Below are 57,671 nucleotides of genomic sequence, written 5' to 3'. Positions count from 1 at the left end.
CCGCCGTCAGTGACGGCGGACGGCCGGTCCGGTTGCCGGAAAATTTGATCGGCCTCGCATACCACTTGGTAACCAAGCTGGGCGTCTCATGCCGTGATGAGCGCCTCCGGTTTCTCCGAAGGGCGAGTGATTCCTGCTCCAGCACAGAAAGGGGCCTGACGATGCGCGCACAAGTCGCCGGCACGGCCCGGCTGGTGCTGTTCGCCGGTGAGCTGGCCCTCCGCCGTGCCGTCACGGCGCTGGAACGCGGCCCCTTCTCGCGTTGGCGCTGGCCCGGATCGACCCCGGAACGGCTGGTCATCGCCCCGCAGGATATTCGCACCACCGACCCGACGATCGCCGCCGACATCTATGCCGGTCTCTACGCGTTTGCCGGCAAGATGGTGGAGACGGGCGGCCGCTCGCCCTTCGACATGCCGTCGCCATCGGCCGAGTGGACGCGGGCGCTGCACGGTTTCTCCTGGCTGAGGCATCTCAGGGCGGCCGAGAATGCGCTGGCCCGCCAGAATGCCCGGGCTCTCGTCGCCGACTGGATCGCCCAGGAGGCGCATGCGCCGCCGGAGGCCTACGAGACCGAGAACATGGCCCGGCGGGTAATCGCCTGGATCACCCAGTCGCCACTGATCCTGAAAGATGCCGATCGGGCCTTCTACCGCCGCTTCCTGCGGTCGCTGGTCAGGCAGGTGCGCCGGTTGCGCGGCCGCCAGAGCGACGCCGTGGATGGGTATCCGCGCCTTCTCGCCGCCGTGGCCGTTGGTGTCTTCGCGCTGTCCGCCGACAATCAGGGACGGCTCGCCCGCCAGGCTGGCCTGCGGCTGGAGCAGGAACTCCGCCGGCAGATCCTGCCGGATGGCGGTCATATCAGCCGCGATCCATCGGTGATCGCCGACCTTTTGACCGATCTCCTGCCGTTGCGACAGGCCTATTCCAATCGCGGCGTCAACCCGCCCCAGGCACTGATCGTCGCCATCGACCGCATGATGCCGATGCTGCGCTTCTTCCGTCATTCCGACGGCAGCCTGCCGCACTTCAACGGCATGAGCGCCAGCCATGCCGGCCAGCTCGCAACGCTGAACGCCTATGACGACACCCATGGCCGTCCGGTCGAGAACGCCAGCCACTCCGGCTACCAGAGGCTCGAAGCGGGCGGTACGGTGATTCTGATGGATGCCGGTCCGATCCCGCCGGTCGGCGTTAGCCAGAAGGCGCATGCCGGTTGCCTGTCCTTCGAAATGTCGAGCGGTCCCAACCGCTTCATCGTCAACTGCGGCGCGGCCGACGATCCGCGCTGGCATTCGGCCGCCCGCTCGACGCCCGCCCATTCGACGCTGTCGCTCGAGGACGTGTCCTCGGGCGCCTTCCTCGACACGCCTCGCCTCGTTCGCCGGCTCGGCTCGGTGATGATCGACGGTCCGCGCAACGTACCGGTGGTCCGCGAGGATCGCGACGACGTCATCGCGCTGGCGGCAAGCCATGACGGCTATTCCGGCCGGTTCGGCGCCATTCACGAGCGGCGGCTCGTCCTCCGCATCGATGGCGGCGAAATCGTCGGCTCGGATCGGTTGAGTTTCGCCGGCCGCAAGCCGCGCCACGATCGCTTCGCCATCCGTTTCCACCTGCATCCGCTGATCCGGGCAAGCCGCACCGCCGGTGGAGACGTGCTGCTCGTCGCCCCCGACGGCGAGGCCTGGACCTTCACCTGCGGGCTGATCGCGCCCGAACTGGAAGACAGCGTGTTCCTGTCCGACACGCTCGGCCGCCGCAAGAGCTTGCAGATCGTGCTGCCGGGGCGGGCGCGGGTGACGCCGGAAGTGGCCTGGGCGATGACCCGAACCGCCGAGGGCCAACGCGGCCGGCCGCGCGGGCGCGATCCGAGGCTGGGCCCCGATCTCTTCGCTGGCGGCTGACGGTCCGCTTTCGGCGGAGAAAGCGGCGATTGTCGACCCAAATCGATTGGGCGCGGGTTCCGCGCGACGGCCATTCGTGCTATCGCGCCGCCATCCCCACTCCCGGAGACATCCCCATGGCTGGCCATCCCGATCGCGTCGCTCCCAAGCGCGCGCTGCTTTCCGTTTCCGACAAGACGGGCCTCATCGAGTTCGCCCGCGCCCTCGCGGACCGCGGCGTCGAGTTGCTCACCACCGGCGGCTCGAAAAAGCTTCTGAGCGAGGCCGGCATTCCCGTCACGGAAGTCGCCGATTTCACCGGCTTCCCGGAAATCATGGATGGCCGTGTCAAGACGCTGCATCCCAAGGTGCACGGCGGCCTTCTCGCCGTCCGCGACGACGCCGGCCATGTCAAGGCGATGGCCGACCATGGAATTCAGCCGATCGACATCCTGGTGGTCAACCTCTACCCCTTCGAGGAGACGGTGGCGCGGGGCGCCGGTTACGAGGAGACCATCGAGAACATCGACATCGGTGGCCCCGCGATGATCCGCGCCGCCTCGAAGAACCATGCCTACGTGACCGTGCTGGTCGAGCCGGCCGACTATCAGGCGGTGATCGACGAGATGGACCAGGGCGGCGTCACCTTCGACACCCGCCGTCGCTTCGCCGCCAAGGCCTATGCGCGCACTGGCGCTTATGACGCGGCGATTTCCGGCTGGTTCGCTGGCGTGCTCGGCGGCAAGACGGGCGATTTCGTCGCCGTCGGCGGCAAGCTTGCCGAGGACATGCGCTATGGCGAGAACCCGCACCAGTGGGCTCGCTTCTATCGGTCGACAGACATTCGACCCGGTGTCTCCACGGCAACGCAGTTGCAGGGCAAGGTGCTCTCCTACAACAACATCAACGACACCGACGCCGCCTTCGAGCTGGTGGCCGAGTTCGATCCGGCCGTGCCGGCCGTCGCCATCATCAAGCACGCCAACCCCTGTGGCGTCGCCACTGGCGCGACGCTGCTCGAGGCCTACGTCAAGGCGCACCGCTGCGATCCGGTGTCGGCCTATGGCGGCATCGTGGCGCTGAATGGCACGCTCGACGCCGACACGGCGAAGAAGATCGTCGAGATCTTCACCGAGGTGATCATCGCCCCGTCGGCCACCGACGAGGCGATCGCCATCGTCGGCGCCAAGAAGAACCTGCGCCTCCTGGTCACCGGCGGCCTGCCCGATCCCAAGGCGCCCGGCATCACCGCCAAGACGGTGGCCGGCGGTCTGCTCGTCCAGTCGCGCGACAACGGCGTCGTCACCGCCGCCGACCTCAAGGTGGTGACCAAGCGGGCGCCGACCGATGGTGAGCTCGCCGACCTCCTGTTCGCCTTCAAGGTCTGCAAGCACGTCAAGTCCAACGCCATCGTCTACGTGAAGGATTGCGCCACCGCCGGCATCGGCGCGGGGCAGATGAACCGCGTCGATTCCGCGCGCATCGCCGCCATCCGGGCCGGCGAGGCGGCCGAGACGGCAGGTCTCAAGGACTCGCTCGCCAAGGGATCGGTCGTCGCTTCCGACGCCTTCTTCCCCTTCGCCGACGGTCTTGAGTCGGCGATCGCCGCCGGTGCCACCGCCGCCATCCAGCCGGGTGGTTCCATCCACGACGCCGAGGTGATCGCCGCCGCTGACAAGGCCGGCATCGCCATGGTGTTCACCGGCATGCGCCACTTCAGGCACTGAGGCGCCATTCCCTCCTGCCGACAGGTGCCCGACAGGTTTCCCGATCCAAGGTGAGCGGGCCGGCGCGATCGACGCGCCGGCCCGTTTTTCGAGGACCCCCGCATGAAGATCTCTCTGGTTGCCGCCGCCTTCGCTCTGATGCTCACCCCGGTTGCCGCCTTCGCCGACGACGAGAATGCCAGTTGCACCAGCGCCGCGAAGGATACCTGGCTCAGCATCGATGCCATCAAGGCCAAGGCCGAGGCGGCCGGCTACAGCAAAATCAAGAAAGTGAAGATCGAGGGGACCTGCTACGAGGTCTACGCCTTCGACAAGGACGGCAAGAAGGCCGAGGTCCTGTTCAATCCGTCGACTGGCGAGAAGGCCGGTGACGAAGCGGGTGAGTGATCCCATGTCCGAAACGTCCGCCGGCGGCAATCCGCCGCGGACGGTCCGGGTCTGGGATCCGGTCGTCCGTCTGTTTCACTGGACGGTGGTCATTGCCGTCGGTCTCAACCTTTTCATCCTCAAGCCCGGTCGCCTTTATCACCGCTACGCCGGCTATGTCGTGATCGGCGCCGTGCTGATCCGGCTCGTCTGGGGCTTCATCGGCACCCGTCATGCCCGCTTCGGCGACTTCTTCCCAACGCCGTCCCGCCTCATTCCCTATCTCAAGGCGCTTTTCCGTCGTGAGGAGCCACGCCACCTCGGGCACAATCCAGCAGCCGCCGTGATGATGCTGGCCTTGATGGCGCTGCTGCTTGCCACCGCCATGACGGGTTGGATGACGACACTCGACGCCTTCTGGGGAGAAGACTGGCTTGAGGAGTTGCATGGCGGGCTCGCCAACGCCATCATGGTGCTGGCGCTGGTTCATGCGGCCGCCGCCATCGTCGTAAGCCTGCGACACCGCGAGAATCTTGTCTGGTCGATGGTCACGGGCAGAAAGCGCGCCTGATGCGTCTTCTCCTCGTCGAGGACAGTACCCGGCTCGTCGCCCTGCTCGGAGAAGCGGTGCGCGAAGCGGGGTGGCGTCTCGACGCGGTCGGCACGCTGGCCGAGGCGGAAGCGGCCATTGCCGCGACCGATTTCGACCTGATCCTGCTCGATCTTGGCTTGCCGGATGGCGACGGACTGGACCTTCTGCGCGCCATCCGTCGCTCCGCCGATGCAACGCCCGTGCTGATCCTCACCGCGCGCGGCTCGGTCGAGGAGCGCATTGCCGGCCTCGACGCTGGCGCCGACGACTATCTGGTCAAGCCGTTCCATCATCGTGAGTTCCTGGCGCGTTGCCGGGCGATGCTGCGGCGCTCGCTGACGGCGTTGCAGCCGGTGCTGGTCGCCGGCCGTCTCGCCTACGATCCGGCGGCGGCTCTGCTGACCGCCGACGGCGAACCCGTGGCGCTGCCGCCGCGCGAACGGGCGCTCTGCGAGACCTTGATGCGCGACGTCGGCCGTCTGGTGCCGCGCCGCCGGCTGGAGACGACGCTGTCCGACTATGACAGCGAGCTGACCGCCAATGCGCTCGACCTGGCGGTCTCGCGCCTGCGCAAAAAGCTCGACGGGGTCGGGAGCGGCGTTGAGATCGCCACGGTGCGGGGCCTTGGCTACCTGATGCGGGAGTGTTCTTCGGACAGTGCCGACGAGGGCGCCTCATGAGCGGGCACCGCCGAAAGCGGCTGGCCGGGCTGGTCGGTCGCCGCATCCTCGCCTTCGCGCTTCTAGCCATGCTGCTGCAGGTGGCCATGGTCTTCGCCCGCTACTGGTTCGATGACGAGGAGCTCGGCCATATCCTGGTCGAGCGCGAAACCGAGGCGATCGCGGCGTCCATCCATCGCGTGAACGGCCTTCTGACGCTCGACCCGGATGCGCCGGTGGTCGACCGCTACATGGGCGATGTCGATGACATCGACGGCGGTGGCCGCGCGGACGACGACGGCGCCGCCCTCGATCATCTGCCGCCGGCCACGTTCGTGCGTATCCGGGGCGCGGATGGGCGGATCATCCATTCCAATTGCGGCGAGGAGTGCGAGGAGCACTTCCTGCCGCCGCCGGGCAATGCGCCCGATTTCTGGCAACGGGCGATCGAGCCAGGCAAGCCGCTCAGCGTCGCCGGTGGGCGCGCTTTCGTCATCGATGGAGAACGCGTCCTCGTCGACGTCGCGGTCCTGCACGACCCCGGCCATTTCCTCGGCTCCATCCTTACCTACGAGATGATCGACCACATGCTGGTGCCGATGGGGCTAATGCTGGTGCTGACCGTCGGCGCCACCATCCTGTCGATCGGGGCGGCGCTCCGGCCGGTTTCCGCGGCGGCCCGGGCGGCGGATGCCCTCGATCCTCGGTCGCCGACGTCCCTGTCGATCGATGCCGCGATGCCCAGTGAAGTCGCAGGGCTCGTGGAGGCGATCAACAGGCTGTTCTCGCGGGCCGCCGAGATCATGACGGCGCAGAAAGTGTTTTCGGCCGCCGTCGCTCACGAGATACGCACCCCGCTGGCGGTGCTGCGACTCGAACTCGACCGGATCGACGATCCTCGCGCCCGCCGCGCCGAAGCCGATATCGAGCGCCTTCTGCATATCCTCGAGCAGTTGACGGACCTTGCCCGTCTCGACGTCGTCGAGGAGGCTGCCTTCGTCGAGACCGACCTTGCCGCTCTTGCCGCCGATGTGGTGGCCGACATGGCGCCCCTCGTTCTCGATAGAGGGGCGACCATCGCCTACGAGGGCGCCGGTCCCGTAGTGGTGAGATTGGTACCTTCGCTGATACAGAACGTCGTAAGAAATCTGATAGAGAACAGCCTCAAGCATGCCGGTCGCGGCGTCGATATCGTTGTGACGGTCTGCGAGGATGGCAGTCTCACTGTCTCCGACAACGGCTCAGGTTTTGTTCCGCGCGAGGCGCGGGGCGAGTTCGGTCGCGTGAAGGCGTCGGGGTCGCTCGGCCTCGGCCTTACCATCGTCGAGCGGATCGCCGTCCTGCACGGCGCGGCGCTGTCGATCCGTTCCGCGCCGGGCGAAGGTTCCAGTGCCCGCGTCGCCTTTGTTCGTTCGTGAGGACATGATGTTCAATTCACTTGGCAACCGACGCCGCTTTTCCGATCTCAACGAGCAGGAGATCCTGGCCCTGGCCATCTCCAGCGAGGAGGACGATGCCCGCATCTACGCGAGCTATGCCGAGAAGCTGCGCAAGGATTATCCGGCGACGGCGGCGATGTTCGACGAGATGGTCAAGGACGAGGACGGCCACCGCCGCTTCCTGATCGCCGAGCACGAGCGTCTGTTCGGGGCGGTGATCCCGCTGATCCGCCGCGAGCACGTTGCCGGCTACTACGCCCGCCAGCCGGTGTGGCTCGTCGAGAACCTCGGCATCGAGCGCATCCGCGAAGAGGCGGCGCGCATGGAGGCGCAGGCTTACGCTTTCTACACGGAGGCGGCCAAGCGCGTTTCGGACGCCGGCGCCCGTCGCCTGCTCGGAGATCTCGCCGAGCAGGAGCGCCACCACATGGAAGGCGCCGAAATCGCCCGCGAGGAGAACGTCGGACCTTCGGCCGAGAAGGAAGAGGCGATGGTTGCCCGTCGCCAGTTCATTCTCACCTACGTGCAGCCGGGTCTTGCCGGGCTGATGGACGGCTCGGTGTCGACGCTGGCGCCGATCTTCGCCACCGCCTTCGCCACGCAGAACTCCTGGACCACCTTCCAGGTCGCGCTCGCCGCCTCGGTCGGCGCCGGCATCTCTATGGGCTTTACCGAGGCTGCCCACGATGACGGCGTCATCTCGGGGCGCGGTTCGCCGATCAAGCGGGGCCTCGCCTCCGGCATCATGACGGCGATCGGTGGCCTGGGCCACGCGCTTCCCTATCTGGTGCCGAACTTCCACCTCGCCACGGGAATCGCGCTGGTCATCGTCTTCATCGAGCTGTGGGCCATCGCCGGTATCCAGAACCGCTACATGGAGACGCCGTTCTTCCGGGCGGTGATCCAGGTGGTCATCGGCGGCGCTCTGGTGCTTGCGGCCGGCATCCTGATCGGTGGCGGCTGACCTACCAAGCGTTGGTTGTGATTTTTGGAAGCGATCGGGGCGGCCTCTGCCGCCCCTTTCCATTGTCAGGCGTGCCGGTTCTGGCGGTGGTCGATGAGATCGGTCACCACGGACGGATCGGCCAGCGTCGACGTATCGCCGAGCGAGCCGAAGTCGTCCTCGGCGATCTTCCTGAGGATGCGGCGCATGATCTTGCCCGAGCGCGTCTTCGGCAGCCCCACGGCGAACTGGATCTTGTCGGGCGAGGCGATCGGGCCGATTTCCTTTCTCACCCACTGGGTCAGCTCCGAAGCGAGCGTGTCGGTCGGCGTCTCGCCTTCCATCAGCGTGACGTAGGCGTAGATGCCTTGGCCCTTGATGTCGTGGGGATAGCCGACGACGGCAGCCTCGGCCACCTTCGGGTGGGCCACCAGGGCGCTCTCCACTTCGGCCGTGCCCATGCGATGACCGGCGACGTTGATGACGTCGTCGACGCGGCCGGTGATCCAGTAATAGCCGTCCTCGTCGCGGCGGGCGCCGTCGCCGGTGAAGTACATGCCCTTGTAGGCCGAGAAATAGGTCTGCACGAAGCGGTCGTGATCGCCGTAGACAGTGCGCATCTGGCCGGGCCAGCTCGTCAGAAGCACGAGATTGCCCTCGGCCGGCCCTTCCAGCACGTTGCCGAGCGCGTCGACGATGGCCGGTTCCACGCCAAAGAACGGGCGCGTCGCCGATCCCGGCTTGAGCCGGGTGGCGCCGGGCAGCGGCGTGATCAGAATACCGCCGGTCTCCGTCTGCCACCAGGTGTCGACGATCGGGCAGCGGCCGTCGCCGACCACCCGATGGTACCAGAGCCATGCTTCCGGGTTGATCGGCTCGCCGACGGTGCCGAGAATGCGCAGCGAGGTTCGCGACGTGCTTTTCACCGCGTCCTCGCCATGGGCCATCAGCGAGCGGATGGCCGTCGGCGCCGTGTAGAAGATCGTCACCTTGTGGCGATCGATGACTTCCCAGAAGCGAGACGGGTTGGGATGGCTCGGCACGCCCTCGAACATCAGCGTCGTGGCGCCGTTGGCGAGCGGGCCGTAGATCACATAGGAGTGGCCGGTGACCCAGCCGACGTCGGCGGTACACCAGTAGATGTCGTCATCGTGGCAGTCGAACACCCACTGATGGGTGAGAGAGGCATAGACGAGATAGCCGCCCGTGGTATGCAGCACGCCCTTGGGACTGCCGGTGGATCCGGACGTGTAGAGGACGAACAGCGGGTCTTCGGCGCCCATCGGCGACACGGGACAATCCGTGGCGACGTCTTTCGCCGCATCGTCATAGTAGACGTCGCGCCCATCCTGCATGTTGACCGGCTTGCCGGTGCGGCGCACCACCAGCACCTTGGACACGTCCGGGCATTTTTCGAGCGCCGCATCGACGTTGGCCTTGAGCGGAACCCGGCGGCCGCCACGTATGCCCTCGTCGGCGGTGATGACCAGCGAACTGCCGGCGTCGCGGATGCGACCGGCGATGCTGTCCGGAGAGAAGCCGGCAAACACCGCCGAGTGAACCGCGCCGATCCGGACGACGGCCAGCATGGCGAAAGCAGCCTCGGGAATCATCGGCAGGTAGATGGTGACGCGGTCGCCGCGCCGGACGCCGGCTTCCTTCAGCACGTTGGCAAAGCGACAGACCTCCTCCTGAAGCTCGCGATAGGTGATGGCGCGCTGCTCGGCGGGGTCGTCGCCTTCCCAGAGGATCGCCACCTTGTCCGGCGTGCGATCGGCATGGCGGTCGACGCAGTTGTAGGCAACGTTGAGAATGCCGTCCTCGTACCAGCGGATCGATACGTGATGCGGGTCGTAGGAGGTATTCTTCACCCGCGTGAACGGTTTGATCCAGTCGAGTCGTCCGGCCATCGATGCCCAGAAGCCATCGGGATCGTCGATGGAGCGCCTGTAAAGCTCCAAATACTTGTCGTTGTCGATGAAGGCCGAAGCGGCAAGCGCCGCCGGCACCTCAAACACCTCACCGGACATCTGAAACCCTCCTCGCGCCAAGGCCCTCCTCGGCCATGCGCCAACTGGTTTCAGTATGGTCCGTCAAAACACGTAAATCCATTAGCCGCCCGGCTAATCACCAACTTCGAGTGGCTTCGGTCAGGTGAAACGCCAGACACGGGTGGTTCTGACGTCGCGGTCCTCGATGGCGCGCGGCACGGGCACTTCGTAGGTCGCCAGCGGCGCGATGCCGGTGGCCGGAAGATAGGCGCGGCCGGGGTCGCCGAACAGCACGGCGGCGCCTCCCGCCTGCGCGGCGCGCAGGAATGGCTCGACGCGAGAGGCCATCGGCCGTTCGTAGAAGACGTCGCCGGCCAGCACCACGTCGAAGCCGGCGGCGCCTTGGTCGAGGTAGTCGACGTCCGGTGCCTCCACCTCCACGCCGTTGTCGGCGGCGTTGATCAGGATGGCGGCGCGGGCGTATGGATCGATATCGGTGGCCACGACCTGGCGAGCGCCGGCGCGCTTGGCCGCGATGGCGACGATGCCCGAGCCGGAGGCGAAATCCAGCACGCGAGCGCCGCGGACGACCTCGGGATGGTCGAGCACATGGCGGGCGAGCGCCTGCCCGCCGGCCCAGGCGAAGGCCCAGAAGGGCGGTGGCAGCCCGTCCCGTCCGAGATCCGCTTCGGTTGCCTGCCAGAGGTCCATCGCCTCATCGGCGAGCCGTAGCCGCAGTTCCGGCACAAGCGGCGGCGCATGCGGCCGCGTCTCGCGCAGGACGAAGGCGCTTTCGCGAGATGGGCCGCTCACCGTTCGGCCATGGCGATGACGGTTTCCCATTCCTCGTCGGTCACCGGCTGCACGGAAAGGCGCATCGAGGTGACGAGGCTCATCTTGGACAACGAAGGTTCCGCCTTGATTTCGGCGAGCGTGACGGGGCGCTTGAGATCGCGGACCGCCCGCACGTCGACGCAGTCCCATCGCGGATCGTCGGTGGTGCTGTCGGGATGGGACGGGGCGATGACCTCGCAGATGCCGACAACGGCGAGGCCTTCGTTGGAGTGATAGAAGAAGCCCTGATCGCCCACGTTCATCGCCCGCATGTTGTTGCGGGCGAGGTAGTTGCGCACGCCGTCCCACTCGGTGCCGGCCGCACCCTTAGTCTTGAGGGCGGCGAAGGAGAACTTGAAAGGTTCGGACTTGAACAGCCAGTGGGCCATGGGCGCTCCCTGTCGCGGTCTGTCGGCGGCCTCAGCCCGGCGCGCCGATCACCCACTTCCACGGCTTGATGTCGACGCTCTCGAACAGGCCGGCCCGGGCATAGGGATCTTCCGCCAGTACCGTCTGCAGCGTCTTGAGATCGACGGCCTCGGTGATCAGCAGCGAGCCGATCATGTTGCCGGCATCGTCGAGATAGGGGCCTCCGACCAGGATGGTATCGGCGTTGGCCTTGACATATTCGAGATGGGCGGCGCGGTTGGCCTGCCGGACGGGGAGAAGCCCGATCTTGTCGATGCAACTGACGACATAATGCATGGTTCGCCTCGAATGCGACGATGGAATGAGGCGGACCCTAGTGCATTTCCCCGCCGGATGGAACCGTTGGATCGAAAGACCCGGCACTGAAACTCCCGGTCGTTGCTAGACAGGCTCGCCGCGCCGGCTTTGACGGGAAAACGCATGCAAATGGCCCCGGCGGAGGGCGCCGCCGAGGCCATTGATGGAACCGGAGTGTTGGGACGTGGGCGTCGTGTCCGGCCGTGCGCGTTCCGACGGCCGGGCCGATGCCTCAGATGGCGACGAGTTCCGGCACGGCCGATGTCGGGGTCGACACGCCGAGGGCGCGGTAATAGGCGGCTCCGATGCCGTCGATGATGCCGGGAGCGAAAACGTCGATCACCTCCGAGCGAACCCGGGCGGCATAGTCACCGGCGGCCGAGAGGAAGGTGAGCGGCGGGAAGACGAAGGTCCGCTCGGCGGAACTGACGGTTGGCGCCGACACGGCGGCCATCACGACCGACTTCGGAACGTTCATGCTGAAGGCAGAAGCACCGGTGGAGGAAGCAGCCACGAGAAGGGAGGCAAAGGCTGCGGCGACGAGAAGGCGTTTCATATTGCAGGACTCCGGAACGCGATTGCCTGCTTTCTAACAGGGGCGATTGAAAGCCTCGTTCCGAGATGAACGGCAATTTTTGCCTTTTTTGCAGGTTTTCGTTAACCCGCGTCCGGTCCTCATTTATCGTTCGTTTACCATGTTGGGGTCGAGTTTACAGTAACTTGGCGGGAATGGCGGGTCTCTGCGGTTTTTGCGGTGAACAGCCGTTAGGAAGTCTGAATAATTCATCCAGATTAAATATTACTACGTATGAATTTCCCCCAGTTGGCGGTGTTAGGGCTCTGTTGACTCTGGTGAGAGATTTCCAGCCATGACGGTGCAACCTCTTTTGACCTATCCCGATCCGAGGCTTCGCTCGGTTGCCGAGGCGGTGGCCGTTTTCGATGACGGGCTTGCGGCTCTTGCCGCCGATCTTGTCGCCGCCGTCGAGCGCGCGCCGGCCATCGGTCTCGCCGCGCCTCACATCGGCGTTCTCCGGCGGGTGATCGCCGTGAGACCATCGAGCGGGGCGGCGATCCACGTCTATTTCAACCCGTCGATCGAGCGGTTTTCCGCCGAAACCATGGTCAACGAGGAGGGCTCGGTCGCCATGCCCGGCGTCAGCGCCGAGGTCGAGCGACCGCGGGCGGTGCGTATCGTCTACTCCCACCTTGACGGCAGGCGGGACGCCGAGGAGGCGGACGGTTTCCATGCCGCCGTGCTGCAGCACGAAATCGATCAGCTCGACGGCATATTCTGGATCGACCGGTTGTCGCGGCTCAAAAGGGAACGGCTGCTGAAGCGTTATCAGAAGCTCGGTGCCCGCTCCGCCATTTTGTCGCCGTGAGATTTCCCCATTCGTCGCTAGACTGCGCCCGCGAAACGTTCGCCCCGAGAAAGCCATGCTGATCGATCGCCAACATGCCATCCTGGATCTTGCCCGCGAGGTCGGCCGCGTTCTGGTCGACGATCTTGCCGCGCGTTTCGAGGTGTCTCCGCAGACCATCCGCAAGGACCTCAACGAACTTTGCGACCGCCGCCTGCTCGCCCGCGTGCACGGCGGCGCGGTACTGGCATCGACGGTGAAGAACGTCGGCTACGAGGCGCGCCGCCAGATCGCCGCTGCCGAGAAACGGGCGATCGCGGAAGCCGCCGCCGCGCTCATTCCCAACGACGCGTCGCTGTTCATCAACATCGGGACCACCACGGAGGCGGTGGCGCAGGCGCTGCTGCAGCACTCCGGTTTGATGGTGATCACCAACAACATCAATGTCGCCAATCTGATGCGCGCCTACTCTGGCATCGAAGTGGTGATTGCCGGCGGGCAGGTGCGCCACGCCGACGGTGGCATCATCGGCGAGGCGGCTGTGGATTTCATTCGCCAGTTCAAGGTGGATTTCGCCATCGTCGGCACGTCGGCGATCGACGAGGATGGCGCGCTTTTCGACTACGATTTCCGCGAGGTGAAGGTCGCCCAGGCGATCATCGCCAACGCCCGGCGGGTGATCCTGGTGGCCGACGAGACCAAGTTCGAACGCACCGCACCGGTCAGGATCGGGTCCGTCGCTCAGGTGGACGTGTTCGTCACCGATCGCTGCCCTCGGGACGGCGTGCGGCAGCTGTGCGCGGAGGCGGAGGTGGAGCTCATCGAGACCGCTTCCCGTCATGGCGGGCATGCGGGCGAGGCTGTATAATTTCGATGGCCGGCAGCGTATGGTTCTATGCACCAACGTGCCGGTCTGGTATCCAAATGCCATGTTGGAATCCAACGGGTAAGAGGGCATTTTCGGGACTTCGGACGAGCCGGCGCCGCACCTTGGCGACGTGACGGAAATTTTGTGTTTCGTCCCCTGTTCCCGCGCCCATAGTGAATGACGAGTGGAGCCGCTGTGGACCTTTCTGTCGGGAATCCCATGATTGATCGCCGTGATTTTCTTGCCCGTGCGCTGACGGCGGTGGGTGCCGTCGTGGTCGCGACCGGGGTTCCGGCTGCGGCGCGGGCGGCAACCTTGCAGCATCAGTTCGCGGTGACCGGACCGTTCACCCGATCGACGGTGGCCGAGATCGCGCGCGCCCTCTCCAAGAAGCCCTACGAGGCGCCGGATACGAGCCTGCCGTCGATCCTCGAGAACCTCACCTACGATCAGTATCGCGACATCCGCTTCCGTCCGGAAACGGCCATCTGGGCCGACAAGGGCTTGCCCTACCAGATGCAGCTCTTCCATCGCGGGTCCTATTTCAAGGATCCCGTCGAGATGGCGCTCGTCGAGAACGGGCAGGCGACCCACGTTCCCTACGATCCCAATCTGTTCAATTACGGGCCGCTGGTACCCCAGCCGATTCCGGCGGAGGACATCGGTTTCTCGGGTTTCCGCCTGCATTCGCCGCTCAACAAACCCGACGTGTTCGACGAGGTGCTGGTTTTCCAGGGCGCGAGCTATTTCCGCTCGCTGGGCAAGGACGAAGTCTACGGCCTTTCGGCGCGCGGCCTCGCCCTCAAGACCGCCGATCCCGAGGGAGAAGAGTTTCCGCTGTTCCGCGCCTTCTGGGTGGAAACGCCGACGGCCGGCTCGGACACCTGCGTCGTCAATGCCTTGCTCGACAGCCCTTCGGTCGCCGGTGCCTACCGGTTCACCATCCGGCCGGGTCTGCCGACCACCATCGATGTCGAAGCGCAGCTGTTCCCGCGCGCCGATCTCGAGAAGGTCGGTCTCGCTCCGGGCACTTCGATGTTCTTCTTCTCGGCCAATGGCCGCACCGACATCGACGACTTCCGTCCGGAGGTGCATGACTCCGACGGCATGCTGATGGTTACCGGCCGGGGCGATCGCTGGTGGCGTCCGCTCGCCAATCCGAAGGAACTGCAGATCTCCGCCTTCCAGGACCGCAGCCCGCGCGGCTTTGGGCTCGTTCAGCGCAATCGCGGTTTCGGGTCCTATCAGGATCTCGAGGCCGCCTATCAGAAGCGGCCGTCGCTGTGGATCGAGCCGGTGGGCGACTGGGGCGCCGGCGCGGTGACCTTGGTGGAAATTCCGACCAACTCGGAAATCCATGACAACATCGTCGCCTACTGGGCCCCTCAGGACAAAATCCCCGCCGGTACGGAATTCTTCTTCGCCTACCGCCTGTTCTGGGGCAGCGACCCGGCCCTCGGGGCTGGCGCCGCCTACGTCACCGCGACCCGGTCGGGCCGGGCAGGCATCGGCGGGCCGACGCCGGTTCGGCTGTTCGTCATCGACTACAGCTTTTTCGAGGGCGTCGATCCGGCCAAGCTCGGCGCTGCCAAGGCGTCGGTGCAGGCGTCCAAGGGAACGGTCAAGAACGTCGTCGTCATCGCCAATCCCGAAACGGGTGGCATGCGCCTCAGCTTCGAACTGGATCCGCAGAACGAGACCCTGATCGAGCTTACGGCGGCGCTTGCCTTTGAAGCGGGGCAGACAGCGGAGACCTGGGCCTTCCGATGGACAGCATAGTTCGCGACGTCGCCGTCAGCGGGCGATACGCAACGGGCATGCCGCCGGAACATCCGGCGGACATGCCCGCCCAGAATCTCAAGCGCTTCCGCCGCAAAGACAGGCGTCGTCTGGTGAACCCTGCCAGCCGCTCGTCGTTTCTGAAGCGCTTCGCAGTCATCGGTGGCACGGCAGCGCTGCTCGCCTATGCCTTTAACGAGATGTACGCGGTGCTGGCGCTGGGCGACCTGACGCCGATCGAACGCGTCGTGCTCGTCCTGTTCACGGTGACCTTCGCCTGGATCGCCTTGTCGTCCGTCGCGGCCATCTTCGGCTTCTTCAAGCTGGTTTCCCGGCGGTTCTCCCGTCCGGCGCCCTGGTCGGACGAGCCGCTGCGCAAGCGCACGGCGATGTTGATGCCGACCTATAACGAGGATCCTTCGCGCGTTTTCGCCGCCATCGAGGCGATGGCCCGCGACGTCGAATCGCTCGGGCAGAGCCACGCCTTCGACTGGTTCGTCCTGGCCGACACCACCGATCCCGAAGTGGTGTTGCAGGAAGAGGCGGCGCTGCTCGCCGCCCGTGATCGTATCGGCAGCTTCACTCGCATCTATTATCGCCGGCGGCGCAACAACACCGCCAAGAAGGCCGGCAACGTCGGCGACTTCTGCAAGCGTTGGGCCAGCGCCTACGACCATCTTCTGGTTCTCGATGCCGACAGTCTGATGGAAGGGCGGACAATCGTCGAATTGGCTCGCCGGATGGAAGCCGATCCCGACGCCGGCCTCATTCAGACCATTCCGATGCTGGTCAACGGCACGACGGTGATGGCCCGACTGCAGCAGTTCGCCGGCCGTGTTTACGGACCGGTGGTCGGCACCGGCCTTTCCTGGTGGGTGCAGAAGGAAGGCAACTTCTGGGGCCACAACGCGATCATCCGCACCGAGGCCTTCCTGAACTCGGCCGGTCTTCCCGAACTCTCCGGCAAGCCGCCGTTCGGCGGCCACATCATGAGCCACGACTTCGTCGAGGCCGCGCTGATCCGGCGTGCCGGCTGGAACGTCATCATCGCCGACGACTTGTCCGGCTCCTATGAGGAAAGCCCGCCGTCGCTGGTCGATCTGGCCGTTCGCGATCGTCGCTGGTGTCAGGGCAACCTGCAGCACCTGAAGGTGATCGGCGGGCGTGGGCTGCACTGGGTGTCGCGTTCGCACATCCTCACCGGCATCATGAGCTATCTTGCCTCGCCGCTCTGGCTGTTGCTGATCCTGTCCGGTCTCGCCCTGACGCTGCAGGCCCACTACATTCGGCCGGAGTATTTCAAGGACGAGTTCCAGCTGTTTCCCTCGTGGCCTCGCATCGACGCCGAGCGGGCGCTTGCCTTGTTCGCGCTGACGATGGGCGTTCTGTTCCTGCCGAAAATTCTCGGACTCATTGCCTTCTTCTTCAACTCCCGCGACCGCAAGGCCGCTGGCGGCTTCCTCGGCCTCATTCTGTCCTTCATCTTCGAGGTGATCGTGTCGGCGCTGGTCGCCCCGATCATGATGCTGATCCAGACCGGCGCCGTCACAGAGATCGTGCTGCACCGGGACGCCGGCTGGAAACCGCAGCGGCGCGACGATGGCGGCCTGCCGCTCCGTGACCTGATCATCCGCCATCGTTGGCACGTGCTGGCCGGCATCGCCTTGGCCTGGGCAGCCATTGCCGACAGCTGGGTGTTGTTCGCCTGGTTGTCGCCAGCCATTCTGGGCATGGTGTTCGCCGTACCGATTTCCGGACTGACCGGCTCCAACGCCGTCGGCCGTTTCGTGAAATGGCTGGGTCTCCTGAGGATCCCTGAAGAGCGTCTTTGTCCCGGTATCCAGGGGCGCATGGAGGAGGCCCGCCCGGCCTATGTGGAGGCGATTGCCACTGCACCGAGCCTGGTCGACATCGTCGCCGATCCCGAACTTCTGATGCAGCATCTGGCGCTGATCGACCGCATGGCGCCGCGCCCACCTGGCCGGGTCGATCCGGTGTCGGCGCTGGCACTGGCCAAGGTCGGCGAGGCCGAGACCATCGAGGAGGGCGTCTCTTTCCTCGATGCCAAGGAACGGGCGACGTTGATCGCCACGCCGCGCATTCTCGACGCGCTGGCCCAGAAGCCGCTCAACCGTCAGGTCATGGCGGTGCAAGCGGCGGCGCGTACCGCCTGAGAAAAGCGGTGGCGGTCAGCCGCCATCGCCATGCATGCCGAAGGAAGCCGGTATGCATGTTTTGCATGAACCATTCCTCTTTCGACTGGAATGCGTTGCCATCATCCGGCTAAGTGACGACGAAATCTCGCAAATCTAAATCGGTTTGATCGTTCGGACACCGAACGGCGCGTTTTCCCCTCTCCAAAAGGACAAGGGCGAAAAGCGTCGTTGGGATATGACATTAGCCGTCAAGCCTGCTAGGGAAACCACCAACGTAGTTTCCCTTATGGAGCTTGCCGTGCCGATCACCAAGGTGCTTGTCGCCAACCGATCCGAAATCGCCATCCGCGTTTTCCGCGCCGCCAACGAGCTCGGGCTGAAGACGGTGGCCGTCTATGCCGAGGAGGATCGGCTGGCGTTGCACCGCTTCAAGGCTGACGAGGCCTACCAGATCGGTGCCGGATTGGGGCCGATCGAGGCCTATCTCAGCATTCCCGAGATCTTGCGCGTCGCCAAGGAATCGAAGGCCGATGCCATCCACCCGGGCTATGGCCTCCTGTCGGAGAGTCCGGAGTTCGCCGAAGCCTGCCGCGACGCCGGTATCACCTTTATCGGGCCGTCGCCGGAAACCATGCGCCAGCTCGGCAACAAGGTGGCGGCGCGCAATCTCGCCATCGAGGCGGGCGTGCCGGTGATGCCGGCCACCGATCCGCTGCCGGACGACATGGAAGTGGTGAAGGCCGAGGCCAAGCGCATCGGCTATCCGGTGATGCTCAAGGCGTCGTGGGGCGGCGGCGGCCGCGGCATGCGCGTCATTCGCGACGAAGCGACGCTGCTGCGCGAAGTGGTGACGGCCAAGCGCGAGGCAATGGCGGCCTTCGGCAAGGACGAGGTCTACCTCGAAAAGCTGGTGGAACGGGCCCGTCACGTCGAGGTGCAGATCCTCGGCGATACCCACGGCAACATCGTCCACCTCTTCGAGCGCGATTGCTCGGTGCAGCGGCGCCACCAGAAGGTGGTCGAGCGCGCGCCGGCGCCCTACCTCACCGACGCCCAGCGCGAGGAAATCACCAGCTACGGCGTCACCATCGCCAAGGCGGCCAACTACTACAGCGCCGGCACCGTCGAGTTCCTGATGGATTCCGATAGTGGCTCGTTCTATTTCATCGAGGTCAATCCGCGCATCCAGGTCGAGCACACCGTCACCGAGGAGGTGACCGGCATTGACGTGGTGCGTGCCCAGATCCGCATTCTCGAAGGCGCCAAGATCGGCTCGCCGGAGTCGGGCGTGCCGGTGCAGGACGAGATTCGCCTGCACGGTCACGCGCTGCAGTGCCGCGTCACCACCGAGGATCCGGAGCAGAACTTCATTCCCGACTACGGTCGCATCACCGCTTATCGCGGCGCCACCGGTTTCGGCATCCGCCTCGACGGCGGCACCGCCTATGCCGGCGCGGTGATCACCCGTTTTTACGATCCGCTGCTCGAGAAGGTCACCGCCTGGGCGCCGACTCCCATCGAGGCGATCAACCGGATGATGCGGGCGCTGCGCGAATTCCGCATTCGCGGCGTCGCCACCAACCTCACGTTCCTCGAGAGCATCATCTCGCACCCGAAGTTCCAGCAGAACCGCTACACCACCCGCTTCATCGACGAGACGCCGGAGCTGTTCCAGCTGGTGAAGCGCAAGGACCGGGCGACCAAGCTGCTGACCTACATCGCCGATGTCACCGTCAACGGCCATCCGGAGACCCGCAGCCGCCCGAAGCCGGGTGAGGGGCCGAAGCCGGTCGTGCCGACCTTCTCCGGCGGGATCACCCCGGGCACGCGCGATCTTCTGACCTCGCGCGGGCCGGAGGCGCTCGCCAAGTGGATTCGCGAGCAGACCAACGTGCTGGTCAGCGACACCACCATGCGCGACGGACACCAGTCGCTTCTGGCGACGCGCATGCGTACCCATGACATGGCCAACATCGCCGAGGCCTACGCCCGTGGGCTGCCGGGTCTGTTCAGCCTGGAATGCTGGGGCGGCGCAACGTTCGACGTCTCCATGCGTTTCCTGACCGAGGATCCGTGGGAGCGTCTGGCCAAGATCCGCGACAAGGCGCCCAACATCCTGATGCAGATGCTGCTGCGCGGCTCGAACGGCGTCGGCTACAAGAACTACGCCGACAACGTCGTCCGCCATTTCGTGCAGCAGGCCGCCGCCAGCGGCGTCGACGTGTTCCGTGTGTTCGACTGCCTCAACTGGATCGACAACATGCGCGTCTCGATGGACGCCGTGCTCGACCAGGGCAAGGTGCTCGAGGCGGCCATCTGCTATACCGGCGACATCCTCGATCCCGACCGCGCCAAGTACGACCTCAAGTATTACGTCGGCATGACGCGTGAGCTGGAGCATGCCGGCGCCCACATCATCGCCATCAAGGACATGGCCGGCCTGTTGAAGCCGGCGGCGGCCCGCGTACTGTTCCGGGCGATGCGCGAGGCCACCGACCTGCCGATCCACTTCCACACCCACGACACCTCCGGCATCGCCGCAGCGTCGGTGCTGGCCGCGGTGGAGGAGGGCGTCGACATCATCGATGCCGCCATGGACGCCTTCTCCGGCAACACCTCGCAGCCTTGCCTCGGCTCGCTCGTGGCGGCGCTCGAAGGCGGGCCTCGGCCGACCGGTCTCGACCAGCAGGCCATTCGCCGCATTTCCTTCTACTGGGAGGCGGTGCGCCACAAGTACGCCGCCTTCGAGAACGACCTCAAAGGACCGGCCTCGGAGGTCTACCTCCACGAGATGCCGGGCGGCCAGTTCACCAACCTCAAGGAACAGGCCCGCGCCCTTGGTTTGGAAACACGCTGGCACGAGGTGGCCAAGACCTATGCCGACGTCAACCGCATGTTCGGCGACATCGTCAAGGTGACGCCGTCGTCGAAGGTGGTGGGCGACATGGCGCTTCTGATGGTCTCCTCCGCGCTCACTCCGGCGGATGTTCTCGACCCGGAGAAGGATGTCGCCTTCCCCGACTCGGTCGTCGAAATGTTCCACGGCGACCTTGGACAGCCGCCCGGCGGTTGGCCGAAGGAGCTTCAGGCCAAGATCCTGAAGGGGGCCGAGCCGATCACCGTGCCGCCGGGATCGCTGATTCCGCCGGTCGACCTCGAAGCGGCGCGCGCCGAGCTGGCCGAGAAGCTTTCCTGGGCGCCGACCGATCAGGACCTCGCCAGCTACCTCATGTATCCCAAGGTGTTCCTCGACTTTGCCAAGTCGCAGGAGACCTATGGGCCGACCTCGGTGTTGCCGACGCCGGTCTACTTCTATGGCATGCAGGCCGGCGACGAGCTGAACATCGAGCTTGAGCGCGGCAAGTCGCTGGTGCTGATCTGCCAGGCAATCGGCGAGCCGGACAACGAGGGCATGGTGCGGGTGTTCTTCGAACTCAACGGCCAGCCGCGCATGGTGCGCGTGCCCGATCGCTCGAGCGCGGCTTCGGTGCGAGCGCAGCGCCGCAAGGCCGATGCCAGCGATCCGGGCCACGTGGCGGCGCCGATGCCGGGCGTCGTGTCGACGCTGGCGGTGAAGGCGGGCCAGACGGTGAAGGCGGGCGACGTGCTGCTGTCCATCGAGGCGATGAAGATGGAAACGTCCATTCACGCCGAGCGCGACGGCACCGTCACCGAGGTTCTCGTCGCCGCCGGCGCCCAGATCGACGCCAAGGACCTGCTGGTGGTGCTCGGCGAATAAGGGCTAGGCCCCATTGCACTAAAAAGGGGTGGCCGGCGAAAGCCGGCCATCTCATATTTCCGGGGGGGCGCGCCCCGTTGCTGCTGAAACTCGTTCAGCCGCGAAGCGCCGTCGCGAGCTCGTTCCAACTGGTCTTGTCGGGCGCCATCAGGAGGCCTCCGGCCCTGAGATCGGGACGATAGGGAGAACCGTCGAGCAGAGCGGAATGGCCACCGGCTTCCCGGTGGATCAGCCAGCCGGCGGCCTGATCCCACGGTGACAGCTTGTGGTAGTAGCAGAAGTGAATGCGGCCATCGACGAGCAGCCGCATCTCCTGCCCGCCGCAGCGGTAGTTCATGATTCCCCAGGTACGTCCGAAGCCGCCGAGCAGCCGCTCTCGTTCCTCTGGCGAGGCATAATACCAACCGGCGCAGCCCTGCATGTCGGAGAGCGGTGCGGCCGGCGCCACATGGAGCGGCCGGTCCGGCCGGCCTTGACCGACGAGGAATGCCCCGCCGCCGTCGATCGCGCAGGCGGCGTCGCCACGGACCGGATCGTAAATGAGGCCACCCTTCACCTCGCCATGCTCGATGACCGAAATGATCACAGCGAAGGCGGGGACGCCGTTGGCATAGTTGAAGGTTCCGTCGATGGGGTCGACCACGACGGCGCGCGGCGCATCCATCAGCCGGTCGATCAGCGTCGGCTCCCGCTCCATGACTTCTTCGCCGACGAACAGGAAATCGTCGCCCCAGGCGGCGCGGACGCGCTTCTCGATCAGTGCCTCGGACGCGATGTCGGCCACAGTGACGAAATCGGAGGCATGCGCCTTGGTCTTGATCTCGGCGGCGGTAAGATTGGCGAAATGCGGCATGATCTCGATCTCGGACGCCGCCCTTGCGGTGGCGACGAGGAAATCGATGTCCTGACGGGTAACAGTCATTGCAAACTCCGAATTATCTGCAGCATGGAATGCACCCAAAGGGCGACGGGAGCAAGACAAACGGCCGACGCCAACTCTTGCATTTCGCTCCGCTTCGCCCAACTTGTTCAGGGAATTGGGAGAAAAGCCGTGCGGGCTATCGGACACCTCATCGGCCCGTTCTGGCGGGCCGCCCTGACCTTCAGCGCCGCCGACGGCTGGGCCATTGCCTCGCACGTTGCCCTGTCTTCCCTGATGGCTCTCTTCCCGTTTCTGATCTTCCTCACGGCCATCGCCGCCTTCTTCGATCTCAGCGCGCTGTCGGCAACGGTGGTGGCGTTGATTTTCGAGAGCGTGCCGGCCGGCATCGCCGGTCCGATCGCCGACGAGGTGAAGAACGTGCTGCTGGTGCCGCGTCGCGACGTGCTGACCATCGGCGTAGCGCTGGCGCTGTGGTTCGCCTCGTCCGGCGTCGAGGCGATGCGCGTCGGCCTCAATCGCGCCTACGGCATGGTCGAGAACCGCAACTTCATTCTCCTGCGCCTTGAGAGCATCGGCTTCGTGGTTCTGGGAACGTTGACGTTCCTGACCATCGCCTTTCTGGTGGTGCTGGCGCCGGTGGCATGGAAGACGCTCGTTCATCTGGTGCCGGCGATCGAGGACCTCGCCTGGCCGCTGACTTTCCTGCGCTTCGGCCTGACCTTGCTGATCGCTGGCGGCGGCCTCGTCGCATCGCATCTCTGGTTGCCGGCCGGTCGGCGGGGCATCGCCGAGATATTGCCCGGCGTCGGTCTCACGCTCGCGGCCTGGATCGCCGGTGCCTACGGCTTCTCGCTCTACCTCGCCGATTTCGCCAACTACGCCTCGACCTACGCTGGCCTTGCGGGGGTGATGACGGCCATCGTCTTCCTCTATCTCATGGCCCTCATTCTGCTTTACGGCGCAACGCTCAACGCCGCGCTCGTCGAGCGGCGTCGGCGCGTTGCCGAAGCGGGTTCGTCGGAGGAACCATTGACATCCCCCGAGCCATGATGGAAGCCGTAGGCTGCGGTGATGTCGCCGGACCGTCCGGGTCCGCGGCCACCGATGCCAACCATTGACTTTTCCGTCCGGTCGTCTTGTCCGGACAATTGGGAGACAGCCATGTACACGCTCGAAATCGCCGGCATCGCGATCGCCACCACCGACGCCGACGAGGCGGAAGCGCGCGAAATCTTCGAAAGCGAAGATTTCCTCGACGACATTCGCGGCTTCACGAGCGCCGGCAGCCCCGTGTGGGACGGTGTTTCCGCCTTCGTCATCCGCCAGGCCACCGAGGACGAGGTCGACGCCTTCAGCGAGATCGACGATATCGAGGATGATATCGAAGGCGAGGATGGTGACGAGTTCGACGAAGAGGGCGCCAACATCATGTTCCTCGTCGATATCGATCAGTTCGACGACGAGGGGGAATGAGACCGGCTTCGTTCGAAGCGGCCGGCGCCGTGTCCGCAACAGCGCGAATTGGATTCGACGCGCGGACGGGGTTCACTGGATGCCACGAACATACGGGCGGCGGCCTTGCCGCCGCCTATCCGGTTGCGTCTTTCCCTGATCGGCCGGAGCGGCGCCATGGCCGGCGCCGGCCCGTCCGGGGCGACGGGAGTTGTCGATGAAGCGCGTGATGGAAGTGCTGAAGGAGGCGCGCCTCGATGAGGCGGCCGACCTGGCCGCCAGCGGCAGCAGGCCGGAAGTCGCCAGCCTTTTGAAGACCCTGTATGGCAAGGGCGCCGCCGAGGACGTGGTTGCCTATACGGCGAACGAACTGGTCGCCTTCGCCGAAGGGGCGATGTCGAGCCTGTCGCTGAGGGTGCCGGGCATCCACTCGATCCGCATCTACAACCCCACGTGGGACGAGGAAGCCAGTCATCGCAGGGAAGTGACGGTCGTCGACGTTCTCAACGAGAACATGCCATTTCTCGTCGACTCGGTCATGCAGGAACTGACCGACGCCGGCATCGAGGTGCGCCTGATGGTGCACCCGATTCTCTCCGTGGTGCGCGGCATGAGCGGCCGCCTCCTGTCGATCGGCGACGATCCGGATGCCAATCGCGAGAGCTTCATCCACATTCACATTGCCCGCCTACCCGATGCCATCGCCGCGGCCCAGCTGGAAACGCGGCTCGACGGCCTGCTCACCGAGGTGCGCGCCGCCGTCGACGACTGGCCGCGCATGCAGGCGCTGGTCAAGTCGGTGATCAACGTCTACCGGCACACGCCGCCGCCCTTGCCGCCGGAGGCGGTGGCGGAAGCGGTCGAGTTCCTGAACTGGCTCAACGCCGATAATTTCACCTTCCTCGGCCTTCGGGAATATGCCGTCGGTGCCGGTGGAAGCAGCGCCGAACCAACCTCGCTCATTCCCACGGGCGGCTACGGTTTGCTGCGCGATCCGGAGGTGCGGGTGCTGCGGCGCGGCCGCGAAATGGTGCAGGTGACGCCGGAGATCACCGAGTTCCTCAGGCAGGCCGAGCCGCTGATCGTCGCCAAGGCCAACGTCAAGGCGCGCGTCCATCGCCACGCCTATCTCGACTACATCGGCATCAAGCGCTACGACGCCCATGGCCGTCTTGTCAGCGAAATTCGCCTGCTTGGGCTGTTCACGGCGTCGGCCTACACCCGCTCCACCCACTCCATTCCCTACCTTCGACGCAAGGTGGGAACAATCATGGCCAGCGCCGGTTTCGATCCGGAAAGCCATTCGGGGCGAGCGCTGCGCAACATTCTGGAAAGCTATCCGCGCGACGAGCTGTTCCAGGTGGACCTCGACACGCTTCTCGATTTTTCGCTGGCCATCCTGGAGCTCGGTGAGAGGCCGCGCATCCGGGTCCTGGCCCGCCGGGACAAGTTCGACCGTTTCGTCTCTCTTCTGGTTTACGTGCCGCGCGACCGCTACAACACGGACACCCGGCTCGCCATCGGCAACTATCTCGCGGATGCGTTCGACGGTCGCGTCTCGTCGGTCTACCCGGCGTTCCCGGAAGGGCCGCTCGCCCGCGTTCACTACATTATCGGCCGTGACGACGGGCCGACGCCCGCTGTTGCCCAGGCGGAACTGGAAGCGGCGGTCGCCCGCATCACCCGCAATTGGTGCGACGGCTTCGCCGACGCCTGCCGGGCGAAGTTCGGCCCGGCGCGCGGCCGCAAGCTGATCGAGCTCTATGCCCGCGCCTTCCCGGAGGCCTATCGTGCGAGCTATTCCGCCGAGATGGCGGTTGCCGACGTGGCCCTTCTCGAACTGTTTGCTGGCGATCGCTGGACGGCGGTCGACCTCATCGGCGGTGGCCTGCCGTCGCCCCGCGTCTCCATGCGCCTGATGAGCCGCGGCGGACCGGTGCCGCTTTCGGCCCGCGTGCCGGTGCTGGAAGCGATGGGCTTCACGGTGCTCGAGGAAAAGACCTTCGAGATCGGGCGTTCGGGCGAAACCATCGTTTTGCACGACATGGCGCTTCGTCGCGCCGACGGCGTCGACGTCGACCTTTCCCGCGATGGCAACCGGCTGAAGGCGCTGTTCATGGCGGTCTGGCTCGGAAGGGCCGACAGCGACCGGCTCAATGCGCTGACGCTCGTTGCCGGCCTGGGCTGGCGCGAGATCGCCATGCTGCGGGCGCTCGCCCGCTACCTCGGCCAGGTCGGCCTTGCCCATGGCCACGCCTACGTCGCCGAGGCGCTGGTGCGCAATGCGGGCGTCGCAACGCTCCTCGTCGCACTGTTCAGCGCCCGCTTCGACCCGACCTTCGCGGGGGATCGCGCGGCCCGGCTCGCGGCGTTGCGCGGCGAACTCGAGGCGGCTCTCCGAGAGGTGCCGATCCTCGACGACGACCGCATCCTTCGCCGGCTGGCCAACCTGATCGAAGCGGCGACCCGTACCACCTTCTTCCAGATCGGTGTCGACGGCGATCCGCATCCGGTGATGGCATTCAAGTTCGACGCCGCGCGGATCGACGGCCTGCCGGCGCCACGACCCTTTGCCGAGATATGGCTGCATGCGCCCGACGTCGAAGGCGTTCATCTCCGCTTCGGCAAGGTGGCGCGCGGCGGTCTGCGCTGGTCCGATCGTCCTGAAGATTTCCGCACCGAGATCCTGGGTCTCGTCAAGGCGCAGCAGGTCAAGAACGCGGTCATCGTGCCGGTGGGTGCCAAAGGCGGTTTCGTCGCGCGGCGCATCGCTGCCGGCGCCGATCGCGCGGCGGCTGGTATCGCCGCCTACGAGCGTTATGTCGGAACGCTGATCGATCTCACCGACAACATCGTCGAGGACGCCGTCGTGCCGCCGGTCGATACCGTCCGCTACGATGGCGACGATCCCTATCTCGTGGTGGCGGCCGACAAGGGCACGGCCAGTTTTTCGGACGTCGCCAACCGCATCGCGCTGTCGCGCGGTTTCTGGCTGGCCGACGCCTTCGCCTCCGGCGGTTCGGCCGGCTACGACCACAAGAAGATGGGGATCACGGCGCGCGGCGCCTTCGAGGCGGTGAAGCGGCATTTCCGCGAACTGGACCTCGACGCGGAGGTCGATCCTTTCACCGCCGTTGGTGTCGGCGACATGTCGGGCGACGTGTTCGGCAACTTCATGCTGCTGTCGCCCTCCCTGAAGCTCGTCGCCGCCTTCGATCACCGGCATATCTTCATCGATCCCGCTCCCGACGCCGAGGCGGCGCTTGCCGAGCGGCGGCGGCTGTTTGCCCTGCCGCGTTCGAGCTGGGCGGACTACGATGCGACGAAGCTGTCGCCCGGTGGCGGGGTTTTCTCGCGAACGCAGAAGTCCGTCGCGCTTTCGGCCGGGGCGCGGGCGGTGCTGGGTGTCAAAGCCGACGCGCTCAGCCCCGACGAACTCGTCGCCGCCCTTCTCAGGGCGCCGGTCGATCTGTTGTTCTTCGGCGGCATAGGCACCTTCGTGCGCGGCGGTGACGAGAGCAACCTTGACGTCGGCGACCGCATCAACGATGGCGTCCGCGTTTCGGCCGGCGACCTCCGAGCCCGCGTTGTCGGGGAGGGAGCCAATCTCGGCATGACGCCGAGGGCACGGGTCGATTTCGCTCGGCGCGGCGGCCGCATCAACTCCGATGCCATCGACAATGTCGGCGGTGTTGCCACCTCCGACGCCGAGGTCAACATCAAGATCGCATTCGGCCGGGCGATGGCAGCCGGCCGGCTGGAGCTTGCCGAGCGCAATGAGTTGCTCGCCGGCATGACCGACGACATCGCCGCCAGCGTGCTGCGGCTCTGTCGCCGGCAGGTGGTGGCGTTGTCGGTGACGCGCGCGCGCGGCTCCGGCGAACTGCCGCGCCTGATGCGTCTGTCGGCCGTGCTTGCGGAGCGCGGGCTGCTCGATCCCCGGCGCGAGGGGCTGCCCGACGAGGTGGCCGCCGGCCGTCTGGCCGCTGCCGGCGAAACCTTGTCGCGGCCGGAAACCGCGATCCTGATGGCGCATGCCAAGCTGATGCTGTCCGACGAGCTTCTGTCGGGGCGGCTGATCGACGATCCGGCTCTCAACGACTGGCTGAACCATGCGTTCCCGCCGGCCATGCGGGCGCGCTTTGCCGAGGATATTTCCGCTCACCGTCTGGCCCGCGACATTCTCGCCACCCGCATTGCCGGCGCGGCGGTCGATGCGGCCGGGCCGACTTTCGTCAGCCGACTTGGTGATGAAGCCGATGTCGACGCCCAGGCGGCGGTGCGTGCTCTGGTCGTGGCGGCGGCGGCTTTCGGGACCGATACGGTAACGGCGGAAATCGATGCCCTTGAGGGCAAGGTTACCGGTGCCGTCTGGGTGGAGTTGCGCCGTCGCGTCGCCGACTTCCTGACGGACGCCGCCCTGTGGGTGGCGCAGAACGTGAAGGCGGAAGGCGATCTGGCGTCCTCCATCGAGCGGTTGGCCGGGGGTGTACGCAGCTTCCGTGACAGCGCGCCCGCCGGCAAGGTCGATTCGGAGCTTGTTGCCGCCGGTGTGCCGGAGCGGCTGGCGATGCGGCTTGCCAGCCTGCCGGCCGAGCTCGGAAGCCTCGACCTGATCGTCATTGGCGAAGAGGTTGGCCGCGCCGTCGACGAAGTCCTGCCCGTGATGGTGGCGATCGACGAAGCGATCTCTGCCGATCTCGTCGGTCGTCTGGCTGGGTTGGTGCGGCCGGCCGATCTTTACGAAGGACAAGCGGCGGAAATTGCCCGCCGCAGCTTTGCGTCCTCCCGTCGCCGCATCGTCGCCCGGGCGATCGCCGAGGGGGGCGCCGATCTGTGGACCACGGCGCGCGAAGCGCGAATCGGCCGCCTGAGACAGCTCATTGGCGATCTCCTCGTCGGACCGCCGACGGTGGCCAAACTGACGGTGGCGGCCGGTCTCGTTGCCGAGTTGGCCGAATGACGGTCTTCGAGGTCCCGTTTCCTCGTTGCATTCGGGGACTGCCGGCGCAATCATGACGGTGACGTGACGATCGCGGCCGGAGGTGCGCTTGAGCGGCGAGATCAACGAGGAGGCGGGTGAACCCGCAAATCTGGTTGCGTTGGCGCGCGAGACCGCGCCGACGCCAGCCGACCCCCGACCAGCGGTCCGGGAGGCTCCCTATGTCGCCTTCGACCGGCACGAACTCTCCGAAATCCTGAAGGTCTACGGCCGCATGGTGGCGGCCGGCGAATGGCGAGACTACGCCATCGACCATCTCTCCGACCGGGCGGTCTTCTCGATCTTCCGCCGGTCTTCCGAAGTGCCGCTCTACCGGGTCGAGAAGAATCCCAAGCTGGCGCGCCGGCAGGGAGCCTATTCGGTGATCGCCCAGACCGGCATGATCCTGAAGCGCGGCGGCGAGCTGGCTCGCGTGCTGCGCGTCATCGACAAGTCGTGGCTTTCCGTCGCCGAATGATCGTCACGGACACGGATTGCCGAAGCGCTGATGCAAGTCGTCGACGGCCGACTGCATGTCCTCGGTCCAGGCAAACTCAGCGGCGGCGAGGTTGCTCTCCAACTGGTCCTCGGCGCTCGGCCCGATGATCACCGAGGCAACCGTTGGCTGGTTCAAGGCGAAGGCGACGGCAAAGGTCACCGGATCCGCTCCGAAGCGGCGGGCCAGATCGACATAGGCGGCGAGCGCCGCGTCGGCATGTGGCTTTTCATAGCGTTGCAGGCGGTTGAACAGCGCCTTGCGGCTGTTTTCCGGCAGCGCGCCGTTGCGGTACTTGCCGGTGAGATAGCCCTGTGCCAGCGGCGAATAGGGCAAGAGGCCGACCTCCTCCCGCAGTGCGATTTCCGCAAGCCCGCCCTCCCATGTGCGGTTGACGAGGCTATAGGCGTTCTGCACCGACAGGGGACGCGGGCCGATGCCCTTCTCGGCGGCGGCGATGAAGCGCATCAGGCCGTATGGGCTTTCGTTGGAGAGACCGAAGTGCCGGATCTTGCCTGCGGCGATCAGCTCGGCGAAAGCGGCCGCGGTCTCCTCGATGGCCGTTTCGTCGGCGGCTGGAGCGAAGGGCTTGAAGCGCGAGGGAACGGTGCCCCAGTCGGAAACGGCGCGGTCGGGCCAGTGGATCTGGTAGAGGTCGACATGGTCGGTCCCGAGCCGGCGTAGCGATTTCTCGACCGCTTCGAAAATCTGGGCGCGGGTCAGCCGTGTCGGCGAACCATCATCGCGAAACCAGTCATTGGCGCTGCGCCCGCAGACCTTGGTGGCGAGAACCAGATCGTTGCGTCGGCCACGCGCGGCCAGCCATTCGCCGATGATCGTCTCGGTCGCGCCCTGCGTCTCGCGTTTGGGCGGCACCGGGTACATTTCGGCGGCGTCGAGGAAGTTGATCCCGAAGTCGACGGCGCGGTCCATTATGGCGAAAGCTTCACCTTTCTCGGTCTGTTCGCCGTAGGTCATCGTGCCCAGGCAAACGGGCGTGACGAAGAGATCGGAGCGGCCGAGACGACGTTTCTGCATGAGATTGCCTTTTCCGGGATCAGTCTATGTCGGGCAGGAGAGCCAGGAGGTCGGTAACGCCGACGTCGACGCCGGCCTGGGTAAGCAGCGTGGTGACCTGGCCGCGATGGTGGGTTTGGTGATTGAAGATGTGCGACAGCACCGACGACAGCAGCTTGCGCCGTTGCGTTCCATCCGTCCGGCTGTAGGCGAATGCCCCGGCGAGATCGGCATCCGTCAGCCCGTCCACGAACCCGACGATCATGCGGTCGATCCGCTCGCGGGTCGGCCGAAGATGGGAAAGATCGTCCGATACGACGAAGCTGACACTGGTCGGACGCGGCAGGCCGGTCAGATCGATGCGCCCGGAAAAGGGAGGATGGGCGGCCAGCCGGCCGAACCAGATGAGATCGGCGGCAACGAGGTGGTTGAGCGTGCCCAGGATGGAGCCGAAGAAGGCGCCGCGGTCGCGGGACAGTTCGCTCGCCGTCAGCCGCTCGGCGGCGGAGTAGACCTTGGTGTTCATCCAGGCATTGTAAGGCGCCATCAGGCGGAAATGATCGAGGCTGCTCACGATGGTTCTCCCCAACCGCGGTCTTGCCAGGATGCCTTTGCGCGACCTCCGTGGCTAGTGCTTCTCCAGCGATACGAGAAACCGCAGGACGGGACCGAGCCTTGCCGATCCGGTCCCAGTCCTCGATTCCGCTACGCTAGCTTTTGCTTTTGATCCGTTCGATCAACGCTTCGACGGACGGCAGGATGCGCTCGACGATGATTTCGACGCCCGCGGCGTTCGGGTGCATGTGGTCGGCCTGATTGAGGCTGGCGTCACCGGCGACCCCGTCGAGGAAGAAGGGATAGAGCAGGGTGTCGTGCTTCTTGGCGAGGTCGGGAAAGATCGGATCGTACCGGGCGCCGTAATCCGCGCCGAGGTTGGGCGCCGCCCGCATGCCGGCGAGAAGCACCGGGGCTCCGGTTTCGGCGAGGCGGGACAGCAGTTCGTCGAGGCTTTCGCGGACGAGCGCCGGATCCTGGCCGCGCAACATGTCGTTGGCGCCGAGTTCGACGATGATGCCGTCGGCGCCGTCGGCCAGCGCCCAGTCAAGACGGGCAAGGCCATCGGCCACCGTATCTCCGGAGACGCCGGCGTTGACGATCTCGACGTCATGGCCGCGCTTGACGAGCGCCGCTTCCAGCCGGTCGGGGAACGCGTCCTGGGCGAGAACGCCATAGCCGGCGGTCAGACTGTCGCCGAGCGCGACGATACGCATGGGTTTGGCCTCCGCGCCGGCAAGACCGGCGAAGAGGGCGAGAACGAACACGAATATGCGATGTCTCACGGCCTTTTGACCCGGCTTGCAATGGTTTCTGGGCCGACCATATGACAGGCTCGGGCTTTCTTCGGCAAGCCCTGCCGATTTCACGACTGTCTGAACCGCCGGAACCGAAAGCTCGCCCTTGCCAGATCCTGCCATTGCTCTCTCCCAGGTCGATCTCAGTCTTGGCAGCGGTGCTGCCCGCGTTCACATCCTGAAGGGTCTGTCGTTTTCCGTCGACGCAGGCACCAGCGTCGGCATCGTCGGCCCATCCGGTTCGGGCAAGTCGACGCTGCTGATGGTTCTTGCCGGTCTCGAACGCGTGGATGGCGGCACCGTATCGGTGGGCAACGAGCGGCTCGATCGCATGAACGAGGACGCTCTCGCCCGGTTCCGGGGGCGTTCCGTTGGCATCGTCTTCCAGTCTTTCCATCTGATGCCGACCATGACGGCGCTGGAGAACGTGGCGGTGCCGCTGGAACTGAGCGGCCGGCGCGACGCCTTCGAGCGGGCGCGGGTCGAACTCGAAGCGGTCGGCCTCGGACACAGGCTCGACCATCACCCGGCGGAACTGTCCGGCGGCGAGCAGCAGCGCGTGGCCATCGCCCGGGCTCTGGCACCCGAGCCGTCGATCCTGATCGCCGACGAACCGACCGGCAATCTCGACGCCGATACCGGCCGCGACATCATTCGCTTGATGTTCGAGGCACGAGCCCGACGAGGCGCGACGCTGGTGCTGGTCACGCACGATCGTGCGCTCGCCGACGCCTGCGACCGTCGCATCGTCATGCGCTCGGGCGAAATCGTCGAGGACATCAGGGCGGGGGTGACGCCGTGAGCGGCCGCTCGCCGGGCTGGAGGGTTGCCGTTCGCCTCGCCACCCGTGAAGCGCGCGGCGGTCTGTCGGGCTTTCGTATCTTCATCGCGGCCATCGCGCTCGGTGTCGCCGCCATCGCGGCCGTCGGCTCGACCAGCCGGGCGATCATCGAAGGCATCTCCCTGCAGGGGCGGGAAATTCTCGGTGGCGACATCGCCGTCCGCTTTGGCGGCGAGGTTCCGCCCGAGGCGGTCGTCTCGACGCTTGGTGCTCGCGGGCGGCTGTCGACGGTGACGCTGGTCAACTCGATGGCGCGGCGGATCGACGGTGAGGCGCAAGCGCTTGCCCGCATCAAGGCGGTCGACGGCGCCTATCCGCTCGCGGGAGAATTCCGCCTTGAGGGCGGCGGCCGGCTTGCCGACGCCCTGGCGCCAGCGGCGGACGGATCGATTGGCGTCGTCATCGAGCCGATCCTTGCCGACCGTCTCGACGTGAAGGTCGGCGACCGCATCGCCATCGGTCGCGCGACCGCCGAGGTGCGGGGGCTGATCGAAAAGGAACCGGATCAGGTTGGCACCGGTGTCGCCTATGGGCCACGCGTGATGATGAGCCGGGAGGCGCTCGTGGCGACCGACATCGTCCAGCCGGGCAGCCTCGTTGCCAACACCGTTCGCCTCGCACTGCCCGATGGGACGACGGACGATGCCGTCGCCGCTGTCGCGGCCGAGATCAAGGCGGCCCAGTCCGACAGCGGCCGGACCGTTTCCTCCCGGCTCGACGCGGCGCCTGGTCTTGAGCGCAACGTCGACCGCTTCTCGCAGTTCCTGACGCTGGTCGGGCTGACCGCGCTGATCGTCGGTGGCGTCGGCGTCACCAATGCGGTGAAGGCGTTCATCGAGCGCAAGCGCGATACCATCGCCACGCTGAAGGCTGTGGGTGCGCCGGGCGGCTTCGTGGTCGCCATCTACCTGATCGAGATCGGCGTCATCGCCGGCATCGGCGTGGTGCTGGGGCTGGCCCTGGGGCTCGTGCCCCCCTTCTTCGCCGGTGGGCTGATCGCCGCGGCGCTGGAACTGCCGATCGAGATTGGCGTCTATCCCGGCGAGCTGCTGCTTGCCGCCGCCTATGGTTTTCTAACCGCCTTCGCCTTCGCCATCTGGTCGCTCGGCCGGGCGCACGACGTGCCGGTCAGCGCGCTGTTTCGCGAAAAGGTGGCGCCGGAGCGGCGGCTGCCGCGCCGCGTCTATGTTCTGGCGACCACGGTCGCAGTCCTGCTTCTCGCCGCGCTTGCCATCGTCTCTGCGGCCGATCGCTTCGTGGCGGTGATCTTCGTCCTGTCGATGGCGGCGATCTTCATCGTGCTCACCGGCGTGGCCGGCCTGATCCGTCGCCTTGCCGGCCGGTTGCCGGCGGTAGGTTCGGCGGAGTTCCGACTGGCGCTGCGCAACATCCACAGGCGCGGCGGCCTGACGCTGTCGGTGGTGCTGTCACTCGGCCTCGGGCTGACGCTGATGGTGACGCTCGCCTTGATCGACACCGGGCTCAGGCGGCAGCTCACGTCCACGTTGCCGGAGAAGGCGCCCACCTTCTTCGCGCTCGACATCCGTTCGAACGATCTCGACGCCTTCTCGCGCCTGATCGAGACCACGGTGCCGGGCACCACGCTCGAGACTGTGCCGATGCTGCGCGGACGCATCACCGCGCTGAAGGGAACGCCGGTCGACAAGATCGATGCGCCCGAAAGCGCGCGCTGGGCGCTGTCCGGAGATCGCGGCATCACATTGTCGGCCGAGCCGCCGGCCAACTCGACGCTCGCGTCCGGCGCCTGGTGGCCTCGCGATTACAAGGGCGAGCCGCTTGTCTCCTTCGAGGACACGTTGGCGCGCGAGTTCGGTCTGTCGATTGGCGACACTGTGACCGTCAACGTGCTCGGCCGCGAGATCACCGCCAAGGTGGCCAGCACGCGCAAGGTCGAATGGCAGTCGCTTTCCATCAACTTCGTGATGGTGTTCTCGCCCAACACTTTCGCCGGCGCACCGTACTCGGTGCTATCGACGGCGGCTCTGCCGCCGAGCGGCGACGCGGCCATCGACCGTGGCAACGAGGGGCGGTTGATCCGGGCGGTGGTCGCCGCCTTCCCGACGGCCACCATGGTTCGCGTCAAGGACGTGCTCGCCACGGTCAACGATCTGGTCGGTTCGCTGACGCTGGCCATCCGTGCCGCCGCCTCCATCGCGCTCGCCGCCTCGGTGCTGGTCCTGGCCGGGGCGCTCGCCTCCGGTCACCGCCAGCGCGTCTACGACGCCGTGTTGCTCAAGACCTTCGGCGCGACGCGCGCGCGCGTCCTTCTCGCCTTCGCGCTGGAATACGCGGCGCTCGGCTTCCTCACCGCCGTCTTCGCCTTGGTTGCCGGCACGGTGGCTGCCTGGGGCGTTCTTCGCGGCATCATGGACGTGCCGGTCGACCTCGATCCATGGGTTGCCATCGGTGCCGTGGCCGTGGCGCTTTTCCTGACCATAGGCCTCGGTCTTCTGGGAACATTCAGGGCACTTTCGGCCAAGGCGGCGCCCGTTCTGCGGAATCTTTAAATCTTCGTCATGTTTGACGGACTCGCCGTGCGTGCCCTTGAGCTTTCATCGGGGTACGCCCATATTGTCTTTTCGAGCAGGGGAGGCTCGCTTCCCCCGCGAATCCGCATTTCCAGAGAAGGATCGACGCCCCAATGGCATTCCCTGAACGCAACATCCCCTCGGGCTACGGTTCCCGGGCCTATTCCGCGGAGATCGATCAGGGTCTCCGCAGCTACATGCTGTCGGTCTACAACTATATGGCCATCGGCCTCGCCGTGACCGGCGGCGTTGCGGCGCTTGCCGCCAATGCCTCCGTGGCGAGCTGGGATCCGATCACCCTCACCTCCTTCGGCGCGGCGCTGTACACGAGCCCGTTGCAGTGGCTGGTGATGCTGGCCCCGATCGGCCTGGTGCTCGTCTTCTCCTTCGGCATCCAGAAGCTGTCGATGCCGGTGGCGCAGGGCCTGTTCTGGGCCTTCGCGGCGCTGATGGGCCTGTCGCTGTCCTCGATCTTCCTGGTCTACACCCAGCAGTCGATCACGCAGGTGTTCTTCATCTCCGCGGCCGCCTTCGCCGCCCTCAGCCTCTATGGTTACACGACCAAGCGCAATCTCAGCGCCATGGGCTCGTTCCTGATCATGGGGCTGTTCGGCCTGATCATCGCCTCGCTGGTCAACATCTTCATGCAGTCGTCCGCGATGGAGTTCGCCATCTCGGTGCTCGGCGTCGGCATCTTCGCCGGCCTGACCGCTTACGACACGCAGACCATCAAGGAAATGTACTTCGAGGGCGACGATAGGACGACCAGCGGCCGCAAGGCCATCATGGGCGCCCTCAACCTCTACATGGACTTCATCAACCTGTTCATCATGCTGCTTCGCCTGATCGGCGACCGTCGCTGACGACAACAGGACGTCCCATCGGAAACGCGGCGCCGGGTTCATCCCCGGCGCTGTTTTCGTTTGAGGCCGGGCGATGGGCATGCGATCTAGGGCGCGGGCGCACTGCCGCGCCACTATCCCTCCGGATCCGACCCATGCTGACCATTCGTCCCGCCCGCGCCAGTGACATCCCGGCGATTGCCGCCATCTATCAGGACGCCGTTCGAACCGGCACCGCTTCATGGGAACTCGAACCGCCGACCGAGGCGGAGATGCTGAAGCGCTTCGAGACCATCACCGGCGGTGGCTATCCCTACCTGATCGCCGAGATGGGCGGCGGTCTTGCCGGCTATGCCTATGTCAGCGCCTATCGGCCGCGTCTTGCCTACCGTTACACGGTCGAGAACTCGATCTATATCGATCCGGCCCGGCAAGGGCAGGGTATCGGCAAGCGCCTTCTTCAGGCCCTGATCGATGATTGTGCCCGGCGCGGTTTCCGGCAGATGGTGGCGGTGATCGGCGACAGCGGCAATGTCGGCTCGCGCAAGCTGCACGCCGCCTTGGGCTTCACGCTGGTCGGCGTCGCGCCAGCCCTCGGCTACAAGTTCGACCGCTGGCTCGACCAGGTCCTGATGCAGAGAGCGCTCGGTGACGGCGAGACTTCGGCGCCCGGCGAGCTCTCGCGAAGCTGATCGCAACAAAAAAGCCGCCGCGAACGGGTCGCGGCGGCCGAAAGCATGCGGTTTGCTCAGGCGGCCTTCTTGGGCTTCAAGAGGCCGCGGTTGATCAGCACTTCGGCGATCTGGACGGCGTTGAGCGCGGCACCCTTGCGGAGGTTGTCGGAAACCACCCACATGGTCAGGCCGTTCTCCACCGTGATGTCCTCGCGGATGCGGGAGATGTAGGTGGCGTCTTCGCCGGCCGCCTCATACGGGGTGATGTAGCCGCCGGGCTCGTGCTTGTCGATGACGAGGCAGCCGGGCGCCTCGCGCAGGATCGAGCGGGCCTCGTCGGCGGTGATCGGGTTGTCGAACTCGATGTTGACCACTTCCGAATGGGAGACGAACACCGGAACGCGCACGCAGGTGGCGGTCAGCTTGATCTTCGGATCGAGGATCTTCTTGGTCTCCGCCGTCATCTTCCACTCTTCCTTGGTGAAGCCGTCTTCCATGAAGACGTCGATGTGCGGAATGAGGTTGAAGGCGATGCGCTTGGGGAACTTCTTGGCTTCGACCGGGTCGGAGACGAAGATGGCGCGGGTCTGGGTGAACAGTTCGTCCATCGCGTCCTTGCCGGCGCCGGACACCGACTGGTAGGTCGACACGACCACGCGCTTGATGTGGGCCTTGTCGTGCAGCGGCTTCAGCGCCACGACGAGCTGGGCGGTGGAGCAGTTGGGATTGGCGATGATGTATTTCTTGGTGAAGCCGGCGACGGCATCGGCGTTCACCTCGGGAACGACCAGCGGCACATCCTCGTCATAACGCCAGGCCGAGGAGTTATCGATCACGACGCACTTCTGCGCACCGATCTTCGGCGACCACTCCTTGGAGATCGAGCCGCCGGCCGACATGACGCAGATGTCGATGTCAGAGAAGTCGACGTGCTCCAGCGCCTGCACCTTCAGCGTCTTGTCGCCGAACGATACCTCGGTGCCCTGGCTCCGGCGCGAGGCGACGGCAATCACCTCATCGGCGGGGAAGCCGCGCTCGGAGAGGATCGAAAGCATTTCGCGGCCCACGTTTCCGGTGGCACCGACCACAGCGACCTTGTAACCCATGTTGGACTGACCTTCTGAAAGTGTGGCGTTGCGCCGTAACAGTCGTCCCCCGCCTTGCTTGGCGGCCGGTCGCTCTTCAGTCTGTCAGGGAGACGTTCGAGGAGGCCACCAACCGCCTCCTCTGACCCCGAGGAGGACGGTACGGGGCGAGGAAGCGTCGATCACGTCGTGGTCGTTTTCGTCGTCGCCGTTTTCGTCATGGCACGTCCGGCCGGGGCGAAACCCAGCGCGAAGACAGCCTGACGGGAACCACTCGCGAACGACATGGACCATTCCTCTCTCGAATGCTGGGCTTTATGGCTGAAAGGGCAGGGCTGGTCAAGACGAATCGGGGTGGGCGCCTTGGTGCCCGCTCCCCCCGCGCATTTGGCTGGCGAAGGATCATGTTTCCGCCTCGGCGAGCCGATCTCCGGTGTGTGCGTGTTATTCCTTACTCGGAATAGATGCATGGGTCTCCGCAAAACAATCAATCTTTTACCGCTTGGTTGTAGACCTTGCGACAATTCCCGTCTGTGGGAGCCGTGATTTCAAGGCGAGGCGAGCATGTCGCTGTTCGGACGCAAGTCTTCCTCCGAGAAGATCAAGATCAATTTCTTCGATAGTACACCCGATGCCGTTCTGGTCATCGCCGACGGCAAGTTCATCGAGTGCAATGCCGCAGCGGTGAAAATGTTCGGCTCGTCTTCGAAAGCCGCCTTGACCGCCAGTACGCCGGCGGCGCTTTCGCCTCCCACCCAGCCCGATGGTCAGCCATCAGGCACCAAGTCCGAGGCGATGATCCGGGAGGCCATGGCCACGGGTCACAAGCGCTTCGAGTGGATGCATCGGCGAGCCGATGGCAGCGACTTTCCCGTTCTCGTCACCCTGATCCTGTCAAAGGTCGAGGGGCGGCCGGTGGTTCTCACCAATCTCGCCGATCTCTCGGACGCCCTGCGCGAGCGGGAGGCGCGGCGGGAGGAGGAAGCGCGAAGCGCCAAGGCCTCGGTTCTTCAAGAGCTCACCTCCGAGTTCGATCGCAACGTCTCCTCGGCGCTGGGCACGGTGGGGCATGTTGCCGACCAGCTCGAATCGTCGTCCCAGGCGATGTCCGGCTCGGCCGACCTGACCAACCGCCAGCTTACCGAACTGACCGCTGCGTCCGAGCAGGTGTCGGCCGCCGTCGGCATCGTCGCGGAATCGGCGGGAGAGCTGTCCGCGTCGATCGCCGAGATCGGCCGCCAGGTCCATCAGTCGAGCAGCATCTCCAGCGCCGCCAACGAGGAGGCGCGCCACACCAACGACATCGTCAAGGGGCTTGCCGAAAGCTCGGCCAAGATCGGCGAGGTGATCAGCCTCATCAACGGCATCGCCAGCCAGACCAACCTTCTCGCCCTCAACGCCACAATCGAGGCGGCGAGGGCCGGCGAAGCCGGGCGCGGTTTCGCGGTCGTCGCTCAGGAAGTGAAGGCGCTCGCCAACCAGACGACGCGTGCCACCGACGAGATCGGCGCACAGATCGGCGCCGTCCAGGCCGCGACCACGCAGGCCGTGGGGGCAATCGGTGGTATCGCCACGCGCATCGGCGAGATCAACGAGATCGCCGGCGCCATCGCCGCGGCGGTGGAACAGCAGTCACGCGCCACAGCGGCCATTGCCAGCAACATCCAGCAGGCCTCGGTGGCAAGCCAGAAGGTTTCGATCAACACCGGCGGCGTCGCCCATGCGTCGGTGGAGACGCGCAAGGCGGCCGAAGCGGTGCTGACGTCGGCCAAGGCGCTGTCCGGCGAGGCGGGTGGCCTGCGCTCTACCGTCGACCGCTTCCTGCAGGGCGTGAAGCGGGCTTAGGCAAACGGCACAGTATCGGAATGGAAAAAGGCCCATCTTGAAAGACGGGCCTTTTCTGTTGGCTTGCGATAAGTGCGGTCTGCCTGGCGAAGCCGGCCGCACTTTCCTCGTCAGGCGGCGAGCTGTCGCAGCACGTATTGCAGGATGCCGCCGTTGCGGTAGTAGTCCAGCTCATCAAGCGTATCGATGCGGCAGAGCAGCGGCACGTCGATTTCCGCGCCGTCGGCCCGGACGATCTTCGCCGTCAGAGTCTGGCGCGGCTTGACGCTGGCGATGCCTTCGATGGTCACCGTCTCGTTGCCGACGAGGCCGAGGCTCTGCCAGTTCGTCCCTTCCTCGAAGGTCAGCGGAACGATGCCCATGCCGACCAGATTCGAGCGATGGATACGCTCGAAGCTCTCGGCGATCACCGCCTTGACGCCCAGGAGATTGGTACCCTTGGCCGCCCAGTCGCGCGACGAACCGTTGCCGTATTCGACGCCGGCGAAGACGACCAGCGGCACGCCCTCGTCCTTGTAACGCATGGCGGCGTCGTAGATGTACATCCGGTCGCCCGAGGGATGATGGATCGTCCAGCCACCCTCGACCACGTTACCGGCATCGTCCTTCACCATGTTGTTCTTGATGCGGATGTTGGCGAAGGTGCCGCGCATCATCACTTCATGGTTGCCGCGTCGCGTTCCGTACTGGTTGAAGTCGGCCGGGCGCACCTGATGGCCGGTGAGATACTGGCCGGCCGGGCTCGCGACCTTGATCGAACCGGCCGGGGAGATGTGGTCGGTGGTGATCTTGTCGCCGAACAGGCCGAGGATGCGGGCACCGACGATGTCGGTGACCGGCGGCGGCGTCATGGTCATGCCGGCGAAGTAGGGCGGGTTCTGCACGTAGGTCGAGCCGATGTTCCAGCCGTAGGTCTGGCCGATCCCCGCCTCGACGGCGCGCCACCGCTCGTCGCCCTTGAAGACGTCGGCGTATTTCTCCTTGAACATGCCGGCGGTGATGAAGGTGGAGATGGTCTCGTTCACCTCTTTGTTCGACGGCCAGACGTCCCGGAGATAGACCGGCTCGCCATCGGAACCGAAGCCCAGCGGCTCGGTCGACAGGTCCTTCTGCACGCTGCCGGCCAGCGCGTAGGCGACGACCAACGGCGGCGAGGCGAGATAGTTGGCCTGCACGTCGGGGCTGACGCGGCCCTCGAAGTTGCGGTTGCCGGAGAGCACGGCAGCGGCGACGATGCCGTTGTCGTTGATCGACTTGGAGATCGGCTCCGGCAGCGGACCGGAGTTGCCGATACAGGTTGTGCAGCCGAAGCCGACGAGGTTGAAGCCCAGCGCGTCGAGATCCTTTTGCAAGCCGGACTGGCTGAGATACTCGGCGACCACCTGGGAGCCGGGCGCCAGCGAGGTCTTCACCCAGGGCTTGACGTTGAGACCCTTCTCGCGAGCCTTGCGGGCGAGCAGGCCGGCGCCCACCAGCACGCTCGGGTTGGAGGTGTTGGTGCAGGAGGTGATGGCGGCGATCACCACGTCGCCATGGCCGAGATCGAAGTTGCCGCCCTCGACGGGATAGCGTGTACCGATGTCGGTAAGCTTCTTGTACTCGGTTTCCATGGCAGCGGCGAAACCGGCCTTGGCGGCGCTGAGCGACACCCGACCTTCGGGGCGCTTGGGACCGGCCAGCGAGGGAACGACGGTGGAGAGATCGAGTTCGAGGATATCGGTGAACTCGGGGTCGGGCGTGTCGGCGGTGCGGTAGATGCCCTGGGCGCGGGCATAGGCGTCGACCAGGGCGACGCGGTCGTCGGCACGGCCGGAGAACTTGAGGTAGCGGATGGTCTCGGCGTCGATCGGGAAGAAGCCGCAGGTGGCGCCGTATTCCGGTCCCATGTTGGCGATGGTGGCACGGTCGGCCAGAGTCAGGCTGTCGAGACCGGGGCCGAAATACTCGACGAACTTGCCGACCACGCCCTTCTTGCGCAGCATCTGGGTCACGGTCAGCACGACGTCGGTGGCGGTGACGCCCTCGGCCACCTTGCCGATCAGCTTGAAGCCAATGACTTCGGGAATCAGCATGGACACCGGCTGGCCAAGCATGGCCGCCTCGGCCTCGATGCCGCCGACGCCCCAACCGAGCACCGAGAGGCCGTTGACCATGGTGGTATGGCTGTCGGTGCCGACGCAGGTGTCGGGATAGGCGTAGGTGACGCCGTCCTCGTCGAGGGTCCACACCGTCTGGGCGAGGTACTCGAGGTTGACCTGATGGCAGATGCCGGTGCCGGGCGGCACGACTCGGAAGTTATGGAAGGCGTTCTGCCCCCACTTCAGGAAGTTGTAGCGCTCGATGTTCTGTTCGTATTCGCGGACGACGTTCTGGGTCAGCGACGAGGCGCTGCCGAAATAGTCGACCACCACGGAATGGTCGATGACCAGATCGACGGGGACGAGCGGGTTGATCTTGCCGGGATCGCCACCGAGCGCGACCATGGCGTCGCGCATGGCGGCGAGATCGACCACGGCCGGTACGCCCGTGAAGTCCTGCATCAGGACGCGGGCGGGGCGATAGGCGATCTCCTTGTCGAGCTTGCCCTTGTTGTCGAGCCAGGCGGCCATGGCCTTGATGTCGACCTGCGTCACCGAGCGGCCATCCTCGAAGCGCAGCAGGTTTTCGAGAATCACCTTCAGCGATACCGGCAGACGCGAGACGCCGGCGAGGCCGTTCTCCTCGGCTGCCTTCAGGTCGTAGTAGACGTAGGTCTTCGAACCGACCTGAAGTTCTCTCCTGGACTTGAAGCTGTCGAGCGACGGCATGCGCGGGCCCCTTTCAATGCCGGGGGCGCCTTGCCGGGGCCGGAGCGCGGCAGCGCCGGCATCCGTTCGGGGCAAGGTCCTCGCCACCGGCGAGCTGTTTGACGTTTACGTAATGGTCATATGGCGACCGGAGACTTCCTTGCGCCTTATAGAGAATAAGGTGACGCCTCACCAGACCTTGTGTACGAAATTCTACCACATGAGGCTTCATTCCGCGCGCCAAGCCCGGTTCTGCCGGGCGCGCCGCGAAAGCGGCTTACGCCATTGGCTGCGATGCTCTATTGGGAGAGACCGCCGTTTGCGCCGGAGACGCCCGTGAACCAGCCCTTCCAGCCCTTTCGCCTCGTGGTCGAGGCGCTTGGTGTCGACCGCGGCGGTCGCCGGGTGATCGAGGACATCGCCTTCGAGGTGGTCGGTGGCGAGGCCGTACTGGTCACCGGTCCGAACGGCGTCGGCAAGTCGACGCTGCTGAGGGCCCTTGCCGGGCTCGGACGCCCGGCCCAGGGTTCGGTGCGCTTTCTGGCCGATGGCGTCGCCGATCCTGAAGAGGTCGGCCGATACGCCCACTATCTTGGCCATCGCGATGCCGTGAAGCCTGCGCTGACGGTCGGTGAAAACCTTGCCTTCTGGCGGGATTTTCTCGGCGCGGACGGCGGCGCGTCGGTGGAGGTCGCGCTCGAGGCGGTCGGTCTTGCCGACCTTGCGGCCCTGCCCGCCGCCTATCTGTCGGCCGGGCAGCGGCGGCGGCTCGCCATCGCCCGCCTCATCGCCGTGCGGCGGCCGCTCTGGCTGCTCGACGAGCCGACCGCCGCCCTCGACGCCGCCTCTGAGGCAAGCCTCGTCGGTCTGATGGCCGCCCATGTGGGCTGCGGAGGGGCAATCGTCGCCGCCACCCACCTCGCCATCGGCCTTGCTGGCGCTCGTCCGCTTCGTCTCGTTGCCGGGGAGATTGCCTGATGTCGCCGCTCGTCGCGCTCTACGTTCGCGAACTGCGCCTGTCCGTGCGCATCGGTGGCGGCGCCCTGATGGGCGTGCTGTTCTATCTGATCGTGGTGACGATCTTTCCCTTTGCCATCGGTCCGGACCTCAACCTCCTGTCCCGGCTCGGTCCGGCCATCCTGTGGATCGGGGCGCTGCTCGCCACGCTGCTCGGCCTCGACCGTCTGTTCGAGGCCGATCGCGACGACGGCGCCCTCGACCTGATGGTCGCTTCGGGGCGGTCGCTGGAACTCCTGGTGATCGTCAAGGTGATGGCCCACTGGACGGCGACCGGCCTGCCGCTCATCGTCGCGGCCCCTTTCCTGTCGCTGCTCCTGGCCATGCCTGCCGACGTGACGCTGGCCACGCTGGCGACCCTTGTCGCAGGCACGCCGGCCCTGACGTTCCTCGGGGCGATTGGCGCCGGCCTGACCGTGTCGCTGAGGCGCGGCGGGCTGTTGCTGCCGATCCTGGTGCTGCCCTTCGCCGTGCCGGTGCTCATCTTTGGCGTTGCCGCGGCGACAGCCGTCGCCTTCGATCCGGCCGCCTTCCGCACGCCCTTTCTTCTCATCGTGGCGCTGACGCTGACTGCGGCGGCGATCTCGCCGATCGCCACCGCCGCCGCGCTCAGAAACGGCCTCGACTGAGATCTCTCACCGGCCGGGGCGGATCATGCCGCCCGGATGGTGACGAGGAAGCGCTGCAGTTCGCCCTGCAGACGTTCTGCCTGCGCCGACAACGCGTCGGAGGCGTGCAGCACTTCCTGGGCGGCGGCAGCGGAGTCGCCGGCCGCTTCGCCCACCTTGACGATGTTGCTCGCCACCGTGCTGGTGCCTTCGGCTGCCTTCTGTACCGAATCGGCGATTTCCTGCGTTGCCGTGCCCTGGTCGCGCACCGAGCCGGCGACCGTGTTGGACACCTTGGATATGTGACCGATAGTCTCGGTGATGCGCATGATGGCGTCGCTCGAATCGGCCGTCGATGCCTGGATCGCCGCCACCTGGGCGCCGATCTCGCTGGTGGCCTTGGCGGTCTGGTCGGCGAGCTGCTTGACCTCGGCGGCGACCACCGCAAAGCCCTTGCCCGCCTCGCCGGCACGCGCCGCCTCAATGGTCGCGTTGAGCGCAAGGAGGTTGGTCTGTCCGGCAATGGTGTTGATGAGGTCGACGACGGCGCCGATCTTGCGCGCTGCTTCCGACAGCTCGCGCACCTTGGCGGCGGTCTCGGAGGCGTCCTGCACGGCCTTCGAGGCCACTTCGGTCGACTCGTTCACCTGCCGGCCGATTTCGGCGATCGACGACGCCAGTTCCTCGGCCGCGGCGGCGACGGTTCCGACGCCGGCGGAGGCCGCTTCGGAGGCGGTGGCGACGGTGGATGCCTTCTGCGTCACGTCGGTGGAGGATTGGGAGAGCGTCTGGGCCGAGCCGTTGAGCTGCCCGGCGGCGGCGGCCAGCGACGACGCGATGCCGCCGACGGTCTGCTCGAACATGTCGGCGAGCTGGTGCACCTCCGCGCGCCGCAGTTCGGCCTGCGCCGCCGCGTCGGCCTCGCGGGCGGCACGCGCTTCGGCGGCCTGGGCGAGGCTTGTCTTGAACACTTCGAGGGCGTCGGCCATGGCGCCGACTTCGTCCTTGCGGCCGCGACCGGGGACTTCCGTCCTCAGGTCGCCGTCGGATACTTTCTCCATGGCGCGCGAGATGGCAACCACGGGGCGGGAGATGGAGCGGCCGATCACGAAGGCCAGCACAACTGCGCCAACCAGGGACACGCCGGCCACGATCAGCAGCATGCGCCGAATGGTGTCGATGAGACCGGTGGTGGCCACGCCGATCGAGGTCGATTCGACCGAGGCGGCGGCGCGGACGGCCGCCACCTTGTCGGCGATCGCCGCCGAGGCGTTGAGCAGATCCTTGGCGGTCAGCGTGCGGAGGTCGGTGGAAATCTGGTTGGCCTGACGATAGGCCTCCTGGTAGGCGGTGGCTGATTTCAGCACTTTGCCGAGCTGCGCCGCCTCCTGCCCCTCGCCGACCGCCTTGATCACCAGATTGAGCCGCTGGACGAGACCGTTGAAGCCGGCATCGGCCGCCTTGAGATCGTCGGCGGTGCCGTTGTTGAGCAGCTTGTATACCGCGAGACGCCCGGCATTATACTGTTCCGTTGCCTTGGTGGCGATCGGAATGACCTCCGGCTTGCCGAGCTTGTCCACCTTGGAGGAGAAGAACAGCATGTCGTTCTTCAGCTTGTCGCCAAGCGGGTCGACGCTTTCGCGAATGATCTTCTGCTGGCTGCCCTTGAGATCGATGAGCTTGGTCAGCACCGCGCTGTAGTCGTCGAACAGCGTGGCGATGGCCGTCATGTTGTCCTTGCGCGCACCCTCGCCGATCTTGCCGATGGCGTTGGCGATGGAAGCCCGCGTCGTCTCGGCGGCGGTCTTGGTGTTCGACAGGGCCGTTTCGCTGCCGGCGGTCAGGTAGGCGTCGACCTTGGCCGTGAGGTTGAGGAACGCATAGTCGATGTCGCGGGTGAGCTCCACCTCGTCGACGCGATCGCGATGCTGGCCGAAAGACCGCTCGAAGGAGCTGAGCGAGAACAGCGAAAGGCCGGCGCAAGCGATGAGGAGTGCAATGACCAGCGCGAAGGCGACGAATACCTTGGAGCCGATGGACAGATTATTGAACAGACGCGCCATCGCTTCTTCCCCCAGCGTGCACGGAAAACTCCGTTCAACCGCGCCGGCCGGAATGCATCGAGCATTCCCGGTCCGCACGCAGCCATATGTTGCCTGCAATGATAGGGGGTGCGCCCTTAAAGTTTTCCAAACAATAAAATAGCCGGCTGGGTGTTTTTACCTGTAATAAATTACAGGTGTTATATATCTCTATGTTTAACCCGCCGGCTGGACAGCTTTCAAAGCGCGCGGCGAACGACCGGCGTCGGCAGATCCTTTCCGGCGAAATACGCGGCTAGGTTGGCGCGGACGAGCGCGCCCATCGCCTGTCTGGTTGCCATGGTTGCGCTGCCCTGATGGGGCGACAGCACGACGTTGCTCAGGCGGCGAAAGCGCGGGTCGAATGCCGGCTCGCTCCGGAACACGTCCAGTCCGGCGCCGGCGATCGCTCCGCTCTCCAGCGCAGCGATCAGGGCTTCCTCGTCGATGGTGGTCCCGCGCGAAATGTTGACGATAAGGCCGTCGCGGCCGAGGGCTTCGATCGTCTCGGCATCCACGAGACCGATGGTGTCGCCGCCGCCGGCCACCGCCACCACCAGAATGTCGGCCCAGGCGGCCAGCGCGGCCGGCGTTGGGAAGGCCCGCCAGGCAGAAGGCGGCTTGGGCGAGCGGTTCCAGTATCCGATTTCGGTATCGAAACCGGCGAAGCGGCGACCGATTGCCTCGCCGATACGGCCGAGCCCGACGATGCCGACCTTGCGCCCCGAAACGCTGCCGGTCAGCGGCATGGCGCCGTTCCTCCAGGCTCCCGAACGGGCAAAGGCGTCGCCGTCGACGATGCGCCGGGCGAGCGCCAGGGTCAGCGCGAGAGCCATGTCGGCGACATCGGCGGTGAGCACGTCCGGCGTGTTGGTCACGGCGACATTGCGCCGGGCGGCAGCGACGAGGTCGACCTTGTCGTAGCCGACGCCATAGACGGCGATCAGTTCCAGAGCCGGCAGCGCCTCGATCAGGGCGGCATCGGCGCCACGTCCGCCCGACGTCACCAGTGCCGCGATCTCGCCGGCCGCATCCAGTCCCACCGGACCGTCGGATGGAAGGTCGATGAGGTCATAGACCTCCCGCATCGGTGCGATATCCCATTCGGGCATCGGCGATACCATCAAGACCTTGGGGCGCGACGATGGAACGGCGGGCATGAAATCACTCCGGTTTTGGGGCAACGGGGGGGCGCCTCGACGCGGTGGGGCATCCTTGACGCTCTCCATTCGTATGACGATAGTACCTTCCCGCAAGACGGGAAATGGCGGAAGTCGCAAGGCGGCGATGCATGGGAGGGCAGCATGAGCGACTACGACACGTTCGACGGTCGTTTCGGGGCGCTGGTGATTGGCAGCGCGGCTATCGAACAACTATGGACCGGAGGGCGCTGGACTGAAGGCCCCGTCTACGTGCCCGCCGCCAAGGCCGTGGTCTGGTCGGACATTCCCGAGGATCGCATCATGCGCTACGACGAGACGAGCGGCGCCGTCTCGGTGTTCGAGCATCCTTGTGGCTATCACAACGGCCACACGCTCGACGCATGCGGACGTATCGTCGCTTGCGAGCACGGCGGACGCCGCATTTCCCGTCTCGGCTTCGACGGACGTTGGGAGTCGATTGTCGACCGCTTCGACGGCAAGCGCCTCAACTCTCCCAATGACGTGGTGGTGAAGTCGGACGGCAGCATCTGGTTCTCCGATCCGAGTTACGGCATCGACAGTGACTACGAAGGACACGCGGCGAAAAGCGAGATCGGCGCCTGCAACGTCTATCGCCACGATCCCCAGACCGGCGAGACGATGGCAGTGGTGACAAGTTTCGATCGCCCCAACGGCCTCGCCTTCTCACCCGATGAGCGCATTCTTTACGTGTCGAACACCTCACAGTCCGAGACGCCGGCCATACATGCCTTCCGTGTTGCCGAGGAGGGGAGCACGGTTGACGGCGGGCGGATGCTTGCGGTCTCGGACAATGGAGTCTTCGACGGTTTCCGTATCGACCGCGCCGGAAACGTCTGGACATCCAGTGGCGATGGCGTCCGCGTCTATGCCGCGGATGGCACCTTGCTCGGCCGCATCAACATTCCCGAGTCGGTGTCCAACCTCTGTTTCGGCGGTCCCAAGCGCAACCGGCTCTATATAACCGCCACATCGTCCCTATACGCGGTCTACGTCCACGCCACCCCGGCGGAACGCCCATGACATCCTAGGAATAGACGAGCCAACCGGGAAATTGGTAGTGCACGACGATAAGTACTATCACGCAAATAAGCGTGCCGCCGGCAGTTTCCCGGCGATGATGGCACCGGCGGGCCGAGTTCAAAATCAAGAAAACTATCGACACGCTCGTCAAAATCGATATTGATCTGAGGTAATTGGCAGTCTCCGGAGTTGATCCAACGTGGGCGATGATCGTGCTCGGCTCAATCTGAAAAGTCTGGCCCGCCACCTTGATTTGTCGATTACAACCGTCAGTCGAGCGCTGCGCAATGGGCCCGAAGTCCGCAAAGAGACGATTGAGCGGGTTCAAAAGGCGGCCGCTGAGCTCGGCTACGTTCGCGACGTCGGCGGCCTGACGCTGAGAACCGGTCTTTCCTATTCCATCTGCGTACTGATGTCGGCTGTGCCGCCAGACGATATCGCCGACACCGGCTCGGTCGGCCTGCTTCAGGGCGTGCATGAAGTGGCCCAGGCGGCCGGCTACGCGGTGACCGCCGTGCCGCTGGCCCCCGGCGCCGATCCGATCGACGCGCTGAAGACCATCATCGACGGCCGTCGTGCCGATGGGCTGATCTTCGATCACACCCTGCCGATGGATCCGCGCGTCCGCTTCCTGCTGGAGCGTGATTTCCCCTTCGTCACCTTCGGTCGTACCGAGCTGTTCACGCCGCATGCCTGGTTCGACATCGACGACGAAGACGCCACCTACCGCGCGGTGCGGCATCTTCTGGCCAGTGGCTACCGCCGCATTTGCCTCATCAATCCGCCGACCGAGTTCATGTTCTCGCAATATCGGCAGCGCGGCTATCGCAAGGGCATGTCCGAGGCGGGCATAGAAGTCGATCCGCGCCTCATTCTTGACCTCGACCTCACCGCCCGGAAGACGCGCGCCTCGGTCAAGGACCTGATGCTGCAGGAGAGCCCGCCCGACGCCTTCATCTGCGTCAACGATATCACCTCGCTCGGCATGATGACCGGCCTTCGCGATATCGGCCTCGATCCTGCCGACTTCGGCTTCTGCGCGTCGACCACCACGCGCTTGATCGAATATGTCGAGCCGACGCCGGTGAGCTTCTATTTCCCGCTGCAGGAGGCTGGTCGCCGGCTGACGCGGCTGATGTTGCGCCGCCTCGAAGGCGAGACCGACATCAGCCAGTTGCAGGAACTGGCCGTCGCCGAAATGCACGTGCCGACACAGCGGTAATCATCTCTTTCGTGGCTGATGGGCATCGTCCGTCGTCTTCGGCGGCCGCGCCACGCAATCGTTTCGGTTGCCCGCCTGGGTTGGCCGGTCTATGTTGAAACGGTTCCCCCGCATTCACCGCTCTGCGGGGAACGGGACCTAAGTCCCGGAGGAGCAGCGGCTTCCGACATTCTTGAGATTTTCATGGCTGATCTCGTCAATCGCGCTTCCGCGAAGGATCTTGCGGGAAACTGGACGCTTCATGCGGCAGATGAATCGATTTCCGTGCCGTTTCCGCTCCCGGGCGATGCGTTATCGGCGCTGATTGCCGCTGGCATCCTTCCCGACCCCTATGTCGGAGAAAACGAACTCGTAGTGCGCTGGCCGGCCGAGCGCGACTGGATCGCCCGCCGCAGCTTCTCCATGGATGCCGAGGCGCTGGCCCATCCCTGGGCGATCTATGTCGACGGTCTCGATACCGTTGCCGAGGTGCGGATCAACGGCCAGATGGTGCTCGCCGCCGCCAACATGTTCCGGCCGCATCGGGCCGAGATCGGCGACGCGCTCCGCAGTGGCGACAACGTGATCGAAATTGTCTTCCGGTCCAACGTCGTCGCGGCGGCCGAGGCGGCTGCCAGGCAACCGTACGAGCAGCCCTATAGCGCGCAGATGCAGGCGACCCCGCACATCAACCTTCTGAGGAAGGTGCAGTGCCATGCGGGGTGGGACTGGAACATCGCCATGATGCCGTTCGGCCTCTATGGCGACATCCGCCTGGAACGCGCCGACCTGCCGACCGTCACCTATGTCCAGCATCGTCAGCGCCACGACGCGGCAACCGGTGCCGTCGATGTCGATATCGAGGTCCGCATCCAGGCGAAGGCGGCGTGTGAAGAGCTGCTCACCATCGAGCTCGGGGACGAGAAGGTCAGCCTTCAGGTCGCATGCCTGCCCGGCACCAGCGTTGCCGAAGCGACGCTGCATATCGACAATCCCCGCCTCTGGTGGCCGGTCGGGTCCGGAGAGCAGGCACTCTACGATCTGGCGGTCACGCTGGGCGGCGACACTCATCGGCAGCGGATCGGCCTCCGCCGCATCGAGGTGGTGATCAAGCGCGACGAGATCGGCGTGCCGCTGACGGTGCGCGTCAACGGGCTCGACCTGTTCTGCCGGGGCGCCAACTGGATTCCGGGCGATGCCTTGCCCTCGCGCATCACGCCGGAGGCGGTAAGGCCGCAGCTCGAGGACGCCGTCGCCGTCGGCATGAACATGCTGCGCGTCTGGGGCGGCGGCCAGTACGAGCCGGAGTGGTTCTACGATCTCTGCGACGAGCTCGGCATCCTGATCTGGCAAGACATGATGTTCGGCTGCGCGCTCTATCCGGCCGACAATGCCTTCCTCGCCGAGGTCGACCGGGAAATCGAGCATCAGATCCGCCGGCTGTCGCACCATGCCTCGATCGCCCTCTACTGCGGTGACAACGAGGTGATCGGCGCCCTGACGTGGTTCGAGGTGGCGCGCGCCAATCGCGACCGTTATCTCGTCGCCTACGATCGTCTGAACCGGACCATCGAGCTTGCCGTCGGCCGGGCCGAACCGGACCGGCTGTTCTGGCCGTCGTCTCCCTCGAAGGGGCCGATGGACTTCGGCGACGCCTGGAAGGCAGAGGGGTCTGGCGACCAGCACATGTGGGACGTCTGGCACGCCGGCAAGTCGTTCGCCGCCTATCGCGGGGTGCGGCCGCGTTTCGCTTCGGAATTCGGCTTCCAGTCCTTCGTGTCGTTGCCGACACTTCGCCGCTATATCGAGGAGGAAGACCTCGACATCGCCTCGCCGGCCATGGAGCTGCACCAGAAGAACGCGGGCGGCAACGCCCGCATCGTCGAGACCATCTCGCGCTATTTCCGCTTTCCGAAGAACTTCGAGAACGTGGTCTACCTCAGCCAGGTGCAGCAGGGCCTCGCCATGAAGACCGGCATCGATTTCTGGAGATCGATCAAGCCGGAGTGCATGGGTGCTCTCTACTGGCAGCTCAACGATACCTATCCCGTGGCGTCGTGGTCGTCGATCGAGTACGGCGGCCGCTGGAAGCTGCTGCATTCGATGGCGCGGCGGTTCTTCGCACCCATCAACGTGGTGGCCATTCCGTCGGCGGATACTTCCACGGTGGACCTGTTCGCGATCAACGACACGCCATCCGAGGTCGTGGTGGCCGGCAATGCGTTCTGGCTTTCCGTCGACGGTGCCCGCCGGCCGGCCGGCGAGTTCATGAAGACGGTGCCGACCGATCGGGCCATCCTGCTCCTGTCGGTGCCCGCCAACGGCAGCCCCGACGAGGTGCTGGCGTTCACCTGGCGAGATCCGGCGGGGGAGCATTTCGACCATCATGCCGTGTCGCCCTACAAGGCGCTGCGTCTCCGCGATCCGGGCCTCGTCGTCGAGGCGACGAAGCTTGGCGCTGGGGAGTGGAGTTTCACGATCACCGCCACCACGCCGGCCTTCTATGTGTCGCTCGAAACGGACCCCTATGGCGTCTTCTCCGACAATGCCCTTCTCGTGACGCCCGACGAGCCGGTCAAGATCACTTGGACGTCGCGGTCGGGTGACGTCGATCCCGTGGACAGCCTCGTGGTGCGCAATCTCCACTCAAGCTACCGGCCGAGCGAAACGGTCATCCGCCGGGTCTGATCAGAGCCGTTCCAGCAAAAAGCAACCGCTCGCCCTGTTTTCCCAAGAGTTGGGGCAGGGCGAGCGGTTTGTGACGTCTGAAATGGTCGAAAGGCGCTGGTTCAGCGCGTCGGCATCGGTGTCGGTCCGCGGTAGTCGTAAAAGCCGCGCTGCGTCTTGCGCCCCAACCAGCCGGCCTCGACATACTTCACCAGAAGCGGGCAGGGCCGGTACTTGCTGTCGGCGAGGCCGTCGTGCAGCACCTGCATGATCGAGAGGCAGGTGTCGAGACCGATGAAGTCGGCAAGCTGCAGCGGCCCCATCGGGTGATTGGCGCCGAGCCGCATGGCCGTATCGATGGAATCCACCGTGCCCACGCCCTCGTAGAGCGTGTAGATCGCCTCGTTGATCATGGGCAGCAGGATGCGGTTGACCATGAAGGCGGGGAAGTCCTCGGAGACGGCAACCGTCTTGCCGAGCTTCGAGACGAAATTGCGCGCGGCCTCGAAGGTCTCGTCCTCGGTGGCGATGCCGCGCACCAGTTCGACCAGCTGCATCACCGGAACGGGATTCATGAAATGGATGCCGATGAAGCGCTCGGGCCGGTCGGTCGACGCGGCTAGGCGGGTGATGGACACCGACGAGGTATTGGTGCCGATCATCGCTTCGGGCTTCAGCTCGGGACAGAGCTGGGAGAGCGCCTTGCGCTTGATGGTTTCGTTCTCCGTCACCGCCTCGATGACGAGATCGGTATCGGCGAAGCCTTCGAGGTCGGTCAACAGCTTGATGCGGGACAGCGCCTCGCGACGCTGCTCCTCGGTGATCTTCTTGGAGGCAACCTGACGGGCGAGGTTGGCCGAAACGACGTTGAGGCACGCCTCCAGCCGATCGCGGGCAATGTCGTAGAGCCCGACGTCGAGACCCCCCAGAGCGCAGACATGCGCGATGCCGGAGCCCATCTGACCTGCGCCCATGACGCCGACCGACCTGATTTCTACCATTGAAGTCCTCGAGCCTCCCCGGGGCGCGACCGGAACCACGGCGTGCCCTGTGACAAGTACCGGATCATTCTATCTCAACCGAGGGCTTTCGTCAGCTCCGGCACGAGTTCGAACAGGTCGCCGACGAGACCGTAATCGGCCACCTGGAAGATCGGCGCCTCCGCATCCTTGTTGATGGCGACGATCACCTTGGCGTCCTTCATGCCGGCGAGATGCTGAATGGCGCCGGATATGCCGATGGCGACGTAAAGCTCGGGCGATACCGCCTTGCCGGTCTGACCGACCTGCCAGTCGTTGGGGGCATAGCCGGCATCCACGGCGGCACGGCTGGCGCCAACCGCCGCGCCGAGCCGATCGGCCAGCGGCAGCAGCAGCGCCTTGAACTGCTCCTCGGAGCCGAGGGCACGGCCGCCCGACACCACGACCCGCGCCGCGGTGAGTTCCGGCCGATCGGTCGCCGAGAAGACATCGCCGACGAAGGACGAAAGGCCCGGATCGGCCGGCACGGCGACGGCCTCGATCGGAGCCGGTGCGCGGTCTTCGGCCGGCACGGCCCGGAAGGAGGCGGTGCGGACGGTGACGAGCTTGATCGCGTCGGCGGATCGCACGGTGAGGATAGCATTGCCGGCATAGGTCGGCCGCTCGAAGGTGTCGGGCGCCAGCACGGCCGTGATGTCCGAGATCTGCATGACGTCGAGCAGCGCAGCGGCACGCGGCAGGGCGTTCTTGAACGTGGAGGTCGACGGCGCCAGCACCGCCGCGTAGGCAGGGGCGAGCGCCACGATCAGGGCGGCGAGCGGCTCGGCAAGGCCATGTTCGAGCGCCGGCGCCTCGGCGGTCAACACACGGCTGACGCCCTTGAGCCGGGCTGCCTCGGCGGCAGCGGCGGAAACGCCGTCGCCAGCCACCAGGACGTGAATGTCGTCGCCGATGGCTAGAGCCGCGCTGAGCGCCTTCAGGGTGGCGTCCTTGAGGGTGGCGCCGTCATGGGCGGCAAGGAGAAGGGTGGTCATATTCGCAGGCCTTTCTCAGAGCACGCCGGCTTCGGTCTTCAGGCAGTCGATCAGTTCGGCGACCGAGGCAAGGCGCCGGCCGGCCGGGCGAACCGGCGGCTCGGCGGTCTTCAGCACCGTCAGGCGGGGCGTGAGGTCGACGCCGTATTGCGCGGCCGGCCTAAAGTCGATCGGCTTTTTCTTGGCCTTCATGATGTTCGGCAGCGAGGCATAGCGCGGCTCGTTGAGGCGCAGATCGGCGGTGACCACGGCCGGCAACGCGAGGCGTACGGTCTGCAGGCCGCCGTCGACCTCGCGCGTCACCTCTATGCCGCCGTCGCCGAGAGCGATCTTGGAGGCAAAGGTGCCCTGCGACCAGCCGAGCAGGGCGGACAGCATCTGGCCGGTCTGGTTGCTGTCGTCGTCGATGGCTTGCTTGCCGAGGATGACGAGGCCCGGTGCTTCCTCGACGACGATCGCCTTCAGGAGCTTGGCGACGGCGAGCGGCTCGACGGTGCCCTCCGCTTCGAGGACGATGCCCCGGTCGGCGCCCATGGCGAGCGCGGTCCGCACCGTTTCCTGCGCTTCCTTCGGTCCGATCGACACGGCGACGACTTCGCTGGCAATGCCGGCTTCGCGCAGGCGCAGCGCTTCCTCGACGGCGATCTCGTCGAAGGGGTTCATCGACATCTTGACGTTGGCGAGATCGACGCCGGAACCGTCGGCCTTGACGCGGATGTTGACGTTGTAGTCGACCACCCGTTTCACGGGCACCAGAATCTTCATCGGGACCATCTCTCCGGACCAATGGAACGAACGCCGAAACGGCCTGCAACGGGCGGATTTCGGGGCGCGAAGCGTGACCGTAGCGGCCGCCCGCGTCGTCGTCAACGGCGGGTTGCGCGGGGTGCGGGCCGTCTCAGAAGGGCGCGATCAGCCGGCGAAGATAGTCGAGTTCGAGTGCCGGGCGGCTCGGATCGGCGTAGCGGCGACGAAGCTCCTCCAAAAGCCGGCGAGCCCGCTGCACCTCGATTTCGCCCGGAACCTTGGTGTCGCCGCCGAAGTCGGGGCCGCGTCGTCCGGTCGGCCGGCCAAGCGGATCGGTACCGCCTTCGCGCACGCCGGCGGTGCCCTGTCCCTGGCCGCGCATCATCTCTCGCGCGCCGCGCCGAAGGGCATCGAGAGCCGCGCCCTGATTGCCAACCGCCGATTCGGCGTCGCCGGATCCTAGACTGCGACCGGCCTCCTGCATGGCGCGGCCGGCTCCTTCAAGCCCTTTTTGACCCTCTTCTCCACCGCTCTGGGCGCCCTTGGACAAGCGGGACATCAGGTCCTCCAGGCGACGGGACAGTGCCGATTGTTCGCGCTGGAGATCTTCGAGGGCCTGCTGGTCGCCGCTGTCGTCACCGAACTCTTCGCCGGTATAGCCATCCGGGGTCAGCTTGTGAGTGCGGTTTTGCAGTTCCTGCTGTCGCCGGATGATGTCGGCCAGTTCGTCGAGCGTCGGGTCGCTGGCGCCGCCGGCCTGGGGGCGGGCGAACTGCAGACCTGAGAGAATGTCGTCGAGCTGCGACAGAAGCTCGTTGGCGGCGTCGCGTTCTCCGAGCTGCCCCAACTCGCGCATGCGGTCGATGAGCTTCTTGAGGTCGTCGCCGGTAACCCGCTCGCCACCATTCTGGCCGAGCTCGCCGAGGCGGGAAGGATCGCCTGCCGCCGCTTCGGCCATCGCCTTGAGGTACTCGTCGAGGGCGGCCTTGAGCTCCTCCGTGAGGCGGGCGATTTCTTCGGGCGACGCGCCGCTTTCCAGGGCCTTCTTCAGCGCTTCGCGGGCGTCGGCGAGCCGTTCCGCCGCGGGCGAGGAGTCGCCTGCCTCGATGGCGAGCGCCATCTGCCAGAGATAGTCGAGCACCGGCTTGAGCTGGGCGTCGTCGCGGGCAAGCAGGATGCGGTTGCGGGCGACGCGCAGCCCGATGATCTGACCGGGGCGGTCGATGAAGGCGGCGCCGAGGTCGCCCAGCGTCTCGAAGGTCCCGGCCACAGCCTTTGCCTGCCGGGCGTCGGATGCCAGCAGGCGGCGTTGCTCGACGATGGCGGCGGCCAGCGGATTGCGGAACGGACGGGATGGCAGATCGATGAGGAGGGGTGCCGTTTCGGCCACCTGGCCGGCGTCGTCGCGCGCTTCGAGGACAAGGCGGGCCCGACCTCCGGCCAGAGGATGGGCCGTGAGATCCGAGGTTGCGACCGCCCGGTCCTCGCCACGGCGCGGCAGGCCCAGCGACAGGTCGGGCAGCGCCACGAGCGGTCGGGCGCCTTCGTCCACCTCGGCCGTCAGCATGGCCCGAGCGGCGGCGACGCGGTAGTCGTCGGTGACCGAATAGGCGAGGCGGAGTGCACCACGCGCCGTGGCCGCCGGTTGCTCGACGAGGCGTATGGTGGGCGGGGCATCGGTCTTGACGGTGATCGGCAGTTCAATGGCCGGCAGGTCGTCGCCCGTCAGGGACAGGCTGCCCGAGGCGGCGAGGCGATGTTCGTAGGCTGTCTGGCCCTGGGCGGGCGCATGCCCTTCGAGTGGCATCGGCGGTCGCCCCTCGTTGGCGAAGGCGACCGTTGGCGAGCCGACACCGGCGAGCCGTATGGCGAGCGTGGTTCCGGCCGGCAGCGTGACGGCCGAAACGTCCGGCAGGACGACGGCGCCGTTGGTCGTCGTCACCAATGCGCGGGGCGACTGGCCGGTATAGCTCGGCGGGTTCGCCCAGACGTCGACGCGAATATCGGACGGCGCGGCCAGCGGCGGCCGAAAGACGGAGGTGACCGATCCAAGGTGATCGGACGTGGCGAAGAAGCCGACGACCACCAGCAGGAACACGGCTGCCCTGACCGCATAGGGATCGGCCCGGTCGAGGCGCGGCGATGGCAGGCGGACTCTCAGGCCTTGGAGGCTGGCCGCGAGACGACGGCGGTGGGCCTGCCACAAGGCCTCGGCCAGAGCGTCTCCCGTCGTCGACGGGCTGTCCAGGAATGCACTGAGTGGACGATGCGGAACGCCGCGTTCGAGACGGTCGGCCGCCTGCCGCCGGTTGGGCCAGCTCGTTCTCAGGAGATGGATGATGCTGGCCAGGAGGATCGCGACGAAAACCCCGGCCGCTGCAAGGCGAAGGGTGGCCGGCAGCCGTTCGAATGCGCCAAGCCACGCAAGGGCGACAAACGCGCCGAGCACCGATAGCGTCAGAGCGAGGCGCGGCCACAGGCGTTCCCAGACAAGCGACAGTCCGGCGAGCCGCACGGCACGCGCGGTGGCCGGCGGCAAGTCGGCTTCCCGGTCGGTGGGCCGGTGCGGTCCTTCAGTCATCGAGCCTTTCCCCGGCGGCGGTGTCGTCTGTGTCGTTCCGATCACTTTAGGCGGGAATTGGGTCGAAGATAAGGGTGTCGCCGCATTCTGGCCGCCTTCGCGGCACATCCGAAAAGGGCCGGTCGTCTCGCGCCTTTGCGGAGACCACGACCTTCGGCTAAAATCATCCGTCCGTTGACGACTGTTTTTCGGGAAGAATGCCTTGCCGACGATTTACGGCCCGCGTGGCCGCGCCCGCCGCCTTTTCGGTCTCGCCGTTGCGCTGCCGCTGCTCCTGAACCTCGCCGGTGGCGCGGCTGCCGCGCCCTATCTCGCCGTCGACCTCGCCACCGGCGCGGTGCTGGCCGAGAATCAGAGCTTCGATCCCTGGTATCCCGCCTCGATCACCAAGCTGATGACCGTCTACGTGACGCTGTCGGCCATCAAGTCCGGCGAGATCCGGGGCGACTCGGGCGTGGTGATGACGCCGGCCTCGACGCGCGAACAACCTTCCAAGATGGGGTTCAAGCCGGGCACGGTGCTCACGATCGATACGGCGCTCCGAATCATCATGGTGAAGTCGGCCAACGACGTCTCCTATGCGCTGGCCGAGCGGGTCGGGGGCAGCCTCCAGGGGTTCGTCGCCCGCATGAACGGCGCGGCGCGGTCGCTCGGCATGATCAACACGCGTTTTTCCAAC

The 57,671-nt window shown here is 65.9% G+C and carries 45 protein-coding genes (2 of these 45 cut by a window edge); 28 read left to right on the top strand and 17 right to left on the bottom strand.

Annotated elements, in window-relative coordinates; all coding sequences use genetic code 11:
* From QQZ18_RS17350 to mbfA, 8 genes are all read left to right on the top strand, one after another.
* Positions 1-13, top strand: partial view of an RsmB/NOP family class I SAM-dependent RNA methyltransferase gene (locus tag QQZ18_RS17350; protein WP_284542253.1) — the 3' portion only. 1,283 nt of this gene lie to the left of the window's left edge; 13 of the gene's 1,296 nt are visible here — the last part of the coding sequence; its start codon lies beyond the left edge, outside the window; the stop codon is at positions 11-13.
* 148 nt (positions 14-161) lie between these two features.
* Complete coding sequence (locus tag QQZ18_RS17345; protein WP_284542207.1) at positions 162-1,907, top strand: heparinase II/III family protein; 1,746 nt, start codon at positions 162-164, stop codon at positions 1,905-1,907.
* 116 nt (positions 1,908-2,023) lie between these two features.
* On the top strand, positions 2,024-3,613 hold the full coding sequence (gene purH / locus QQZ18_RS17340; protein ID WP_284542206.1) for a bifunctional phosphoribosylaminoimidazolecarboxamide formyltransferase/IMP cyclohydrolase: 1,590 nt from the start codon (positions 2,024-2,026) through the stop codon (positions 3,611-3,613).
* Between the two features lie 102 nt (positions 3,614-3,715).
* A complete protein-coding gene (locus tag QQZ18_RS17335; RefSeq protein WP_284542205.1) occupies positions 3,716-4,000 on the top strand; it encodes a PepSY domain-containing protein in 285 nt (94 codons plus the stop codon).
* Between the two features lie 4 nt (positions 4,001-4,004).
* Positions 4,005-4,550: a cytochrome b/b6 domain-containing protein gene (locus tag QQZ18_RS17330; protein WP_284542204.1), complete on the top strand. Its 546-nt coding sequence runs from the start codon at positions 4,005-4,007 to the stop codon at positions 4,548-4,550.
* Complete coding sequence (locus QQZ18_RS17325) at positions 4,550-5,251, top strand: response regulator transcription factor (protein WP_284542203.1); 702 nt, start codon at positions 4,550-4,552, stop codon at positions 5,249-5,251. The genes QQZ18_RS17330 and QQZ18_RS17325 overlap by 1 nt, the downstream gene beginning before the upstream one ends.
* Complete coding sequence (locus QQZ18_RS17320; protein WP_284542202.1) at positions 5,248-6,648, top strand: sensor histidine kinase; 1,401 nt, start codon at positions 5,248-5,250, stop codon at positions 6,646-6,648. The genes QQZ18_RS17325 and QQZ18_RS17320 overlap by 4 nt, the downstream gene beginning before the upstream one ends.
* Before the next feature lie 7 nt (positions 6,649-6,655).
* Positions 6,656-7,633 carry an iron exporter MbfA gene (gene mbfA, locus QQZ18_RS17315; RefSeq protein WP_284542252.1) on the top strand — a complete coding sequence of 326 codons (978 nt, stop codon included), beginning with the start codon at positions 6,656-6,658 and terminating at the stop codon, positions 7,631-7,633.
* A gap of 65 nt (positions 7,634-7,698) precedes the next feature.
* Here mbfA and acs read toward each other — a convergent pair whose 3' ends face one another.
* From acs to QQZ18_RS17290, 5 genes are all read right to left on the bottom strand, one after another.
* Complete coding sequence (acs, locus tag QQZ18_RS17310) at positions 7,699-9,642, bottom strand: acetate--CoA ligase (protein ID WP_284542201.1); 1,944 nt, start codon at positions 9,640-9,642, stop codon at positions 7,699-7,701.
* 120 nt (positions 9,643-9,762) lie between these two features.
* Positions 9,763-10,446 (bottom strand): class I SAM-dependent methyltransferase, encoded by a 684-nt coding sequence (locus QQZ18_RS17305; RefSeq protein WP_284542200.1) that lies wholly within the window; start codon positions 10,444-10,446, stop codon positions 9,763-9,765.
* Positions 10,413-10,826, bottom strand: a complete 414-nt coding sequence (locus QQZ18_RS17300; RefSeq protein WP_284542199.1) for an EVE domain-containing protein — start codon at positions 10,824-10,826, stop codon at positions 10,413-10,415. The genes QQZ18_RS17305 and QQZ18_RS17300 overlap by 34 nt, the downstream gene beginning before the upstream one ends.
* A 31-nt stretch (positions 10,827-10,857) precedes the next feature.
* The gene (locus QQZ18_RS17295) at positions 10,858-11,142 is read right to left on the bottom strand and encodes a YciI family protein (protein WP_284542198.1); all 285 of its coding nucleotides are present in this window, start codon (positions 11,140-11,142) and stop codon (positions 10,858-10,860) included.
* A 253-nt stretch (positions 11,143-11,395) separates the two neighbouring features.
* Positions 11,396-11,719 carry a hypothetical protein gene (locus QQZ18_RS17290; RefSeq protein ID WP_284542197.1) on the bottom strand — a complete coding sequence of 108 codons (324 nt, stop codon included), beginning with the start codon at positions 11,717-11,719 and terminating at the stop codon, positions 11,396-11,398.
* 313 nt (positions 11,720-12,032) lie between these two features.
* On the opposite strand from QQZ18_RS17290, the gene QQZ18_RS17285 reads away from it, so the two are divergent.
* The 5 genes from QQZ18_RS17285 (at position 12,033) to pyc (ending at position 21,069) form a co-directional block, all read left to right on the top strand.
* Complete coding sequence (locus QQZ18_RS17285) at positions 12,033-12,548, top strand: peptide deformylase (RefSeq protein WP_284542196.1); 516 nt, start codon at positions 12,033-12,035, stop codon at positions 12,546-12,548.
* A gap of 55 nt (positions 12,549-12,603) precedes the next feature.
* Positions 12,604-13,395 (top strand): DeoR/GlpR family DNA-binding transcription regulator, encoded by a 792-nt coding sequence (locus QQZ18_RS17280; protein WP_284542195.1) that lies wholly within the window; start codon positions 12,604-12,606, stop codon positions 13,393-13,395.
* Between the two features lie 219 nt (positions 13,396-13,614).
* Complete coding sequence (locus tag QQZ18_RS17275) at positions 13,615-15,174, top strand: glucan biosynthesis protein (RefSeq protein WP_284542194.1); 1,560 nt, start codon at positions 13,615-13,617, stop codon at positions 15,172-15,174.
* Entirely contained in the window at positions 15,162-17,348 is a 2,187-nt protein-coding gene (gene mdoH, locus QQZ18_RS17270) for a glucans biosynthesis glucosyltransferase MdoH (RefSeq protein ID WP_284542193.1), read from the top strand. The genes QQZ18_RS17275 and mdoH overlap by 13 nt, the downstream gene beginning before the upstream one ends.
* A gap of 280 nt (positions 17,349-17,628) precedes the next feature.
* A complete protein-coding gene (gene pyc, locus QQZ18_RS17265; RefSeq protein ID WP_284542192.1) occupies positions 17,629-21,069 on the top strand; it encodes a pyruvate carboxylase in 3,441 nt (1,146 codons plus the stop codon).
* A 94-nt stretch (positions 21,070-21,163) separates the two neighbouring features.
* On the opposite strand, the gene QQZ18_RS17260 is transcribed toward pyc, so the two are convergent.
* A complete protein-coding gene (locus tag QQZ18_RS17260; protein WP_284542191.1) occupies positions 21,164-21,991 on the bottom strand; it encodes an inositol monophosphatase family protein in 828 nt (275 codons plus the stop codon).
* Between the two features lie 129 nt (positions 21,992-22,120).
* On the opposite strand from QQZ18_RS17260, the gene QQZ18_RS17255 reads away from it, so the two are divergent.
* The 4 genes from QQZ18_RS17255 to QQZ18_RS17240 all read left to right on the top strand — a co-directional run bounded on the left by QQZ18_RS17255 (position 22,121) and on the right by QQZ18_RS17240 (position 28,863).
* Positions 22,121-23,002, top strand: a complete 882-nt coding sequence (locus tag QQZ18_RS17255) for a YihY/virulence factor BrkB family protein (protein WP_446728671.1) — start codon at positions 22,121-22,123, stop codon at positions 23,000-23,002.
* Positions 23,003-23,113: 111 nt separating this feature from the next.
* Complete coding sequence (locus QQZ18_RS17250; RefSeq protein ID WP_284542190.1) at positions 23,114-23,425, top strand: hypothetical protein; 312 nt, start codon at positions 23,114-23,116, stop codon at positions 23,423-23,425.
* Positions 23,426-23,621: 196 nt separating this feature from the next.
* Positions 23,622-28,367, top strand: coding sequence for an NAD-glutamate dehydrogenase (locus QQZ18_RS17245; protein ID WP_284542189.1), 4,746 nt, complete (start codon positions 23,622-23,624; stop codon positions 28,365-28,367).
* Positions 28,368-28,506: 139 nt separating this feature from the next.
* Positions 28,507-28,863, top strand: a complete 357-nt coding sequence (locus QQZ18_RS17240; RefSeq protein ID WP_446728674.1) for a DUF2794 domain-containing protein — start codon at positions 28,507-28,509, stop codon at positions 28,861-28,863.
* A gap of 3 nt (positions 28,864-28,866) precedes the next feature.
* Here QQZ18_RS17240 and QQZ18_RS17235 read toward each other — a convergent pair whose 3' ends face one another.
* From QQZ18_RS17235 to QQZ18_RS17225, 3 genes are all read right to left on the bottom strand, one after another.
* On the bottom strand, positions 28,867-29,919 hold the full coding sequence (locus QQZ18_RS17235; RefSeq protein ID WP_284542187.1) for an aldo/keto reductase: 1,053 nt from the start codon (positions 29,917-29,919) through the stop codon (positions 28,867-28,869).
* 19 nt (positions 29,920-29,938) lie between these two features.
* Entirely contained in the window at positions 29,939-30,472 is a 534-nt protein-coding gene (locus QQZ18_RS17230) for a DinB family protein (RefSeq protein ID WP_284542186.1), read from the bottom strand.
* A 136-nt stretch (positions 30,473-30,608) separates the two neighbouring features.
* The gene (locus QQZ18_RS17225) at positions 30,609-31,238 is read right to left on the bottom strand and encodes an arylesterase (protein WP_446728670.1); all 630 of its coding nucleotides are present in this window, start codon (positions 31,236-31,238) and stop codon (positions 30,609-30,611) included.
* A 118-nt stretch (positions 31,239-31,356) separates the two neighbouring features.
* Between QQZ18_RS17225 and QQZ18_RS17220 the strand changes: the two genes are divergently transcribed.
* The 4 genes from QQZ18_RS17220 (at position 31,357) to QQZ18_RS17205 (ending at position 36,174) form a co-directional block, all read left to right on the top strand.
* The gene (locus QQZ18_RS17220; protein ID WP_284542185.1) at positions 31,357-32,052 is read left to right on the top strand and encodes an ABC transporter ATP-binding protein; all 696 of its coding nucleotides are present in this window, start codon (positions 31,357-31,359) and stop codon (positions 32,050-32,052) included.
* Positions 32,049-34,619: an ABC transporter permease gene (locus QQZ18_RS17215; protein ID WP_284542184.1), complete on the top strand. Its 2,571-nt coding sequence runs from the start codon at positions 32,049-32,051 to the stop codon at positions 34,617-34,619. The genes QQZ18_RS17220 and QQZ18_RS17215 overlap by 4 nt, the downstream gene beginning before the upstream one ends.
* Positions 34,620-34,753: 134 nt before the next feature.
* On the top strand, positions 34,754-35,503 hold the full coding sequence (locus QQZ18_RS17210; RefSeq protein WP_284542183.1) for a Bax inhibitor-1/YccA family protein: 750 nt from the start codon (positions 34,754-34,756) through the stop codon (positions 35,501-35,503).
* 134 nt (positions 35,504-35,637) lie between these two features.
* Positions 35,638-36,174: a GNAT family N-acetyltransferase gene (locus QQZ18_RS17205; RefSeq protein ID WP_284542182.1), complete on the top strand. Its 537-nt coding sequence runs from the start codon at positions 35,638-35,640 to the stop codon at positions 36,172-36,174.
* Between the two features lie 56 nt (positions 36,175-36,230).
* On the opposite strand, the gene QQZ18_RS17200 is transcribed toward QQZ18_RS17205, so the two are convergent.
* Positions 36,231-37,262 (bottom strand): aspartate-semialdehyde dehydrogenase, encoded by a 1,032-nt coding sequence (locus QQZ18_RS17200; RefSeq protein ID WP_284542181.1) that lies wholly within the window; start codon positions 37,260-37,262, stop codon positions 36,231-36,233.
* 543 nt (positions 37,263-37,805) lie between these two features.
* On the opposite strand from QQZ18_RS17200, the gene QQZ18_RS17195 reads away from it, so the two are divergent.
* Positions 37,806-39,086 carry a methyl-accepting chemotaxis protein gene (locus QQZ18_RS17195; protein WP_284542180.1) on the top strand — a complete coding sequence of 427 codons (1,281 nt, stop codon included), beginning with the start codon at positions 37,806-37,808 and terminating at the stop codon, positions 39,084-39,086.
* A gap of 110 nt (positions 39,087-39,196) precedes the next feature.
* On the opposite strand, the gene acnA is transcribed toward QQZ18_RS17195, so the two are convergent.
* Positions 39,197-41,893 (bottom strand): aconitate hydratase AcnA, encoded by a 2,697-nt coding sequence (acnA, locus tag QQZ18_RS17190; RefSeq protein WP_284542179.1) that lies wholly within the window; start codon positions 41,891-41,893, stop codon positions 39,197-39,199.
* A 315-nt stretch (positions 41,894-42,208) separates the two neighbouring features.
* Between acnA and ccmA the strand changes: the two genes are divergently transcribed.
* Together ccmA and ccmB are read left to right on the top strand one after the other, a co-directional pair.
* Positions 42,209-42,850: a heme ABC exporter ATP-binding protein CcmA gene (gene ccmA, locus QQZ18_RS17185; RefSeq protein WP_446728669.1), complete on the top strand. Its 642-nt coding sequence runs from the start codon at positions 42,209-42,211 to the stop codon at positions 42,848-42,850.
* Positions 42,850-43,518 carry a heme exporter protein CcmB gene (gene ccmB / locus QQZ18_RS17180; protein ID WP_284542178.1) on the top strand — a complete coding sequence of 223 codons (669 nt, stop codon included), beginning with the start codon at positions 42,850-42,852 and terminating at the stop codon, positions 43,516-43,518. The genes ccmA and ccmB overlap by 1 nt, the downstream gene beginning before the upstream one ends.
* A gap of 23 nt (positions 43,519-43,541) precedes the next feature.
* Here the strand turns inward: ccmB and QQZ18_RS17175 are convergent, their stop codons facing one another.
* Both QQZ18_RS17175 and QQZ18_RS17170 read right to left on the bottom strand, forming a co-directional pair.
* The gene (locus QQZ18_RS17175; protein WP_284542177.1) at positions 43,542-45,560 is read right to left on the bottom strand and encodes a HAMP domain-containing methyl-accepting chemotaxis protein; all 2,019 of its coding nucleotides are present in this window, start codon (positions 45,558-45,560) and stop codon (positions 43,542-43,544) included.
* A gap of 218 nt (positions 45,561-45,778) precedes the next feature.
* The gene (locus QQZ18_RS17170) at positions 45,779-46,738 is read right to left on the bottom strand and encodes a 2-hydroxyacid dehydrogenase (RefSeq protein ID WP_284542176.1); all 960 of its coding nucleotides are present in this window, start codon (positions 46,736-46,738) and stop codon (positions 45,779-45,781) included.
* A gap of 144 nt (positions 46,739-46,882) precedes the next feature.
* Here QQZ18_RS17170 and QQZ18_RS17165 point away from each other — a divergent pair, with 144 nt between their 5' ends.
* The 3 genes from QQZ18_RS17165 to QQZ18_RS17155 all read left to right on the top strand — a co-directional run bounded on the left by QQZ18_RS17165 (position 46,883) and on the right by QQZ18_RS17155 (position 51,671).
* Positions 46,883-47,782 (top strand): SMP-30/gluconolactonase/LRE family protein, encoded by a 900-nt coding sequence (locus QQZ18_RS17165; protein ID WP_284542175.1) that lies wholly within the window; start codon positions 46,883-46,885, stop codon positions 47,780-47,782.
* 199 nt (positions 47,783-47,981) lie between these two features.
* Positions 47,982-49,004, top strand: coding sequence for a LacI family DNA-binding transcriptional regulator (locus QQZ18_RS17160; protein WP_284542174.1), 1,023 nt, complete (start codon positions 47,982-47,984; stop codon positions 49,002-49,004).
* A gap of 183 nt (positions 49,005-49,187) precedes the next feature.
* Entirely contained in the window at positions 49,188-51,671 is a 2,484-nt protein-coding gene (locus tag QQZ18_RS17155; protein WP_284542173.1) for a glycoside hydrolase family 2 protein, read from the top strand.
* A gap of 101 nt (positions 51,672-51,772) precedes the next feature.
* On the opposite strand, the gene QQZ18_RS17150 is transcribed toward QQZ18_RS17155, so the two are convergent.
* From QQZ18_RS17150 to QQZ18_RS17135, 4 genes are all read right to left on the bottom strand, one after another.
* Positions 51,773-52,651: a 3-hydroxybutyryl-CoA dehydrogenase gene (locus tag QQZ18_RS17150; RefSeq protein WP_284542172.1), complete on the bottom strand. Its 879-nt coding sequence runs from the start codon at positions 52,649-52,651 to the stop codon at positions 51,773-51,775.
* Positions 52,652-52,725: 74 nt separating this feature from the next.
* Positions 52,726-53,664 carry an electron transfer flavoprotein subunit alpha/FixB family protein gene (locus tag QQZ18_RS17145; RefSeq protein ID WP_284542171.1) on the bottom strand — a complete coding sequence of 313 codons (939 nt, stop codon included), beginning with the start codon at positions 53,662-53,664 and terminating at the stop codon, positions 52,726-52,728.
* Positions 53,665-53,679: 15 nt separating this feature from the next.
* Positions 53,680-54,429, bottom strand: a complete 750-nt coding sequence (locus QQZ18_RS17140) for an electron transfer flavoprotein subunit beta/FixA family protein (RefSeq protein ID WP_284542170.1) — start codon at positions 54,427-54,429, stop codon at positions 53,680-53,682.
* 133 nt (positions 54,430-54,562) lie between these two features.
* A complete protein-coding gene (locus QQZ18_RS17135; protein ID WP_284542169.1) occupies positions 54,563-56,992 on the bottom strand; it encodes a TIGR02302 family protein in 2,430 nt (809 codons plus the stop codon).
* 202 nt (positions 56,993-57,194) lie between these two features.
* On the opposite strand from QQZ18_RS17135, the gene QQZ18_RS17130 reads away from it, so the two are divergent.
* Positions 57,195-57,671: the 5' portion of a D-alanyl-D-alanine carboxypeptidase family protein gene (locus QQZ18_RS17130; RefSeq protein ID WP_284542168.1), read on the top strand. The gene runs 636 nt beyond the window's last position; only the first 477 of its 1,113 coding nucleotides appear in the window; its start codon is at positions 57,195-57,197; its stop codon lies beyond the right edge, outside the window.

Origin of the sequence: Pleomorphomonas sp. T1.2MG-36 (genome assembly GCF_950100655.1) — a bacterium.
Lineage (GTDB): Bacteria > Pseudomonadota > Alphaproteobacteria > Rhizobiales > Pleomorphomonadaceae > Pleomorphomonas.
This window is presented reverse-complemented; position numbering and strand designations above follow the sequence as displayed.

What these genes read in the sequence shown, in the direction of transcription:
- QQZ18_RS17345 (WP_284542207.1), top strand. Translation starts at nt 162, where the DNA reads ATGCGCGCACAAGTCGCCGGCACGGCCCGGCTGGTGCTGTTCGCCGGT.
- purH (WP_284542206.1), top strand. Translation starts at nt 2,024, where the DNA reads ATGGCTGGCCATCCCGATCGCGTCGCTCCCAAGCGCGCGCTGCTTTCC.
- QQZ18_RS17335 (WP_284542205.1), top strand. Translation starts at nt 3,716, where the DNA reads ATGAAGATCTCTCTGGTTGCCGCCGCCTTCGCTCTGATGCTCACCCCG.
- QQZ18_RS17330 (WP_284542204.1), top strand. Translation starts at nt 4,005, where the DNA reads ATGTCCGAAACGTCCGCCGGCGGCAATCCGCCGCGGACGGTCCGGGTC.
- QQZ18_RS17325 (WP_284542203.1), top strand. Translation starts at nt 4,550, where the DNA reads ATGCGTCTTCTCCTCGTCGAGGACAGTACCCGGCTCGTCGCCCTGCTC.
- QQZ18_RS17320 (WP_284542202.1), top strand. Translation starts at nt 5,248, where the DNA reads ATGAGCGGGCACCGCCGAAAGCGGCTGGCCGGGCTGGTCGGTCGCCGC.
- mbfA (WP_284542252.1), top strand. Translation starts at nt 6,656, where the DNA reads ATGTTCAATTCACTTGGCAACCGACGCCGCTTTTCCGATCTCAACGAG.
- acs (WP_284542201.1), bottom strand. Translation starts at nt 9,642, where the DNA reads ATGTCCGGTGAGGTGTTTGAGGTGCCGGCGGCGCTTGCCGCTTCGGCC.
- QQZ18_RS17305 (WP_284542200.1), bottom strand. Translation starts at nt 10,446, where the DNA reads ATGGGAAACCGTCATCGCCATGGCCGAACGGTGAGCGGCCCATCTCGC.
- QQZ18_RS17300 (WP_284542199.1), bottom strand. Translation starts at nt 10,826, where the DNA reads ATGGCCCACTGGCTGTTCAAGTCCGAACCTTTCAAGTTCTCCTTCGCC.
- QQZ18_RS17295 (WP_284542198.1), bottom strand. Translation starts at nt 11,142, where the DNA reads ATGCATTATGTCGTCAGTTGCATCGACAAGATCGGGCTTCTCCCCGTC.
- QQZ18_RS17290 (WP_284542197.1), bottom strand. Translation starts at nt 11,719, where the DNA reads ATGAAACGCCTTCTCGTCGCCGCAGCCTTTGCCTCCCTTCTCGTGGCT.
- QQZ18_RS17285 (WP_284542196.1), top strand. Translation starts at nt 12,033, where the DNA reads ATGACGGTGCAACCTCTTTTGACCTATCCCGATCCGAGGCTTCGCTCG.
- QQZ18_RS17280 (WP_284542195.1), top strand. Translation starts at nt 12,604, where the DNA reads ATGCTGATCGATCGCCAACATGCCATCCTGGATCTTGCCCGCGAGGTC.
- QQZ18_RS17275 (WP_284542194.1), top strand. Translation starts at nt 13,615, where the DNA reads ATGATTGATCGCCGTGATTTTCTTGCCCGTGCGCTGACGGCGGTGGGT.
- mdoH (WP_284542193.1), top strand. Translation starts at nt 15,162, where the DNA reads ATGGACAGCATAGTTCGCGACGTCGCCGTCAGCGGGCGATACGCAACG.
- QQZ18_RS17260 (WP_284542191.1), bottom strand. Translation starts at nt 21,991, where the DNA reads ATGACTGTTACCCGTCAGGACATCGATTTCCTCGTCGCCACCGCAAGG.
- QQZ18_RS17250 (WP_284542190.1), top strand. Translation starts at nt 23,114, where the DNA reads ATGTACACGCTCGAAATCGCCGGCATCGCGATCGCCACCACCGACGCC.
- QQZ18_RS17245 (WP_284542189.1), top strand. Translation starts at nt 23,622, where the DNA reads ATGAAGCGCGTGATGGAAGTGCTGAAGGAGGCGCGCCTCGATGAGGCG.
- QQZ18_RS17235 (WP_284542187.1), bottom strand. Translation starts at nt 29,919, where the DNA reads ATGCAGAAACGTCGTCTCGGCCGCTCCGATCTCTTCGTCACGCCCGTT.
- QQZ18_RS17210 (WP_284542183.1), top strand. Translation starts at nt 34,754, where the DNA reads ATGGCATTCCCTGAACGCAACATCCCCTCGGGCTACGGTTCCCGGGCC.
- QQZ18_RS17205 (WP_284542182.1), top strand. Translation starts at nt 35,638, where the DNA reads ATGCTGACCATTCGTCCCGCCCGCGCCAGTGACATCCCGGCGATTGCC.
- QQZ18_RS17200 (WP_284542181.1), bottom strand. Translation starts at nt 37,262, where the DNA reads ATGGGTTACAAGGTCGCTGTGGTCGGTGCCACCGGAAACGTGGGCCGC.
- QQZ18_RS17195 (WP_284542180.1), top strand. Translation starts at nt 37,806, where the DNA reads ATGTCGCTGTTCGGACGCAAGTCTTCCTCCGAGAAGATCAAGATCAAT.
- acnA (WP_284542179.1), bottom strand. Translation starts at nt 41,893, where the DNA reads ATGCCGTCGCTCGACAGCTTCAAGTCCAGGAGAGAACTTCAGGTCGGT.
- ccmB (WP_284542178.1), top strand. Translation starts at nt 42,850, where the DNA reads ATGTCGCCGCTCGTCGCGCTCTACGTTCGCGAACTGCGCCTGTCCGTG.
- QQZ18_RS17175 (WP_284542177.1), bottom strand. Translation starts at nt 45,560, where the DNA reads ATGGCGCGTCTGTTCAATAATCTGTCCATCGGCTCCAAGGTATTCGTC.
- QQZ18_RS17170 (WP_284542176.1), bottom strand. Translation starts at nt 46,738, where the DNA reads ATGCCCGCCGTTCCATCGTCGCGCCCCAAGGTCTTGATGGTATCGCCG.
- QQZ18_RS17165 (WP_284542175.1), top strand. Translation starts at nt 46,883, where the DNA reads ATGAGCGACTACGACACGTTCGACGGTCGTTTCGGGGCGCTGGTGATT.
- QQZ18_RS17155 (WP_284542173.1), top strand. Translation starts at nt 49,188, where the DNA reads ATGGCTGATCTCGTCAATCGCGCTTCCGCGAAGGATCTTGCGGGAAAC.
- QQZ18_RS17150 (WP_284542172.1), bottom strand. Translation starts at nt 52,651, where the DNA reads ATGGTAGAAATCAGGTCGGTCGGCGTCATGGGCGCAGGTCAGATGGGC.
- QQZ18_RS17145 (WP_284542171.1), bottom strand. Translation starts at nt 53,664, where the DNA reads ATGACCACCCTTCTCCTTGCCGCCCATGACGGCGCCACCCTCAAGGAC.
- QQZ18_RS17140 (WP_284542170.1), bottom strand. Translation starts at nt 54,429, where the DNA reads ATGAAGATTCTGGTGCCCGTGAAACGGGTGGTCGACTACAACGTCAAC.
- QQZ18_RS17135 (WP_284542169.1), bottom strand. Translation starts at nt 56,992, where the DNA reads ATGACTGAAGGACCGCACCGGCCCACCGACCGGGAAGCCGACTTGCCG.